Raw genomic sequence first — 54,520 nt, 5'->3', positions numbered from 1 at the left:
ATGGCGATCAGCTGCAGGTGGCGGTTGTGCAGATTGCGCTGGAGATGGTGCTCGGCACCATCGGGCGCAACGGTGGGTTCGTGGTTCTGCATCGGCGGTCCGGTCCCCTCGGAGGCATGACGAAAGGGCCATCCTAAAGGATTTCTCGATGGACCAGCCGGCGAGAAGGTTATTGTGCGTCGTGGAAGATGATGCCCAGCGTATGGCGCTGGCCGTCGCGCACTCGGCTGACGCCGTGGCGCAGGGTGACCCTATAGGTGCCACGCGTTCCGCTGACGGGGCGCTGGTTGACCGCGAAGATCACCGCATCGCCCTGGCGAAGCGGAACCACCTCGACGCGGGACTGCATGCGTGGACGCTGCTCAGTCAGTACGAACTCGCCGCCGCTAAAGTCCGCGCCAGGCTCGGACAGCAAGATGGCAACCTGTAGCGGAAACACGTGCTCACCGTACAAATCCTGATGGAGGCGGTTGTAGTCGCCAGCGCCGTACTGGAGTAGCAGCGGCGTAGGGCGTCGTTGACCGGCCTCGTGGCAGCGTGTGAGGAAGCTCGTGTGCTCTGGCGGATAGCGCACGTCAATGCCCATACGTGCATTCCAGTCGTTGGCTATCTCCGCTAGAGGCGGATAGAGCGCATTGCGCAATGCCTGCACGGAAGCGGGCAGGGGGTAGCGAAAATACTTGTACTCGCCGAGGCCGAAGCCGTGCCGCCCCATGACCACGCGGCTGCGATAAAGGGCATCGTCGCCATAGCTGTTAGCGATGTCGCGACAGGCTTGCGGATCCAGCAGGCCTGGCATGATGCCGTAGCCGCGCGCGTCGAGGTCGTTGAGGATGCCGGCCCAGTCGGCCGTTGCGGCCCGCCATGCAAGGGCCTGGTCTTCAGTGTCGCGTTGGCGTGCATGCATCGTGTCGGAGTCCGCTGCCCGAAAACTCCAGGCTAGTGGTCGACCCCGCTCAGGACACTCCGCTTCTTGCGATCAGCCCGATGGCAGAATCACCAGACCAGGTCGTCCGGCACCTTGAATTGGTCCTGGTTGTAGAAGTCGTCGTCCTCGCCGGATGGCGCGTCATCCGAGGGCTTGCCGTGATCCAGCACGATGATGGACGCATCGCGTTCGCGGATCTTGCTGGCCGCGGGGCGGGGCAGCAACTCGTAGTGCTCGCCCGCGCGCACGATGACCAGGGCGCCTTTGGCGAGCTGCGTGCGCAGCGACTCGTTCACCAGGATGCTGTGGATGGCCTCGCCGTCGCTGAAGCGGTAGCTGATCTCGCCTTCGCGCTTGACCTTGTTGGCATCGATGATCTGGCGCACCTGCGCGGCGAGCTCGCGTGCCTGGGCCTGGGCGTTGCGTTCGGCGGCGATCGCGCGGTCGCGCTCGGCCTTTTCCGCCTGCAGGCGTTGGGTGTCGATTTTTTCTTCGGGCGTGACCGTGGGCGCCTTGCCTTGGCGCTGCTTGGCCTGGTCGCGCGCGATCTGGTCCACCTTGCCCTTCTTGGCGAGGCCGGCCTTGAGTAGTTGTTCCTGGAGGGGGTTGCGCATGCGAAGGTCCATAAAGCGTGACTGGTGATTGTAGCGCCGTTCCGTCATCGTCTCCCTGGCGGCTCAGCGTCGGCGAGACCGGGCATGGCATCATGGCCGCGCCAGGGCGATGACGCCCGCGGGAAAGGACCGGCCGTGATACCGAACTTCTCCGATCATTCCGCCAACGAACGCACGTACCTAGCTTGGGTGCGCACGGCCATTTCGGTGATGGCCTTCGGGTTCCTACTCGAACGCTTCGACATCTTTCTGCTGTTCGCCACACGTGCCAGCGAACGCGTGACCGAGGGGCTCCACACGCGAGCCTCGCAATGGCTGGGCTTGGGCCTGCTGTTGGTAGGCGCCCTGATGATCGTTGGTGCCACGTTGCGTTTCTATCGCAATCGGCGCGCGATCGAATCGGCAACGTCATCGACGTACGGCGACTCCTGGGTGGCACGCGCGATGGCCGTGCTGCTCGTGCTGATGGCGATCTTCCTGACGGTGTACGTGGCCAGGCAGATCGCGGCGTTGAGCTGACGGGCGCGAGCCTTGCCACGGCCCTTGCCGTCGCTGCTGTGAAGGCGTGAATGCCTTGCGCGCATGGTATCGGGTGAGGTGGGATGCCAATAGCACATCTCTTTGCTGGTTTGACGGCCCTTCTCGCTCCGGAGGCACGAAACGCGGGTAGGGTATCGACATAGAAAAGGCGCCGTGTTGCCACGGCGCCTTTCTGACTTCGGCTGATGCTAGATCAGAGCGCTTCGAACACGCCTGCCGCGCCCATGCCGGTGCCGATGCACATGGTCACCATGCCGTACTTCTGCTTGCGGCGGCGCATGCCGTGCAGCAGGGTCGCGGCGCGGACCGCGCCGGTGGCGCCCAGCGGGTGGCCCAGGGCGATGGCGCCGCCCAGCGGATTCACCTTGGACGGATCAAGGCCAAGGTCGCCGATGACGGCCAGGGCCTGCGCGGCGAAGGCTTCGTTGAGCTCGATCCAGTCCAGCTGATCCTGGGTCAGGCCGACCTGCTTGAGGGCCTTGGGGATGGCTTCCTTAGGGCCGATGCCCATCACTTCCGGCTTCACGCCCGCCACCGAGTAGCCGACGAAGCGGCCGATCGGGGTGAGGTTGAACTCCTTGATCGCCTTTTCACTGGCCAGCAGCAGGGCGCCGGCGCCGTCGGACATCTGCGAGGAGTTGCCGGCCGTCACGCTGCCGCCGAACTTGTCGTTGCGGAACACGGTGCGCAGCTTGGACAGCACTTCCAGCGTGGTGCCGGCGCGCGGGCCTTCGTCGGTGTCGATCAGGCGGCTGTCGGTCTTGATGCCGCGCGTGGCCAGGTCGGGGTAATGGTCATCGAGCTGGAACGGGGTGATTTCGTCCTTGAACTCGCCCGCGGCAATGGCGGCGAGCGCGCGGCGATGGCTTTCCACTGCAAACGCGTCCTGCGCCTCGCGGCTCACCTTCCACTGCTCGGACACCTTTTCGGCGGTGATGCCCATGCCGTAGGCAATGGCGACATCTTCCTTGTTGGCGAAGATGGCGGGGTTCATCGCCACCTTGTGACCCATCATCGGCACCATGCTCATGCTTTCGGTGCCCGCGGCGATCATCAGGTCGGCCACGCCAAGCTGGATGCGGTCGGCGGCCATGGCAATGGCCTGCACGCCGGACGAACAGAAGCGGTTGATGGTGACGCCCGGCACGGTATACGGCAGGCCGGCGAGCAGCGCGCCAATGCGCGCCACGTTCATGCCTTGCTCGGCTTCGGGCATGGCGCAACCGACGATCACGTCTTCGATGCGATGCGGATCGATGCCCGGCGCCTGCGCCATCACGGCGCGGATCACGTGGGCGAGCATGTCATCCGGACGGGTGTTGCGGAACACGCCGCGCGGCGCCTTGCCGACCGGCGTGCGGGTGGCGGCGACGATGTAGGCGTCTTGCACTTGCTTGGTCATGGTTTTGCTCCGTGGCGTCGCGCTCATCAGCGGCGACGCACCTTGGTTTTGATCGTCATCCCTGCGCAAGCAGGGATCCAGTGTCGTTGGCGTAAAGCGAAAGTCGCTGGGTCCCTGCTTGCGCGGGGACGACGAGCCTCATCAGTTACGCAGCGGCTTACCGGTGGTCATGGTGTGCGCGATACGAGCCTGGGTCTTCTCGGTCTTGGCCAGTTCCACGAAGTGCTGGCGTTCGAGCTGGAGCAGCCACTCTTCGTCCACCAGCGAACCGCGTTCGATCTTGCCGCCACACAGGGTGTCGGCAATGCGCGTGGCGATGGCGACGTCATGCGGCGAGGCGAAATAGCCCTCGGCCAAGTTGGCGAGCGACGCCTGGAACGTTGCGGTGCCCACGTCGCCGGCGACCGGGATGTTGCGATTCATCATCGGCGGGCGCCAGCCGCTTTCGGCCAGCGAAAGGGCGACCTTCTTGGCCACGTACAGCAACTCGTAGGCGTTGAACACCACGATGTCGCTGTCGCGCAGCAGGCCCAGCTGCTTGGCTTCCATGGCGCTGCCGGACACCTTGGCCATCGCAATCGTCTCGAACACCTTCTTCAGCGATTCGAAGGGGTCTTCCGGGTTGGCCTTGGCGGCGCGGATGGCCAACTCATGCAGGCCACCACCGGCCGGCAGCAGGCCCACGCCGGCCTCGACCAGGCCGATGTAGCTTTCCAGGGCGGCCACGGTGCGAGCCGAGTGCATCTGGAACTCGCAGCCGCCGCCCAGGGCGAGGCCGCGCACGGCGGACACCACCGGCACCAGCGAATGCTTGATGCGCATGCTGGTGGCCTGGAAGTTGGCGACCATCTTCTCGAAGTCGTCGAACTTGCCGGCCTGCAGCAGGCCCAGCGCACCCTTGAGATCGGCGCCGGCCGAGAACGGCTCACCGGTCTGCCAGATCACTACGGCCTTGAGCTGCTGCTCGGCGACATCGATCGCTTGCTGCACGCCATTGAGCACGTGGTCGTTGACCGTGTTCATCTTGGTCTTGAACGAGATGATGCCCACGCCGTCATCGCCCAGCGTCCACAGGCGCACGCCGTCGTTCTCCCACACCGTGGTGCCCTGGTCGAACTTCTCGCCCAGGATCGGATCGGGGAACAGCTGGCGCTGGTACACCGGGTGCTGCGAGCGCGGCTTGTCGGCATTGGCGCTGGCCGAGTACGAGCCATGCTTGCCGTGCACGCCAGTGCGGCCGTCGGTGACCCAGGCCGGCAGCGGGGCGCTGCTCATGGCCTTGCCGGCGGCGATGTCTTCGGCGATCCAACCGGCCACCTGCTGCCAGCCGGCAGCCTGCCAGGTCTCGAACGGGCCGAGCTTCCAGCCGTAGCCCCAGCGGATAGCAAAGTCGACGTCGCGCGCGGTATCGGCGATGTCGGCCAGGTGATAGGCGCTGTAGTGGAACAGGTCGCGGAAGGTCGCCCACAGGAACTGGGCCTGCGGGTCAGCCGAGGCGCGCAGCTTGCCGAACTTCTCGGCCGGGTCCTTGATGGCGAGGATGGCGGCCACTTCCTCCGAAGCCTTCTGCTCGGAGAGGCGGTAATCCTGCTTGGCCACATCCAGCACCACGATGTCCTTGCCGGCCTTGCGGTAGAAGCCCGCGCCGGTCTTCTGGCCCAGCGCACCCTTTTCGATCAGGGCGGAGAGCCATGCCGGCGCCTTGAAGTACGGATGCCACGGATCGTCGGCCAGGGTGTCGGCCATGGTCTTGATCACGTGCGCCATGGTGTCCAGGCCCACCACGTCCGCGGTGCGGTAGGTGGCGCTCTTGGGGCGACCCACGGCCGGACCGGTCAGCGCGTCGACGGTGTCGAAGCCCAGGCCGAACTGCTGGGTGTGGTGCATGGTGGCGAGCATCGAGAACACGCCGATGCGGTTGCCGATGAAGTTCGGCGTGTCCTTGGCGTACACCACGCCCTTGCCGAGCGCCGTGGTGAGGAACGCCTCCAGGCCTTCCAGCACGTTCTTGTCGGTCAACTTGGTCGGGATCAGTTCGACCAGGTGCATGTAACGCGGCGGGTTGAAGAAGTGCACGCCGCTGAAGCGGTGGCGCATCTCTTCCGGCAGGGCCTCGGCCAGGCCATTGATCGACAGGCCCGAGGTATTGGACGCGATCACGGCGGTGGGCGACAGGTGCGAAGCGATCTTCTTGTAGAGATCCAGCTTCCAGTCCATGCGCTCGGCGATGGCCTCGATCACTAGGTCCACGTCCTTGAGGTGATCGAGGTCTTCGTCGTAGTTGGCGGGGATGATGGCCGCGCCGATGGTCTTGTCGGCCAGCGGGGCCGGCGACAGTTTCTGCAGGTTGGCGATGGCCTTCAGGGCGATGCCGCTCTTGGGGCCTTCCTTCGCGGCCAGGTCGAACAGCACGGTTTCGACACCGGCGTTGGTCAGGTGTGCGGCGATCTGCGCGCCCATGACGCCAGCGCCGAGCACCGCTGCCTTGCGGATCCGTAGCGCTGCCTTGGGGGTGGATGGAGCAGTCATTGTTTTCTCCGTAGTGCGAGACGCGTGAAGGTGAATCGATCGGCCGTTGCCGGCCGGGAAGGCGAAACCGTGTATCAGGGTGACTTGAGACCGGCCGCGGCAAAGCGGATCAGGTGCTGGGCGGTCTGCTCGCGATGGCGTTCTTCGGGTACGTCGCTCTTGCGCTGGATCATGCCGAAGCCGGACATGGCGTGGGTCAGGGCGCCCGTCACCAGGTCAACGCGCCAGTACAGCTCCTCCTTGCTCAGGTGGGGCAGCAGGCGGGCGAATTCAGCGGTGAACTGGCGCATGACATGGCCGTAGTTGTCCGACAGGAACTTGCGCAGGGTGTCGTCGTGTTCGGCGAAGGCGCGGGCCAGCACGCGCATGAACAGCGAACCATTGCCATCGTGGGAAAGCTCCAGTGCAGGCTGGATGAAGGCCGCCAGCACGTCCTCGATGGTGGTGTCGGGCAGGCCGGCGACGCCCTGCAGGGCGGCCATGCGGCGCCCGTTGAGCTGGTCCAGGCGACGGCGGAACACCTCTTCGATCAGGCGATCCTTGGAGCCGAAGTGGTAGTTGACGGCGGCCAGGTTCACGCCAGCGGCGGCGGTCAGCTGTCGCAAGGACGCCCCGTCGAAGCCGTGGCGGGCGAACAATTCCTCGGCGGCACCGAGGATACGTTCCTTGGTCGGCTGGGCTGCGCTGTGGGCGGGCATGGTCCGTGGGCCTCGGCGTCGAATCAAACGATCGTTTGAGGATACGTCGCCCCGTTTGTGTCCGTCAAACGAACGTTTGGGGGCGGCCCCCGAAAGGCCTGCGTCCGGTTCCCGATTGGGTTAGAATCTGTCAAACTTTCGTGAGCTAAATCCGCAAAACTTGGCGGGATTTGGCATAACTTCGCCGGCATAGACCGGACCGCCCATTCAGACTTATTTCGTTTTCCCGGAGCAGACCCATGGCGCTGGAGCGCACCCTTTCCATTATCAAGCCCGACGCAGTCGCCAAGAACGTGATCGGCGAGATCTACTCCCGCTTCGAGAAGGCCGGCCTGAAGGTCGTCGCCTCCAAGATGAAGCAGCTGTCGCGCGCCGAAGCCGAAGGCTTCTACGCCGTGCACAAGGAGCGTCCGTTCTTCAACGCGCTGGTCGAGTTCATGATCTCCGGCCCGGTGATGATCCAGGTCCTGCAGGGCGACAATGCCGTCCTGAAGAACCGCGATCTGATGGGTGCCACCAACCCGAAGGAAGCCGCGCCGGGCACGATCCGCGCCGACTTCGCCGACTCCATCGACGCCAATGCGGTGCACGGTTCCGACGCAGCTGAAACGGCTGCCGTCGAAATCGCGTACTTCTTCGCCTCGACGGAAGTCTTCCCGCGCTAACGCGCGCGTTCTCCATGGAACGCGACATTCACACCACGAAACATCGCGTTCCATTGGAGAGCGAGAGCACACGAGGGCGGCATTGAGCCGCGGTTTTCAAGATGACTGACCAGGCCACATCCACCACCACCGAGAAGGTCAACCTGCTCGATTTCGATCGCCAGGGCTTGCGTGATTTCTTCGCGCAGCTGGGCGAGAAGCCTTATCGAGCCGAGCAGGTGATGAAGTGGATCTACCACCGCCTGGAAGACAACTTCGAAAACATGACCGACGTGGGCAAGGCGCTTCGGACCAAGCTCGAAGCGTCCTGCTACGTAGGGGCACCGAAGACCCTGTTCGACAAGGGTGCGGCCGACGGCACGCACAAGTGGCTGCTCGGCATGGATGGCGGCAACGCCATCGAGGCGGTGTACATCCCCGAGCCCACCCGTGGCACGCTGTGCGTGTCCTCGCAGGTCGGTTGCGGCCTGAACTGCCAGTTCTGCTCCACCGCGACGCAGGGCTTCAACCGCAACCTCGCCACGTCCGAAATCATCGGGCAGATGTGGGTGGCGGCCAAATACCTCGGCAACGTCACGCACCAGAACCGCCGCATCACCAACGTGGTGATGATGGGCATGGGCGAGCCGTTGCTCAACTTTGATAACGTCACCAAGGCGATGAGCCTGATGCGCGATGACCTGGGCTTTGGCCTGGCGTCCAAGCGCGTCACGCTGTCCACCGCCGGCCTGGTGCCGATGATCGACAAGCTGTCGGAAACCATCGACGTTTCGCTGGCGGTGTCGCTGCACGCGGCGAACGACGAGCTGCGCACCGAGCTGGTGCCGCTCAACAAGCGTTACCCCATCGAAGAACTGCTCGGCGCCTGCCGCCGCTGGCTGGAGCGCAAGCCGCGCACCTCGATCACCTTTGAGTACACCCTGATGAAGGGTGTCAATGACCAGCCCGAGCACGCGCGCCAGCTGATCAAGCTGATGCGTCGCCTGCCCAACTGCAAGGTCAACCTGATTCCGTTCAATCCATTTCCTGGCACGCGTTTCGAGCGTTCCGACGCCGACACCATCCGCGCCTTCCAGACCCAGTTGCTCAACGCCAACGTGTTGACGATGCTGCGCCGCACGCGTGGCGACGACATCGATGCCGCGTGTGGTCAGCTCAAGGGGCAGGTATTGGATCGCACCCGTCGCCAGGCCGAATTTCGCAAGCGTCTGGACGAAGGGGCGAGTCATGCGGCTTGATCGAGTCTTAGTGGGTGCGGGTGTTGTCTTGGCCATGGCCGGCTGCGTGAGCACCGGCACCAATGGTTCGGGCAGCACGCCCATTCCGCACACCACCAAGGCCGAAAAGCGCGAAGAGGGCGCTCGGGTCCATACCGAGTTGGCCCAACAGTACATGGCCAATGGCGACCTGCAGGACGCCATGGTCAAGCTCAACAAGGCCCTTCAGTTCGACCCCAACTATGTGCCGGCCCACACCGTGCTGGCGGTGGTCTACGAGCGCATCAACGATATGCCTAATGCGGAGCTGCATTACCGTAAGGCTGCCTCGTTGGCGCCGGACAAGGGCGACACCAACAACAACCTCGGTTGGTTCCTCTGCAACCGAGAGGGCAAGACGGCGGAGGCCATGCCGTACTTCCAGAAGGCCGTGGCCGATCCGTTCTACCAGACCCCGGCCCTGGCCTGGTCCAATGCAGGCATCTGCCTGACTCGCGCCAACGACTTTGCCGGTGCCGAAGCCGACTTCCGCAAGGCTCTGGCGATCGATCCGCAGGACCCGGGGGCGTTGTATCAACTCGCCAACGTGCTTTATCTTCAGAACGATGCGTTCCGCGCACGTGCCTTCATCCAGCGCTTCGATGCGTTGGGGCAGCCGAGCGCGGCCTCGCTCAAGCTAGGTCATGACATCGAATCCCGGTTGGGCAACAGGGATGCTGCTCTCAACTACGGTAGGCGACTGCAGAGCCAGTTCCCGGATTCGGAACAGGCGCACGCCCTCGACGCAACCGCAAGCCAATGACACATCAGCAGTCAAATACGGCCGATAGCGGCAACCGAGACCACCCAAATACTGAAACTCCTGGCGTCATCATGGACACGGAATACACCCCGCAGGAAACCGTCAGCGCCACGTTCGGCTCGCGATTGCGCGCAGTGCGCGAAGCGCGAGGCCTCGACGTGGAATCATGCGCACATGCGTTGCGCCTCCCCACGCGCGTGCTGCGTCAGTTGGAAGGCAACGACTACGCCGGCATCGATTACCAGGTGTATCTCGGCGGCTACCTCACCAAATACGCACGCTATTTGGGCGTGGACGAGGTCGAGGTAAAGGCGGAGCTGGAGCGCATCAGGCCGTCGCAGCCCACCCTGGTTGCCACGGGCGGCATCTCGCACTCGCGCTATCTGCTGGAGCATTACGCGCGCGCGGCCACTTATGTGGTGCTCACGGCGGCCATCGTTGTGCCCACCATTTGGTTGGGTGTGCGTGGCACGCTGGATCGCGAAGTGAGTCATCTGGCCCCGCTGGATGCGGCTCCCGTGGCACAGGCGGATGCTCCGGCTCCTGCGGCCAGTGCGACAGCGTCCCGTCTCGTGACCGACGGGGTGGGCGATAACGCGGCTCTCGCGGTTGCCTCCAACGCACCCCGGGCCGCCGATGCTCCGGCGGCAGCACCGGTCGCCGCCCCGCAGGTGACGAGCCAGGATCAGCAGCCGCTGATGGCTTCGATGACTCCTTTTCCGAGCCTTGGCGAGGCCGTGCCGCACGCTGCGCCCGCGCCCGCTGCCGCCGACTCGGTGGGCAATGGTGCGCATAGCCTGGCCTTGACGCTGCCCTCCGCGAGCTGGGTAGAGGTCACTGCCAAGGATGGTTCGCGCCTGGAATATGGTTTGCTGCCCGCCGGCAGCACCAAGACTTACCACAGCGACCAGCCGCTGGAAGTGCGCATCGGCAATGCCACGGGCGCCCAGGTCATGCTGGATGGCCAGCCCATGGCGCTGGACAGCTACCGTCGCTCCAACGTGGCGCATTTTCGTATCGAAGTGCGCGACGGCAAGGCCGCGCCCAGCGGCGCCTGATCGGCGAGCCGGACCTGTGCGGTCCGGCGCAATCGGTTATGCTTGCCCATTGTCTGTCCGCCACTAGACGGACGGTTCGGGCTGGTTACTTTTTCCGCAACCTAGGGGCTCCATTAGGGCACCCTCGTGATGCGGCTCCCCCAAGGTGATTGCATGGCATTTGAAGCGTACGACGAATACGAACAGAGCGAACGCGTACAGCAGTGGCTACGTCAGAACGGCCTGTCCATCGTCGTCGGTATCGCCATTGGCCTGGTCGGCATCTTCGGCTGGCAGCAGTGGAACAAGCACAAAGATGCGCACTTGACGGAGGCGGCCAATCTCTACCAGCAGGTACAGAGCGCCGTAGCGGCCGGCAAGGCCGATAACGCCAACGCGCTCACCGAGCAGCTTCTCAAGGATTATGCCGACACCACCTACGCCGTGTTCGCGGTCAGCGATCGCGCGCAGCGTCAGGTGCAGGACAAGGCGTTGGACAAGGCCATCGAATCGCTTGGCTGGGCGGAAAGCCACGCCAGCGACGCCAACCTCAAGGCACTCACGCAGCTGCGAATCGCGCGCGTGCAGTTGGCCCAGGACAAGGCGGCCGATGCGTTGACGACGCTCGACCGTATGCCCCCCAAGAGCTTCGAGGGCGTGGCGCAGGAACTACGTGGCGATGTGCTGGTCAAGCTTGGGCGTCCTGACGATGCCCGCAAGGCATATGTCGCCGCCAAGGCGGCACTGGGCGAGAACGCGCTGCCTAGCGTGCAGATGAAAATCGATGATCTGGCCGTGGCCGGGAAGCAGGGTGCATGAAACCTGAAGTGAAGAAGCACGGTGCGATGCAGCGCGTGTGGCTGGTGGCGCTGACCTCGCTGGTGGCCCTTGCCGGCTGCCACTCGTTCAAGAAGGAAAACGTCCAGCCGCCCACGCCGCTGGCGAAGGATTTCAAGCCCACCACCCAGGTGACCCGCGTGTGGACCGCCAGCGTCGGTCACGGCGCCGGCGACAGTGGTGTGCGCCTGCGTCCGGCTGTGGCCGATGGCGTGCTTTACGCCGCCAGCACGGATGGCAAGCTGGCTGCATTCGACGCGGCCAGCGGCAAGCAAATCTGGGAAAAGAGCAGCCGCACCCAGGGTTGGTTCGGCTGGGGCGACAAGAAGCGCGCCGATGCGCTCTACGCCGGCGGCCCGTCCGCCTCGGGCGATCTGCTGGTCATCGGTACCCTCGACGGTCACATCTACGGCATCAATGCCAAAGATGGCAGCCCGCGCTGGGAGTCGGTGGTCAACTCCGAGGTGATTTCCCCGGCAGCCATCGCCGGTAATCTGGTGGTGGCCCGTACGCAGGATGGTCGCGTCTACGGCATCGACAGCAGCAACGGCGAGCGTCGCTGGGTCTACGACCAGAGCACCGTGCCTCTGCTCAGCTTGCGCGGCAATGGCCCGCTGCTGGTTGCCAACGGCGTGGTGTTCCTGGGTAGCGACGCCGGCAAGCTGGTGGCGCTGCGCCTGGACAATGGCGAAAAGCTGTGGGAGCAGACCCTGGCGAGCGGCGAAGGTCGTACGGAAATCGAACGCCTGAGCGACGCCGATGGCGGCATTCTGCTCGACGGCAGCACGCTCTATGGTGCCGCTTATCACGGCAACCTGAGTGCGGTGGACGGCCCCAGCGGCCGCCCGCTGTGGTCGCGCCCGTTCTCCACCTTTACTGCCATCGACGTGGCGCCCAACGCTATCTACGGCGTCAACGACGAGTCGCAGGTGTGGGCGTTCGACAAGAACGGCGGCGCCGACATGTGGAAGAACGACGCCCTGAAGTACCGCTGGCTCACTGGCCCGGTCGTGCAGGGTGACTACGTGGTCGTCGCCGATATGGAGGGTTACGTGCACTGGCTGCAAACCGGTGACGGTGCGCTGGCTGCGCGCGAGCGCCTGTCCAAGAAGCCCATCCGCGCCCAGCCGTTGGTGGTGGGCGACACCGTGTACGTCGAAGACGTGAAGGGCCGCATCGGCGCTTACCGTCTCGGCGGACGCTGATCGCACGTTATAAGGTTTGGTCTGACTCATGCTGCCCGTCGTTGCCCTGGTCGGTCGTCCCAATGTCGGTAAATCGACCTTCTTCAATGCTCTGACGCGCAGCCGTGACGCCCTGGTGGCCGATATGCCGGGCGTCACTCGCGATCGCCACTACGGCGTGTGCCGAACCGGTGCACGCCCCTTCGTGGTGGTGGATACCGGCGGTCTCTCCGGTGTAGAGGAGGGCCTGGATGCGCTCACCGCGCAACAGGTGCGCTACGCCATCGAAGAGGCCAACGTGCTGGTGTTCGTGGTGGACGCCCGTGATGGGTTGCTACCACAGGATCGCACCATCCTCGATGAGCTTCGCCGCAGCGGCAAGCCGATCATCGCCGCGGTCAACAAGACGGATGGCCTGGATCTGCAGAACGCCATGGCGGAGTTCGCGGCCTTTGGCATTGCGAACACCTTGCCGATCGCAGCCGCGCACAACCGTGGCTCCGACGACGTGGTAGCGGCCGCGCTCCAGCTGTTGCCGGAGGACGCTCACGAAGAACTGGCGCCCGGTGAGGAAGGCAGCGTTCGCGTCGCCATCGTGGGCCGCCCGAATGCCGGCAAGTCCACGCTGATCAATCGCCTGCTGGGCGAGGATCGCCTGATCGTGTCCAGCGTGGCCGGTACCACCCGCGACCCCATCGCGGTGTCGCTGGAACGTGATGGTCGCAAGTACACCCTGATCGACACCGCTGGCGTGCGCCGCAAGGCCCGTGTGGAAGAGGCGGTGGAGAAGTTCTCCGTCATCAAGACACTGCAGTCCATGGCCGCCGCCCAGGTGGTCGTGGTGATGGTCGATGCACGCGAGAACCTGGCCGATCAGGACCTCACCCTCATCGGCCATGCCGTGGACGAGGGCAGGGCGCTGGTGATTGCCGTGAACAAGTGGGACGGCATGGACAGCTACCAGCGCGAGCAGTGCCAGAACGCGCTGGCACGTCGCCTGCAGTTCGTGGACTGGGCCAAGACGGTGTTCATCTCCGCACTGCATGGCTCGGGCCTACGCGAGCTGATGAAAGCCATCGTGCGTGCGCACCATGCGGCCACCAAGGAGCTGGGCTCCTCCGAGCTTACCCGCACGCTGGAGCGCGCCTACGAGGGCTACCAGCCTCCGCTGGTACGTGGACATGCACCCAAGCTGCGCTTTGCGCATCCGGGTGGCACCAATCCGCCCACCATCGTGATTCACGGCAGCCGCACCAAGCACATTGCGCCGGCCTACCGTCGCTATCTCGAAAACTTCTTCCGCAAGCGCTTCCGCCTGGAAGGTACGCCCATTCGCATCGATTTCCGTGATGGCGAGAACCCCTACGCGGGCAAGAAGAACGTGTTGACGGAGGCGCAGGTGCGCAAGCGTCAACGCATGATTCGCGAGATGAAAAAGCGCAAGCGCTGAGGATGCGGTGCGCGGCTTTTTCAGGCCGCCGTCGATGCCTGGCGCTGTCGCCGCGCTAGTTGCTCAGTTTGCTCCGCACGTCTTAGTTGGCCATTCCGGGAAGGTCTGGTGACCGATCGGTTTCCCGGTGGGTGTGTCCAGGGCTTCGTCATGACTGAGACGGTCTCCTGGGCAGGCCTTGAGCGCAGGTCAGGACGCAGGCGTGCCTGCCCGACCCTTCCAGGTTCTATGCTATGCGTCATGAGCACCTCCTCTGATCGCGAATCCTGGCTCGCTGCATTGCGCCAGCGTATCCCTGAAGTGTCGCCTGTCGAGGCACTGGCCCGGCAAGCGCATGGCGCCCTGCTGATCGACGTGCGCGAGGATGGCGAACGCGCCAGTGGCTCGCCGCCGGGGGCGCTGGGGCTGTCGCGCGGGTTCCTGGAGCTTCGCATCGAGCAGGTCGAGCCCAACCGCGAGCGTGAGGTGATTGCGCTTTGCGGCAGTGGCCAGCGTTCCTTGCTTGCCGCCGAAGCGTTGGAGCGCCTGGGCTACAGGCGGGTGTCCTCCGTAGCAGGCGGGTTCAATCGCTGGAAGTCCGAAGGTCTGCCCGTAGCCACTGGCACCCTCGATGCGGATGCCGCCGAGCGCTACTCCCGTCAGCTGCGTCTGCCGCAGGTGGGCGAAGCGGGGCAGGCGCGCTTGGGGGCGGCGCGAGTCGTTCTGCTTGGTGCCGGCGGGCTCGGTGCGCCGGCTGCGCTGTATCTGGCCGCGGCGGGCGTCGGGCAGCTTACCTTGATCGATGACGACGTGGTGGAGCGCTCCAACCTGCATCGTCAGGTGATCCACGCCGATGCGCGTGTGGGCATGCCAAAGACCGAATCCGCGCGCCTGACCCTGGCGGCGCTTAATCCGCGTGTACGTGTGGAGGTCCGCAACGAGCGCCTGCAGAGCGACAACGTCGAGCGCTTGCTTGCCGGGCACGACCTGGTGATCGACGGCGCCGATAATTTCCCCGCGCGTTACTTGGTGGCCGCCGCTTCTCGGCAACTTCGCTTGCCCATGGTGTACGGCGCGGTCGAGCGTTTTACGGGGCAGGTGTCGGTGTTCGATCCGCGTCGCACGGACTCGCCTTGCTATCGCTGCCTGTTCCCCGAACCGCCCTCGGCGGCCGAGGCGCCCAACTGCAGCGAGGCGGGTGTGCTGGGCGTGCTGCCGGGCATCGTGGGGTTGCTGCAGGCCACCGAAGCGCTCAAGTTGATCCTGGGCATGGGTGAGCCGCTGGTGGGGCGCCTATTGGGTTTCGATGCGCTGGCCATGCGTTTTCGCGAAACACGACTTGCACGCGACCCGGAGTGCCCGGGCTGCGGTGCGCACGCCAGCTTCCAGGGCTACGAGGATATTCAGCAGTTGTGCGCCATGGCGGGCTGAGTTTGGCTGGTTAGTGCCTCACATGTTCCGCGCTGTACGCCCTTTGGCGGACGCATGCACGCGACGCGGGCCGCGTGCCAGGCGGAAGTCAGGGGTTGGCGCTCAGCTCAGGTCGCTCGCGGTCAGTGCATAGATGGCCGCGTCGCGGGGCTCGCCGCGAAGCACCAGTCGTCGGCGCGCCAAGCCCTCAAGCGTGGCGCCGACTTTTTCGGCCACTCGCCGGCTGGCGAGGTTGTCGTCGATCACCACGATTTCCAGGCGCTGCAATTCGGGAATGCGTAATGCGTGGGCGGCGAGCAATCGCACGGCGGCGGTAGCTGCGCCTTCGCCCTGGCGCGACTGGCGCACCCAGTAGCCAAGGTTGGCTATGCGGTATTCGTGCTGCCAGTGGTTGAGGCCAATGCTGCCTACCAGCCGATGGTCGCCATCGACAATGGCGAGTGCGCACTCGTCGCCCACGCCGCGCCACGCAAGTCGCGTGCGCCCGATCCAGTGCAGAGCGTCGTCCACGCTATAGGCGGGTGTGCACCAGTCCAGCCAGCGGCCTACCGTATCGACCGATTCCAGCAGCGCGTGCTGCAAAGCCTGTGCATCGCTGGGCTGGTACGCGCGTAACCGCCAGGTGCCATCGCTAAGCGCTGGGGCGGGCAGGGGCGTGTCCTGCTCCGGCGGCAGCAGTGAGTAGACCGCCGCAGGCTCGGGCTTTCCCCGTTCGATAATGCGGCTGGGCGAGATGCCATCGAAATGGGCGCCGGTGCGTTCGGCGGTGCGTCGGCTGGCGCGGTTATCCACCGCCACCACGATCTCGATGCGCGCCAGGCCCAAGGTGCCGAAGCCGAAGCCCGCGATGGCCCGGATGGCCGCACTGGCAATCCCTTTGCCTTGTTCGGATTGCCGAATCCAGTAACCCAGGTTGGCACTGCGGCGGTCGGTGTCGATGCGGTTGAGGCAAATGTCGCCCAGCAGCCGGCTAGCTGTGTCGTAGATGCCAAAGGCGTACATAGCGCCCTGCGCCCACCCCTCCTGGCATTGGGCGACACGGGCGAGGCAATCGAGCAGGGTAGCGCCTTGCTGCAGGCGGGGAATCCAGCGGCCGGCGGTATCTCCAGACTCCGCGATGGCCTCGTGCATGGCCTGCGCCTGGTCTGGCTCCCATGGCCGCAGGCGCAAGCTGGCGACAGCAAGTTCCAGCGGTTCGGTCGGTCGGTGCAGGGCGGCCATGCAAACTGGTTTGTGTGCGCGGGGCGGAGCCCGGATAATACGTCTCTTTGCAGGTTACCCGACTATGACCGCACGCATCCTCGACGGCAAACGCATTGCGCAGGAATTGATGGAGCGGATCGGCCGGCGCGTTGCCGAACGCAAGGCCAAGGGCTTGGCCGAACCGGGGTTAGCGGTGGTGCTGGTGGGCGACGATGCCGCATCCTCGGTCTACGTGCGCAACAAGCGCAAGGCTTGCCATCAGGTTGGTTTTCGCTCCTTCGATTTCGACTTGCCCAGCAGCACCTCGCAGGACGAGTTGTTCGCACTCATTGATCGGCTCAATGCCGATTCGGCCGTGCACGGCATCCTGGTGCAGTCGCCGCTTCCCGAACACATCGATGAAGACGCCCTGGTCGATCGCATCGATCCGGCCAAGGACGTGGATGGTTTCCAGGCCGTGAACGTGGGTCGCCTTGCGTTGCGTCGCTTTGGTTTGCGTCCGTGCACGCCGCGCGGCGTGATGACCCTGCTCGGCCACACCGATCGCCCGGTGCGCGGCCAGCATGCCGTGGTGGTCGGTGTATCCAACCATGTGGGTCGCCCGCTGGCGTTGGAGCTGTTGATCGCCGGCTGCACCACCACGTGCTGCCACAAGTTCACCCGTGACCTGGAGAGCTTCGTGCGCCAGGCGGACATTGTGATCGTGGCGGTGGGCAAGCCAGGCCTGGTCAAGGGCGAGTGGATCAAGCCGGGTGCCGTGGTGATCGACGTGGGCATCAATCGCCTGGAGGACGGTCGCCTGGTCGGCGACGTGGACTTCGATGCCGCTGCCGAGCGCGCAAGCTGGATCACGCCGGTGCCAGGTGGCGTGGGTCCGATGACGGTGGCGACGCTGCTGGAGAACACGCTGGAAGCGGCCGAGGCGCGCGCCCAGTTGCAGCACGGCTGAGGCCCTTTGCCGCAGGCCATCGTTGCGCCTGCGGCAACAAACTGTTCATGTGGCGTGTGGCAGGGAATCGGCGTTCCGCGTATAATTCTCTCTTTGCAGCGGGACTTTTCGCATGCGCATCCTCGCCGAGGCTCTCACCTACGACGACGTCTATCTCGTTCCGGCCCATTCGGCCGTTCTGCCGCGTGATGTAGACACTTCCACGCGACTTACCCGAAACCTGCGCCTGAACATCCCCATCGTGTCCGCCGCCATGGATACGGTCACCGAAGCCCGCCTCGCCATCACCATGGCCCAGCAGGGCGGCATCGGCATCATTCACAAGAACATGTCCGCCGAGCAACAGGCCGCCGAAGTGCGCCTGGTCAAGAAGTTCGAGGCCGGCGTGATCCGCAGCCCCATCACCGTGGGCCCGCAGACGTCCATCGGCGAAGTGCTTCGCCTGACCCGCGCCCACAACATCTCCGGCGTGCCGGTGGTGGAAGGCGAGAAGCTGGTCGGCATCGTCACCAGCCGCGACCTGCGTTTTGAGCGCAAGCACGAAGACCCCGTGCGCAACATCATGACCCGCCAGGACAAGCTGGTGACGGTGCGTGAGGGCGCCAGCCAGGACGACGTGCTCGAGCTGCTGCACAAGAACCGCATCGAAAAGGTGCTGGTGGTGAATGACGACTACCAGCTGCGTGGTCTCATCACCGTCAAGGACATTCAGAAAGCCCGCGACAACCCGAACGCCGCCAAGGATCGCCTGGAGCGCCTGCTGGTGGGTGCCGCAGTCGGCGTGGGCGGCGACACCGAGCAGCGTGTGGAAGCGCTGGTCGATGCCGGTGTGGACGTGATTGTCGTGGATACCGCGCACGGCCATTCGCAGGGCGTGATCGATCGCGCCGCATGGGTGAAGAAGCGCTATCCGCAGGTGCAAGTGATTGCCGGCAACATCGTCACCGGCGAAGCGGCGCGTGCGCTGCTGGGCGCTGGCGTGGATGCGGTGAAGGTGGGCGTGGGCCCGGGCTCCATCTGCACGACGCGCGTCGTGGCTGGCGTGGGCGTACCGCAGATCACCGCGATCGATCTGGTCGCCACCGCGCTGAAGGACGAAATCCCGTTGATCGCCGATGGCGGCATCCGCTACTCGGGTGACATTCCCAAGGCACTGGCCGCCGGTGCATCCACCGTCATGCTCGGCTCGATGTTTGCCGGCACGGAAGAATCGCCGGGCGACGTGGAACTGTTCCAGGGCCGCTCCTACAAAAGCTACCGTGGCATGGGTTCGCTGGGCGCGATGGCGCTGGGTTCCAAGGATCGTTACTTCCAGGACGAAGCTGACGCCGACAAGCTCGTGCCCGAGGGCATCGAAGGTCGCGTGCCGTACCGTGGTTCGCTGCGCAACATCATCCACCAGCTGATCGGCGGCCTGCGTGCCTCGATGGGCTACCTGGGTGCGGCCACCGTCGAGGATGTGCGCAACAACGCGCAGTTCGTGAAGGTGACCAGCGCTGGCGTCACCGAGGCGCATCCGCACGACATCCAGATCACCAAGGAAGCGCCGAACTATCGGCTCAACTCCTGAGGCAGGAACAGGGGAGCTGCCGGTCATGCCCCTTATGTCAGGCAGCTCCTTGTCCATGCTGAATCGTCATTCCAGCGAAAGCGGGCACCCAGCGCCTTCGGTGCTGCGAGAAAAAGCGCTGGGTCCCGGCTTTCGCCGGGATGACGGTCATGAAGATATTCGCAGGTCGGGGCGTTGCGGCGTTCCGACCTTTCTCATTTTCGAACTCTGACTTTCGCCGCCATGACCGATATCCATAGCGACAAAATCCTCATCCTCGACTTCGGCGCGCAGTACACCCAGCTGATCGCTCGCCGCGTGCGCGAGATCGGCGTGTACTGCGAAATCTGGGCGTGGGACCACGACCCGGCCGAAATCGCCGCCTTCGGCGCCAAGGGCATCATCCTTTCCGGTGGACCGGAATCGACCACGCTGCCGGGCGCGCCCAAGGCGCCGCAGGAAGTGTTCGACTCGGGCCTGCCCATCCTGGGCATCTGCTACGGCATGCAGACCCTGGCCGCCCAGCTTGGTGGCGCCACGGAAGCGGCCGACGCCCGCGAGTTCGGCCATGCCGAAGTGGACATCGTGTCGACCAGCCGCCTGTTCGCGGGCCTCAGCGACCACGACAGCACGCACCGTTTGGACGTCTGGATGAGTCACGGCGATCACGTCGCCCAGGCGCCGCCGGGCTTCACCATCACCGGCACCACCGATCGCATTCCGGTCGCCGTGATGGAGAACGAGGACAAGCGCTGGTACGGCGTGCAGTTTCACCCCGAGGTGACCCACACCAAGCAGGGCACCGCGCTGCTGCAGCGTTTCGTCACGGATATTTGCGGCTGCCAGACCTTGTGGACCGCCGCGCACATCATCGAAGACCAGATCGCCCGCGTGCGCGAGCAGGTTGGCGACGATCACGTGCTGCTGGGCCTTTCCGGCGGCGTGGATTCCTCCGTGGTGGCGGCACTGCTGCATCGTGCCATCGGCAAGCAGCTCACCTGCGTGTTCGTCGACACCGGCCTGCTGCGCTGGCAGGAAGGCGACCAGGTGATGGCCACCATGGCCGAGCACATGGGCGTCAAGGTTATTCGCGTCAACGCCGCAGAGCGCTATTTCGCGGCACTGGAAGGCGTGGCCGACCCGGAAGCCAAGCGCAAGATCATCGGCCGACTGTTCGTGGAGATCTTCGACGAAGAGTCTGCCAAGGTCACCGCCGCTGGCCATGGCCAGGTGAAGTGGCTGGCGCAGGGCACCATCTACCCCGACGTGATCGAGTCCGCCGGCAGCAAGACCGGCAAGGCGCACGTGATCAAGAGCCATCACAACGTGGGTGGCCTGCCGGAGCACATGAAGCTCAAGCTGGTCGAGCCGCTGCGAGAGTTGTTCAAGGACGAGGTGCGCCGCATCGGCGTGGAACTCGGCCTGCCGCGCGCAATGGTCTACCGCCATCCGTTCCCGGGCCCGGGCCTGGGCGTGCGCATCCTTGGCGAAGTGAAGCCGGAGTACGCCGAGTTGCTCGCCCGTGCCGACGCCATCTTCATCGAAGAGCTGCGCGCTTGGGATCTCTACGACAAGACCAGCCAGGCCTTCGCCGTGTTCCTGCCGGTGAAGTCGGTGGGCGTGGTGGGCGACGCGCGCGCCTATGAATGGGTGATCGCCCTGCGCGCCGTAGAAACCATCGACTTCATGACCGCGCATTGGGCACACCTGCCGTACGACTTCCTTGGCAAGGTTTCCAATCGCATTATCAATGAGTTACGCGGTGTTTCTCGCGTTGTTTATGACATCAGCGGCAAGCCCCCGGCGACTATTGAGTGGGAGTGAAATCAGGTCCTTCGGGGACTATCGCGGGCTTTCGAAAAACTGTCGTAACGTGTTGATTTAAAAGAAGATACGTCACAATGGCTATCGGTAGCTATCGCCGGCCAGCAGAACAGGTTGGCGGTGGAACTGGCGGTAAGAATCGAGGACCGGATTAAGACCGTCCCGTTCACTATCCAGACCAAACCCGTCTTTGACGGTAAAGGTCTGCTCGGGAAAGCTTGTTTTATGCGGCTTTCCCGGCATCAGCAGGTCTCCTGGCCCCTGACGGTAAAAGCCGTCACGAAACAGGAGAAAAACCTCGATGCTTACCGACACAGCACTGCGCAATCTCAAGCCTAAGTCCAAGATTTATAAGGCTTCAGACCGCGATGGGATGTACGTAACGGTATCGCCTACCGGTACCGTCACCTTCCGCTACGACTACCGTCTCAACGGACGCCGCGAAACCCTCACCATTGGCCGCTATGGCCCTGCCGGTATTTCGCTGGCCCTGGCCCGTGAAAAGCTGATCGACGCCAAAAAGGCCGTCGCTCAGGGCAAGTCTCCCGCGCTTGAGAAACAGCGCGAGAAGCGCCGCCTGAACGCCGCCAAGACATTCGGCGAGATGACCGGGAAGTGGCTGGCGGGCGCCCGGATGGCCGACAGTACTAAGGCGATGCGCAAGAGCATCGTCGATCGGGACATCTTGCCTGCCTTCGAGAACCGGCAACTCAACGAGATCGCCTCCGACGACCTGCGAGCCCTGTGCAACAAGGTGAAGGAGCGTGGCGCTCCCGCCACTGCGGTGCACATCCGCGACATCGTGAAGCAGGTCTATGCCTTCGCCATCTTGCACGGCGAGAAGGTGGAGAACCCTGCTTCCGATGTGGGGGCCGCGTCGATCGCGACCTTCGTGCCGAAGGATCGCGCCTTGTCGCCGCTTGAGATCCGCCTGATGGCGCGACAGATGGAATCGGTGGCGACCTATCCGACCATCCGGCTGGCGTTACGCATGATTCTGCTGACGCTGGTGCGCAAGAGCGAACTGATCCAAGCCACCTGGGATGAGGTTGATTTCGAGAACGCGACTTGGACCATCCCGAAGCAGCGGATGAAGGGGCGCAACCCCCATGTCGTCTACCTGTCGCGCCAGGCGCTCGACATCTTCGTGGCATTGCACACGTGCGCGGCCGGTTCCAAGTTCGTGCTGCCGTCGCGCTATGACGCCGACCGTTGCATGTCGAACGCGACCCTCAACCGGGTCACGCAGATCGTGGCAGAACGGGCCATGGCTGCCGGCTTGCCGCTTGAGCCGTTCACTGTCCATGACCTGCGCCGTACCGGCTCGACGCTTCTCAACGAGATCGGCTTCAACCGCGACTGGATCGAGAAGTGTCTGGCCCATGAGGACGGACGTTCTTCGCGCTCGATCTACAACAAAGCCGAGTACGCCGAGCAGCGGCGCCACATGCTGCAAGAGTGGGCCAACATGGTTGATGCCTGGATCGACGGGCAGACCTATGTGCCGAAGCTGATGCCAGAAAACGTCGTCGTGCCGACGTTGAGCGCGACGGCCTGAAAGGGCGGGCGGGTTGTCACTTGACAACCCTTTCAATCATCCCCATACTGGAGATCACGGATGGCCCGTTCCTCTCATCCGAAGAAAGAGGTCGAGGAAGCTCTCAGGCACGCCGAAGGGCAGGGCTGGCGCGTCGAAGTCGGCGGCAGCCACGCTTGGGGGCGGATTTACTGTCCGTACAACGACGAGGAATGCCGCTGCGGCGAGTTCTGCATCACGTCGATATGGAGTACGCCGAAGAACCCCGGCAACCACGCCCGCGCCTTGCGGCGGGTCGTGGACAACTGCACCACGCATCGTAAGCAGCGCGAGGCTGATGCCGATGCCAAGGAGTAGCGCGATGGAATACACCTTTACCTTGAAGTACCAGCTTGCCGAGGATGACCGCGACCTGGACGCACTCGTCGAGCGCCTGGGTGAAGCCGGCTGCGACGATGCCTTGGTCGGCATCGGCCAGCCAGGGCGGTTAGGGCTGGAGTTCACCCGCGAGGCGGCCGACGCAGATGCCGCCGTGCGCAGTGCGTTGGCGGATGTGCGTAGTGCCATACCGTCGGCGAAGTTGATCGAGGTCGCACCCGATCTGGTCGGACTAACCGACGTGGCCGACATCGTGGGTGTTTCCCGGCAGAACATGCGAAAGCTTATGCTGGCGCATCCGGGCAGCTTTCCCGCGCCGGTGCACGAGGGCAGTGCATCGATTTGGCACCTGGCTGACGTGCTGACTTGGTTGCAGGCCAAGGGCAGCTACTCGCTGGCCAAGGACGTACTGGACGTGGCGCGGGTGGCTCTGCAGGTCAACGTGGCGAAGGAAGGCCAGCGGTTGCCACGCTCGGCGTCCGAGAAGCTGCGGGCCTTGGTTGGATGAGGCGCATCGCCGGCGTCATCCCTCGCTCGAACCCGCCCGAACAGGGCGGGTTTTTCGTAGGTGGACATCCGGTTTCGAGCTGTTGCCGCGAGGCGCCTGCTTGCGTTCTTCGATCCAGGCTTCCACTTCGGCCAGGTCCCACACGACGCAACGAGGCGTCAGGTTGAAGCGACGTGGGAATTCGCCGCGGCGCTCCATCTCGTAGATCGTCGTTTCGGCCAAGGGCACGATCTGCCGCAGTTCCTGGCGGCGAATGGTGCGGCGAAATGGCAAAACGCCAGACTTCGGAAACTGTGGGAGTTCCCCATAGGCGGCCGAACCGGGCAGCGGGGCGGCCACGAGGGTCGTGGATTCCTGGGCTCCGCCAATTTTGGGTAACGGGGTATTCTCCATATCGCACTCCACGAGTATTGATGCCGCAAACCACGAAGCAATGGTGGCTTTTGTTGGCTATCGGTGAAACTCGTTGGGGCGTAGTGAGGCGTATTGAAGAATAGATAACTAGGGAAAGGGCAGGGACATGGCGACGGTGACGGTTTCTCCAATCCATTTCGAGGATTACAGCGGCATCCAGTTCGAGCGCCTTGTCTTTGCGTACCATGTACGTGCTGGTTGGCGCGATCTGATTTGGCACGGTCAATCGGGCGGTGACCAAGGGCGGGACATCACGGGTGTTGAACCGTTCGATGACCAGCCGGCCCGCAAGACCATCATCCAATGCGCGAATCGGGACGCGCTGACATTGGCAAAAGCCAAAGGCGACATGACCAAAGCGGTCAAGGCCGCAGGCGGGACACCTGACGCCTTCAAGTTCGTTTCTCGGGGCGCTGTTTCGGACACAAGCCGAGGCCGGATCGAGCAAGCTGCAGCGTCCCTCGGTGTCGCCTGTGTGACGATCTGGTCAGGTGTGGAGTTCGAGGAAAATCTGCGGCTTCGCGCTGAGTACCTGCTACATCGTTTTGTCCAAGGCATCGAATTTCCCGACGCCGAGACTGACATCCGCAAGTTCGTTGACGACTTCCCCGATCTGTCGGATACCGATGCACTGCAACTGATGGCGGCCGTATTCGACCGGCCTGCGTTTCGCACGCCGTTTCAGCAGGAAAGCTCGCTGCCGGCCTTCCAGCAGGCGATCGAGGACACCATCGGTGCACTTAACACCGGCGTATGGCGAACGCGTGAGGGAGATGAGATCAGGCGCATCCCTTCGATCCACCATCTTCGAGATCAACGCATCCAAGCGGTTCTAGCAAAAGTGGTTCGTCAGGTTGACGAACTGCGTCGCATCTTCGTCAATCGACTCAAGGAAGGGGAGATCAGGCACTGCGGATGTGGACGGCCAGATTGCCCCACATACATGCTCACAGACCGCATTGCCGAAGAATTGGATGAAGCCAGAGAGGAAATTCTGACGACATTTCGATCGGTGTACATGTCCTTCAATGTGAGCCTTCGATAAGCGAGTACGGCTATGGCATTGTCCGAAGAGCAAATTCAATATCTCAGCCTTCATCCGCCAGGGGAAGCTGTGTCACGTGCGTTGTCCGAACTGCTGGTCAATGACCCCGACTTGCTCGGTATCGACGCTAACGAACGATCCATCACCTTTCGCTTCGCGATGTATCTCCAGCAGTATTTTCCTGATTGGACCGTAGACTGCGAATACAACCGGGATGGCGTCGAACCGAAGAAGCTTGGACATCTCGAGCTATACCCGGACAGTGAAGATGATGAGGCCAAAACCGTATTCCCAGATGTGATCGTTCATCGACGACAAACGAAAAAGAACCATCTGGTCTTGGAATTCAAGAAGTCAACGAGCCGCGTTGACCGGCAGATCGACCTTCGGAAACTTCGCGGATACAGGCAGCAGCTTGGCTACGACCATGCTCTGTTTGTGGAGGTTGGGACTGAGGGGCAAGCGATTATCACTACGCTTGAATGGGCCTAGACGCGAACGAGACAGAATTTATGACACGTATTCCACCGTTCAGCTCGCAGCACCTCGAAGCCGCCTGCCGCGTCCTTGCCGATACCGAGCGCGGTTTGAGCGGAACACAGATCGAGCGGTTGCTGCAAGAGGTGGAGGTCGCAGACCCGTCCCCCGGCATGACCAAGTGGAAGCGACTGTTCAATGCGCTGGCCGGTGCGCAAAACAAGCATCAGCTCGGTAACCACCTCATCATGTTCATCAACCGCGCGATGAATCCGGTGAACTACGCCCGCGACGCTGCGACATTTGCATGGCGGCGCGACGAACTCAACGTCGTCCTGGCTTTCTCGGGCTTCTACGTGCGCGACGATGGCAAAGTCGCGCACGCCGACAAGGCAACAACGCTCGATGCCGCGCGCGCCCGCGCTGGACGACTCAAGGCCGCGTTAGAAAGTCGGGCCGTGCACGCGGAAGTGCTGAACTATTGCCGTGCTGAATTGCTGGACGAAAACTATTTCCATGCGGTCTTCGAGGCAACGAAAGGCGTGGCAGAGCGGATTCGCCTGTTGTCAGGTCTGAACGGCGATGGCGCTGAACTGGTGAACAAGGCATTCGCAGGCCAACAGCCAATTCTGGCCTTGGGGCCGCTCACCACGGAGTCAGAGAAGAGCGAGCAGAAAGGCTTTGCCAACTTGCTGATCGGCCTGTTCGGAGCTGTGCGCAATCCGCTTGCCCATGCACCCAAGACGAACTGGCCCATGTCCGAACAAGACGCACTGGACATCCTGACCCTCGTATCGCTGATTCATCGCAAGCTGGATGGCGCAATGAAAGCAGTTGGTATCTCGCCATAAGTTAAAGGGCAACAACGGATTCAAGTTTCGTCGTCGCGTCCACGAATCCAGTCATGGTCGGGGATGATCAGCGAGCCAACAAGGCCACTTGTCCTCTGTGCAAGACCCTGTTCGTGCTGCGAAATCGAAAGCGCAAGCATTTGGATGGCCGACCTGGCAACACGCAAAGCGCGCAATACTTCCTGCGTGAACGGTTCCCTTCGGTGATGTTCAATTTCAGGCGCCTGCCTGCTTTGCGTTGGGTCGCCAATGTCATGCAGTACAACGAATCGATGCGTGCCTGCGTTGCGGAGGTCCTTTTGAGATCGCAAGATGCCCACGCTGCTGTCATAGTCCTCGGCAAGCTCCACGAGGCCATAGAGAGCGCTGGCGCCCCCACGAATCGCCTTCTCCACCTTCTCGACAAGTGGGTACGCGCCAGTGGTCTTGTCAGGCTTTCCCCGCCACAATTTTCCGAAGTAAACCTTGTCTGGCGATTGCCCAAGCTCAAAGTAGTGGTTCGCTGTTACAGCGATCTTGTCGAGCAGGTCGAGAGCCGTGCGGTGTGCCAAGATAAGTGCAGACGCATCCGGGCCATAGGTGGCGTAGTCAAGAGTGTCCCCAAATCGCCCTGTCGTTGGCCACACGTTTTCGTCCATAGCCCGCCATAGCAAGTCGCGCGCGAGGATGAAGTCGCTCTTCAGCACGTTGAACATGGCGAAGATGGGCGGTGGTGTCCCGCCTACACCTGGTTCTCGCTCCAGAATCCCAGGAAGCATGAGCCAATCCAGCTTGCCCATGGTGGGGTCGATGAGTTCTACGGCTGGCGCAAGCGTCAGGCGCTCGCGCTCGACCCAGGTGATGAATGGGTCTTGATGTTGTGATCGCGGTGGTGGATCTCCCAGTTCGCTTGCGAACGCAGCGATCTGTTCCGCCGCCTGTGCGCCGGCATATTGGATGACTCGATCCCGATGCCGATGCGCAATCTTGGCCAACATGATCGCCTCGATACGCGTAAGTTCTGAGCAGCCGCCACGCGCATAAAGCCAGAGGAGATTACGGGCCGCGGAACTTGCAGCAACCCCATTTTCTGGATCGATTTCTAGCGCCGCAAGCCAACCATCTTGAGCTTCGCCAAGCCGATAGCTGCTGCTGAACTGATTGGCAAGATTTGTCCAAGCCTGAGTTCGCAGCGCAAAATCGGCATTCGTGTCCTGCGCGACCTTCCAGAAGCATCTTCGCGCTTCTGCGCGACGCTCTTTAGACGATTCCAGATGGTCCAACCAACTGTCATTACGAGGCGGAAAGCCTACTGCGGCGACTAGGCCGTTTGCTAGGTTGTAGGTGAGATCAGAAGTCGGAAATTGGGCGTGGAGTTCACGAAACAGCGTGACTCCTTCTTCAATCGCACCCTGTTCTTGAGTCAATGCGCCGCCATCTACCAGAATGGCGGCGCGCAGCCCCATCATGTTGAATCGCTCACTAGTAGCGAGATCGAGATTGATCTCCCTGGCTTGTTTCACTGCCTCGGCTGGGTTGCTGTTCAGTAAGGTGTTCAGTCGAGCGGACCGCTCGTAGAACCTATCCAACATTGAGGACATAGTGGGACTCCATCAATGGCAGTGAACACCGCGCACGCTTGCCTGACAGCGCGGCGAACTGTCGCTCTTGAGGCTTGTTGTTGGTCCTTGTGTATTCAAGTCAGGAGGCTCAAGGTTATGTGCGCACGAGATGGTTCTTGAGTAAGAACCAGCACATGTTGAGTGCAAAGGAGCGGCCAAGCCGAGTCATCTGATCTTCGGGGATTCCCACGGGGCGGTGAGCGCCTGGGCTGAGAAAACCGAAAACACCGGCCAAGCCTTTCTCCTCCTCGGTAGTGATCTCGCCGCTGCTGCGCAGAAACGCAAGCACTTCGCCCCACTTCGCTGGGTTGTAGGTGGCTGGAGCTTGCCCCCGCGAGGCGACGTGCGCAGCTATGTCGCTGGCCAAAGTCTCCAGCGCCACGCGGGCGTTCACAAGCGATGCGTTGTAGTCGGGTGGTGCTGCTCGGAACGCGCCTGCCGAGTCGTTGATCTTGGCGATGATCTCTTGCGCACGAGGAGCACCAGAATTCTGCAGCGCAGAGATCAGATCATCCTCCAAGGGGGCCGCATCTGAAATCGACGGATCGGTCTGAATCAGTTTCTTGTCCTGGATGATGTAGCCATCCAGCAGGAGGCATTGCGCTAGATCATGCTGGCGCTCGTCGAATCGATACTTCGGATTGACTCGGGCACGCAGATCGCCTGAAGTCGCAACAACCTCCGCCAGCACCAGCATCAGCGTCCGGTCATCGAGGTCGCGCAGCGTGTTCAGCAACCCGTACAACAGCTGCCCTTGCGAAAGCGATAGATGCTGGACACCGTACTTGCCCAAAAGCACGATTGAAGTCATCGGCTCCTGCAGCTCTAGGAATTGGGCGAACGAATAGCGAGTTCTTTGTCCGATCATGCTGCCTCTCGAAAATTGCAGATGGGCGCAACCGACTTGGTCTTGCCCAGGTCCTGACAGCTTGGGCTCAGTCGGACGCTCTAGATTTCAATCAAGCTCGCACTCATCCAAATCGGATGCCAAACAGCCCACCATCCTCCGTTGCGTCTGTCAGCCGCGTCGGAAGTACATAGTCGTTTAGATCGAAGCCCTCGATGGTCTCCTTGAAGGCATCATCTTCATTCATCGTCACGATGTACTGAAAGCCAAGCTCCTGCGCGATTTCCGAACCGAGTCGCAACGCACTGATGACCTGGCGGCCGTCGACGCCGTCGAATAGATGGCTGTCATGGATCAAGAACCCAGGCCCGATCTTTCGGCTGGCGCACAGTCGCATGAGCATCATGTCGAAGCAGAAGATCTGCATGTTCTTGATGCCCTTGCTGCGCTGCCCCTGCATCGGAAACTTGAAGATCGGACCATTCGAGGTCTCATCGACCGTCATGCTGCCGGCCGACTCATACAGTCGTTGAGACGTCTCCTCGAAGGCGACGATGGCCTCCGCGAGTCGGTCCTTCTGCTCCGTAAAGTCGCGGCGCAAGCGGATCGTGAGCCGGTTGCGCTCGATTTCCAATTCGTTCTTTGTGCCTTCGAGCTGCTCAGCGGCCTCAAAGCGTTGTCGCAGCGATTCCACTTCTGACTCTAGCCGCCCCAGTTCGCCTTGCAGCTTGAGGAACTGTTCGAGTGCGCCGTGGCTCCTGAGAATGCCCAGTATTTCGCCGCGCCGCTGGTCGAACTGCGCCTTCTTGCTATCGCGCAGATCGATACGCAGCTTGGCCGCTTCAAGTTCGCTGGACAGATAGTCCTTGCGATTACGCACCACTGAGTCGTGAAAGCTCTTCACGTCCTCGTAGCGGCGTTTGACCAAGCCAGGTAGCACGATGCCTGCTTCCTGGTAGACCGCCTGAAGATCTTCATGGTCTGGAGGAACCTCAGAGGCCAGCGCGCCTTCCAAGTCGCGAATAGCGGAGAAGTCGATGGTATTGGCATTGGCCAGTTCGTTGAGCTGGCGGGTCAAGCTGGCGCTTTCGACTTCCAGTTCCCGGTACTCCGGCAAGACCTGGAAAGTTTCGACTTCCGCATGAAGCTTCTTGAGGCGAGCTTCCTGAATGGTTAGCTCCGTGCGCAAATCGCCGGCCTTGCCGATGATTGAACCGAACGCACCGTTTCCAGCCGCCTTCCTCAATTCTTCGAGGGTCTTTTCCCGATCGCGCACGGCTTGCCAATCGCGGGCTATCTGCCAGTCCAGACCGAGCAAGAACATCAACGCCATCTGCATGTCGCCAGTTCCTTGCATCGTGGCCTGCTTTTCTGGCGTCATGAAGGCGCCGCTTGCCTGCCGGCGTACAAAGTAGGCGAACAGCGACCGGAACGAAGGCGGCTTACTGCCTGCGGCTTCAAGGCTGCTCAGGCCAAACATCTGTTCCCCGAGGAACGTACACCACTCGGTGGCCGAAAACTTGACCTTCGCGGCAGGTGGAACCGTTACGAAGATTTTGGCTTTCGAGCCACCGCTACGCTCAACGACCGTGCGATCCGACTTCAGATCAAAGTCCATGCCAAAGGTCTGTTCAACCAGTTCCGGGGTGCGAAAAATTGATTCCGGACCGGCATCGGCACCGAGCAGAAAATGCACTAGCTCAATGAAGCTAGTCTTTCCTGCGCGATTGCGCGTTTGCTTGGTAGTCGCCCCTTCAGTTTTTTGGGCCAGCAGCACGTTCAGGCCGGGCTTCAGTTCTCCAAGATTCTTGAAGCTGGGCAGCGTGCTGAAGATGTGGTGAATCATGCCGTCCTCCTTGCCACCAGGCCACTTTCGAGTTCGATGGTTCCCAGGGCGTACAGGAGGTCAAGGGCGAGCAAAAACCAGTCATAGGTGATTCGTCGAGGCATGGCGGCTGGGCCAGCGTCATGCCTGTTCAACTCCTCCCAAAGCGCGGAGACGGTCTTAGGGCGTGCGAGGAACGTCAGCACATGCGCGCCGACGGTCAGTAGCGCGCGATCCTGAGGTAGATGCTTGGAGGGCAGAATCATGCCGTCCCCAGCGCTTGAGCATCTTCAAAGATCTCGCACTTGTCGAAGAGATATGCCATCACTGCCAAAACCGCCGCCTTGTGGGCGGGTGTCGTATTCACCGTTCCGCCAGCCCAAGTTTCTAGGCGGCCGAATATTTCATCAGGATGGAGCGATGGAACGCTGTCCCGCAGTCGCACATATTCGCTCTTGAACGCCTGCGCGATCTGTTCGCCATAAGTAGGGTTCTTCCAGTTATTGAAGAACTGCGCAACCAGCGGTGACTTCTGCATGCCGATTTTCAGGAAGTCGGCAACAGCCTGAGACAGGAGGTTTGCCTCGATCTTTCCGCGAGACACGTCCTTTATTTCACTCGTCGTGGGGACTGAGGTGATGCTGATATGGGTGAGCACCGCGGCTAGGTCGCTGAAACCTAGATTGACGTTCGCTTCCATCGTAAGCGATGGACCAAACCACGACTCAAGGTCCTCAAGGCTCAGCTGACGGAACTTCGTCAGCATTTCCTCGTATCCGCAGTGCCCAATTTTGATTTTGGGGTTGTCTTGGCCGAGTTTGGCTAGGACTTCGATGATATGAGGACCTAAACGCCCATCAGGAGCGTTATGAACAAAGGTCCATTCATTGAAATATTCTTCCCAATGTTCTTTGGCTCCGTCGAAGTCCTCGTTGATCTTCTTAATGGCTTCGGCAGCGGTCAGCTCGTTGGGGGCATAGCTCTGGTACAGGATTCGCTCAGAAGGAAGATATCCGTCGTTCTTTCGGTCTCCAACATTGCCCCAGGGCCGGCACGCCATGAAGTCGTTGGGGTGCACCTTCGACATCAGTTTCTCGAACAGACGTTGAAACCCATCCCCCTTGGATTCCAAGAAGGCGATGCGAAAGTCCTTTTCGTAGTTGAGCTGCTGTATGCGATCCATGCGTCAGGCCCTAGCCCTAATGTTCTTGGAGTTGTTTAGGCAGAAGCTCATGGCTTCTTGATTTCGGGCTGGGCTTGCGCACGATTGATATCGAAGGGGAGCGCCTTGTCGGCTGCGATGCGCGTGAGCAGCACCCGGATGGCGTCAGAGACGGATAGTCCCATGCCCGCCAACACATTCGTTGCTTCTTCTTTGATATGCCCGTCAATCCGAGCGCGCACGACATCACTGCTGCTGGCCATTACATGCCTCAAACCTTGTTGTAGCTACATTGTGACTCATTTGGGCTCCGGTGTCATTGGCCGTTTCGCAACATGCCTCGCCGTCGAGGATGCAGCCCGTCACTGGATAGGGGCGTCGTCAGACTGCCGACGCTAGCTAGGGTGGAGGGGGCAACAAGGGTTGTTTTGCGTGCGGGGCGGTCTTGCTGTTCCCTTCACCGTACCTCGGCGTTCTCGCCGTCAAGGGCGGCGTGCCGATGGCGCTGGCGTCGTTGCGGCCGGCTTCGCCCCCCTGACGGCGGCGCTGCGCCGTGCTGACGACGGTTCTGGGCAATTCCACCCGTGCAACCGGAGATCGCCAGGAGCGCATTCATCACCGACGAACAGCGCTTCCTGCAGCTGGCCAACGGCCGCGAATCCCTCCAAAACCCGGACTTCGATCCGGTGTCCGTGGTCAAGTTGTTCACGCCGGATGCCGGCGCGACCTGGCTATTGACCGAGATCGACCCGGACGATCACGACCATGCATTTGGCCTGTGCGAACTGGGCCTAGGAACGCAAGAACTCGGTTGGGTTAGCCTGCAGGAGCTGGCGACCGCTCGTGGGCGGCTCGGCTTGCCGATTGAGCGCGATTTGCACTTCCGCGCGGAGAAACGCTTGAGTGCCTATGCGCGCGATGCGCTGCATGTCGGGCAGATCATCGTTTGATCAGAGCAAGCGCGCCGCCCTACGGGCGTCGCGCGTTATTCTGCGTCCGTACCAGCGACAAACAGTGGACTTCAATCTGATGCTTTCAACTATCGACGCTGAACCTCGGTGTTATGCGCCGCTGCCGAATATGTCGTTAAATGTCGAGCGGTTAATAAACTCATCCGTTGCCGGAACCGAGTAATTTGGCACGGTCGAAACATAACCGAAGAATGTTCCGAAAGTTGGATCTCTCCCTAATGCGCCAGGCGAAGTGACATCTGATTTGTAGACGACGGCCGCGCTAGGATCTATAAAGCCGGTGACGACAAAACAACTTGCCACAAGCTCGGAGCAGAAATAACTACCTTTCTCGACTGGTGCCGGAGCGTAGGTCCCGTTGAAATACGCATGGAGCTGGTCGGTAAGCGATAGCTGGTGAACCTCATTCCTTTTCTTAAAAGTTGCTACGTCGCGTAAGTTGTATTTCGCTCCAGACGCCACGATGGAATCTATAAAAGCGTTCATGGCTTGCACGCGCTCTGGAGGTCGCCACGCATCAGGTTGACGGAACACCGCGACATGATCGTAGCGTTTGATGAGATTTTCAATCTCAACCTTGGATACGCCACCTAAAACTGTTGCCTCTGCCGCAATGCTGGAGCTAATGCAAATCGCGGCGTGCGTGTATTCGCTGTTTGTTACTCGGGTGATGCCTTTGCCAATCGGGTCGATTTTTGCATCTTTGTAGCAAAGCAGAACATCGCCTGCACGAAGCACACTGGCGAGCATCATCTTCATTTTTCCCCCATCATCGAGTGCGAGTCGCACATATCAAGAGTAGAGAATAAACGAATAACTTGTGCGTCTCCGCTTCGCGGATCGCGCTGTTCCAGGTTCGCTATCCGCTCATCCCTGACGGGACTGGCCATCGCCAGCCTTCCACATCGCTGACGCCTACGGCCTGGCTTCCAGCTTCGGGCCTGCGCGCTTCGCTTGCGTGCGGTCTTCACATCGAGGCGGCCGTTGCCATGTCCAGCCGTCTCCCCTGACTTCATCACCTTGTCCGCGACTGTAGCCCGCGTCCGTGTGCCGTCAAGGCGCGCAGGGCCGTGTCCTCGGCTGCGCCTGCGGGCCGCACCAACCCTGCGCTTGTTTCCTTGACGGCCCCCGTCCGCGCGCTCCTGACCGTCGCGGGCGATGAACTCAGGAAAGACGGTGGCAACAGGGCCAACCGGGTTCCTCGTGCCGACCGCACCGAACAGCCGAAAGGCTGGGCTCCGAATCTAGGAATCCGGTGTGCGGTGTGAACAGCAAACCCTTTTTTCTTTGTCAGGAGAAATGCCATGCAACTCGCATCCCGCTTCGCTTCCCGTTCGCCGGTGCTGCGTTCGGAACGTCCCTTGTTGGATGACCAAATCCGAGCCGTAGCCCCTTCCATCTTCGCGGACGCCCCGCACGAAAGCCGCTCGCAACGATATAGCTACATTCCCACCGCCACGGTGCTGCAAGAACTTCGCGGTGAAGGCTTCGAGCCCTTCATGGTGTGCCAGACCCGCGTGCGCGCCGACGACCGCCGCGACTACACCAAGCACATGATCCGGCTACGCCACGCCAGCCAGATCAACGGCCGCGAGGCCAACGAAATCATCCTGCTGAACTCCCACGACGGCACGAGCAGCTATCAGATGCTCGCCGGCATGTTCCGCTTTGTGTGCCAGAACGGCCTCGTCTGTGGCGACACCGTGGCGGACGTGCGCGTACCCCACAAAGGCGATGTGGCCGCGCAGGTCATCGAAGGCGCTTACGAAGTCCTGCACGGCTTCGACCGAGCGCAGGAATCCCGCGATGCCATGCAGGCAATCACGCTGGATGCAGGGGAATCGGAAGTCTTCGCCCGCGCTGCGCTGGCGTTGAAGTACGACGAGGACAAGCCCGCGCCCATCACGGAATCGCAAATCCTGATGCCGCGCCGTCATGACGACAGCCGCCGCGACTTGTGGAGCGTGTTCAACCGCACGCAAGAAAACCTCATCAAAGGCGGCCTGTCCGCCCGCGCCGCGAATGGTCGCCGCCAGACCACGCGCCCGGTGCAAGGCATCGACAACGGCATCCGCCTCAATCGCGCCTTGTGGCTGCTGGCCGATGGCCTGCGCCAGTTGAAAGCCTGAACCCCAACGCGGCAGGGGCAGGCAGCAGCCCTTGCCGCTTCCTTCGCTGCTGCATCCCTAACCGCAAGGAGTTATCACCATGAACGCCGTTCTCAAAACCGAAGCCTTCGCCGTTGAAGCCGCCACGCCGCTGGAAGTGGCCGACCCGACCAAGAACCTGATTCTGGTTCCGCTGTCGCAACTGTTGCCGCGCCGCTCCAAGCGCAACGTCCGCACGACTCCGCGCCAGTCCATCCCTGAACTGGCCGCGAGCATCGCCCGCGTCGGCCTGCTGCAAAACCTCATCGTGATTGCCGCCGCAGATGGCGAGCATTACGAAGTCGTGGCGGGCGACCGCCGCCTGACCGCGTTGAAGCTGCTGGCGAAGAAGAAGCGCATCGCCGCCGACTACGAAGTGCCGTGCCTGCTGGTGGCCGATGCGTCCGCCCGTACCGTGAGCCTCGCGGAAAACGTGCAGCGCGAGAACATGCACCCCGCCGATCAGTTCGCGGCTTTTGCCGCACTGGTCAAGGAAGGCCGACCCATCGAGGACATTGCCGCTGACTTCGGCGTGACCCCGCTGGTGGTGCAGCGCCGCTTGAAGCTGGCAAACGTCTCGCCGCGCCTGCTGGTCGATTACCGCGCCGGCACCGCAACGCTGGAACAGTTGATGGCCTTGACCGTCACCGACGACCACGCCGCGCAGGAAGCCGCGTATTACGGTGCGCCGGAATGGCAGCGTGGCGCGTCCGCGCTGCGCGAACGCCTGACCGAGCGCGAAATCAATGCCGCGCATCCGCTGGTGCGTTTCGCCGGACTGGACACCTACACGGCGGCAGGCGGCGGCACCCGCCGCGACCTGTTCGCTGAAGGCGATACCGGAACCTACCTGACCGACGCCGCACTGCTGGAAACGCTGGTGCGCGGCAAGCTGGACGCGCTGGCCGAGGGCGTGCGTGCCGAAGGCTGGGCGTGGGTGGATGCTACGCCGCACATCAGTTCCGCCGACCGGCAGGCGTTCCAGAACGCGCCGCGCCAGCGCCGCGAGCCGACCGCCCGCGAAGCCCGCCGCTTCGCCTCGCTGCAAACCCACCTCGAAAGAATCGACGCCGAACTGGAAGACGCTTACGACGCCGAGGACGAGGACAAGGCGGCAACGCTGGAAGAACGCCGCGAACACGTCGCCGGGGAACTGCAAGCCATCGAAGAAGCCTTGCAAAGCTACGCGCCGGACGTGCGCGCCGTGGCCGGTGCCATCGTCACTCTCGACCGCGACGGCGAAGCCGTGATTCATCGCGGCCTGCTGCGCGAGGCCGAGGCCAAGGCACTGCGCACGCTGGAAAAGCTGCGGCAGGGATTCGTCGGGGAAAGCGCGAACGACGACGAAGGCGACGAACCCGAAGCGCCCAAGACCGCCAGCGTGTCCGATCGGCTGGCGCAGCGGTTGAGCGCCCACCGCACGGCGGCGTTGCAAGTCGAAGTCGCCCGGCATCCGCTGGTGGCACTGGCTGCGCTGGTGCATGGCATGGTGCAAACCGTGCTGCAAGACCGCTACCACGGACATGACTTGCCGCTTGGCGTCAGCCTGAAAGTGCAAGACCGGCTGGAAAGCCTTGCCCCGGACGTGTCGGAATCGCCCGCCGCCGTAGCATTGCGCACCTTGCAGGAAGTCGCGGGCGCAACCTTGCCGGAGGAAAGCGCCGAACTGTTCGCCGTGTTGCTGACGAAGTCGCAAGATGAACTGGTGCGCCTGCTTGCCGTGTGCGTGGCTTCCACGGTGGACGTGGTGACGCCTCGCGCTGCGCAGCACCAGCCCGGCGCGGAAGTGGCGCAGGCCGTGGAGCTGGACATGGCCGCATGGTGGAAGCCGACCGCCGAGGGCTATTTCCAGCACGTCCCCAAGGCCGTGATTCTGGAAGCCGTAAACCAGTACGCCCCGGCGCACGTCACCCGCCTGTCAAAGTTGAAAAAAGGCGACATTGCCAGCGAAGCGGAACGGCTGGCGGATGGTACGGGTTGGATGCCTGCCGTATTCCAGACCGGCCACCACACCGAGCCGGAAGGCGTGCCGGTGGTGGTGGACGAGGCCGACGCCGACGCGCCGGAAGATGCCACCAGCGAGGAGGAAGCGCACGCACTGGCCGCGTGAAGTAGTCGCATAGCCCCGGCGCACAGCGCCGGGGCTATCACCCGAACCGGGCGCGGCAGTGGCCGCGCCCGGTTTTCAACGCCCACAGCAAAATCGCCCCGTCGCCGCCTTCGACCAGGCGGCGACGGGGCGGGCGTGCAAGTGCCTTGCACGCGGCACGGCAATCCGCGCCCGCTGGCGCTGGCAAGATTTCGATGGCGCCCCGCCGCAAGGGGCGGGCTTGTGGGGCTACGCCCCGGCTTGCTGCGACAGGTTGTGCCAAAACGTGCCGTCCTCGACGCTGACGGTTCGCCGCCTGTACGTCACAAAGGACGGTGGTTCACCGACACGCCGCCCGGCCTCGCTATGGAGCTTCCACGCCACGCCTTAACTACGAAGGCCGCCTGCGGGCGGCAAGGGGCGTTCTCGCCTTGTCGCTGGCGGATGGCCTTTGCCGCGTCAGGGTGCAAGCCGGTGCAGCCGTCACGCGGGGATAGCGAGTCAGCCATGTCTCCTTTCGGGAGCGGGCGGCCCGTGCGTCCTTGGCTTGTCGTGAATCCTGGCGAGGGCACGGCTGCGCCCTGGGCTTCATGGCCGCAACCTTGCAGCGAAAACAATTTCCCCTGCGCTGCGCGCATTCCTCGCGGGACAAATTCTTTTCGCTTCCAGGTTCTCCACGCTGTTGCGACCGCTGCGCGGTGCGACCCGCCCATCCCTCGCCGGCCGGTTCACAACAAGGACGCACTGGCGCGACCTTGTTCAACCCGAAAGGAGAAACATCATGGCTAACATCGGCACCTTCACCGCAGAGAAAGACGGCTTCACCGGCACGCTTCGCACCCTGACGCTCAACGTCAAGGTCAAGCTGGTTCCCAACGACAAGGGCGACAACGAGAAAGCCCCGGACTTCCGTCTGCAGGCGGCCGGCCACGACATCGGCGCGGCGTGGAAGAAAACCAGCGAGGCCGGACGGGACTACCTGTCCGTGACCCTCGACGATCCTTCGTTCCCGGCAACGGTCTACGCCCGCCTGATCGAAGGCGAGAACGGCACGCACGACCTGATCTGGTCGCGCAGCAAGCCGCAGCAGGCGGACTGACGCCGCCCACCGCGCCCCGTCCCTTGCGGCGGGGCGCCGTGCTGCTGGCGCAGCACGTCACGCACGCGCCTATGGCGCGTCGCGTTCCTTCAAGACAGCCTCAAGCTCCTGGCGCACCTGCGCCAGAAGCTGATCGGCCTTGCGCGTGCTGTCGCCGGCGTAGGCCAACGTCAGCAGCGTGAGCGGATGCACTTCCATGACCTCGCACAGCTCGGTCAGCTTGTGCAGGGTTGGGCTTTTCAGGTTGCGCTCCAGTGAACTCATATACGTGCGGCTGGACACGTCGGAAAACGCTTCCTGGCTCAAGCCACGCGCCTTCCTGACCGTCCGTATTGCCGTCGCCAATGAGTCCTTCGCCGCCACCTATGGTTTCCCCTGAAAAACCAAGATGACAGCCGATTGCGCTCTATAGGGCTACAATCTATAGTGTTCATTTGGCGATACTGATTTACGTATTCGTCCCTTTACGGAAATCCGCAGATGCGGATTTCGACCGAACCAGAGAGTCACATCCGTGTCTTTCCAGACCTGCACAATGCCGCTTCTGCGTTTCCGTGCATGTACGGATTCGATGGCTTACGCCTGCGTGCTTTCGCACGAAAGCACGCATCCGCTTCGATGCTTCCACGTCTTGGCGGCAAAGCGTGTCCGTGCATCTGCGGTTTCGTGAGATTCCCGGCCATGACCCAGCCGCTTGTCACTACCGAACAACGTGCGCAACTGCTCGCCGTCGGCGCGGCGCGCACAGCCGGTCAAGGCATCGACCCGTTGCCGGTGGTGCGGCTGTTCACGCCCGATGCGCACGCGACTTGGCTGTTGGCCGCGCTCGACCCCGCAGACGGCGATACCGCCTGGGGACTGATCGACCTTGGCATCGGGATGCCGTCGCTTGGGACAGTCAAGCTGTCCGACCTGGCCGGCATCGTCGGGCCGCAGCAGCGGCCGGTCCTGCGCGACCTGTATTTCCGTGCAGCACGACCGCTATCGGAATACGTGCAAGTCGCGCAACGTGACGGCTCCATCCCCGACTGAGCGGGGCGGATTGTGTCTTTCTCGGTCTAGTTCGAGACAGTTGCGGTCTGAATCGTCACTCTTGCACCAAGCGGGTGCGACCCTGACCGAAAGAGACACGACGCAGTGCACCGCTTCCGGCAGGGTGCCTGACGCTGCGCACCATTTCCGAGCTGCGCAGCCGTCGCACTCGGACAACCCATGCAAGGCTTCGGAGTCAATCGGACTTGATTACCACCAGCTTAGCCCGCCTGAATGACAAATTGCCGATGAGGCTGTAGTCCTGCATTTCGATGTCCGTGGCGACGTTCCCATCAACAGGGAGGTTGCCTCATGACTGATCGAACCAACGATTTTTGGTATCCGACCGCCGCCTATCTCTACGTGCTGCACCTGGACGGTCCCGCACTCGCCTGGGAATACTTGCGCCGCCATCCCGAGTACCGGCGCGACTGGCGGCGCCGTCGCCGCCGGCCGGACGCAGCGCACGAATGGGGCCTGCGCCTGCTCGAAGACCCGCGCCAAGATGCACGCGACGCGCATCCTGTCTGGTTCCCCGATCATGACGGCGTGCTCCAGCTCTACCCGGATGCCGACCCGCCACCGGAAGCCCACACCTTCGAGTTCTGGCACGTCCCCGGCAACAAGCAATTGATCCACGATGGCAAGCGCCTGGTGCTGACGGCACGCTGGCCCGGCTGCTGCGTGCGGCTTGCACTCGCGCCGGGCCTGGCCGACGGCATGGCCTACCTCTATGCCATCCGCGCGTGCGCCGCGCCTTGCGCGAGCTACCGCACGATCGCGGCCGAGCTGGACAAACTGGCGACGGTGGACACAGCGGCCGTGCCTATGGCAGCGGCCCGCTCGCGGCCCACGCCCGCCGCGCTGCTGGAACTGCACACCTTGCAGGCGCTCGACGCGACCCTCGCGGGCGCGTCCTTGCGGGAGACAGCTGAAGGGCTGTTCGGCGCTGAAGTCGTGGCAACCGGCTGGTACACCGATGGCGGCCTGCGCTCGCGCGTGCGCCGCCTGGTACGGCGCGGCCAATCGCTGATGCGCGGCGGCTACCGCCGCCTGGTACAGCTCGAATGACCTGGGGAGGGTCGTTTTGCCTGCGCTGCAAAACGACCCTCTGCGCAACCCGTCGCTATCTTGAGACTGCCTCCATCCGGCTGCGCTGGTGCTGCCGGCGTTTCTGACCGATGGAGGTTCACCCGATGCGACCCGCACCCACGCGGCCTGCTGCCGCTGCTGCCGCTGCGCCTGCGCAGCCCCAACGCTACCTTACCAACGACGAAGCCGCCGAGTACCTGCGGCTGTCGCCGCGCACGCTGGAAAAGCAGCGAGTGATCGGCGGCGGCCCGAAGTTCCGCAAGTTCGGCCGCCGTGTCATGTACGCGGTGGCCGACCTCGACGCCTGGGCCGACCAGCGCAGCTTCGAGGCTACGTCCGACCCCGAATACGCCGAGCACCACTCGGCCGACAGCCGTGCGCGCTGACGGATGGCTCGCCGGTGGCCATCGCCATGCCCAGCCCATCGCGGGAGCGGGAACAGCTCGACCTGTTCCGCGCCTTGCCGGGCGACATGGCGCCGCGCGACAGCCAGGACTTGATGGCCTTTCCGTTCTTCTCGCTAGCGAAGTCGCGGCGCACGGCGCCGATCGACTTCCGCGCCGGTGGCGTCACCGTGCGCGTGGAGGGCACGCAGGAGCATGGCATCGCCACGATTTGGGATGCGGACGTGCTGATTTGGGCGGCATCGCAGATCGTGGAAGCGCGAGACGCAGGCATTCGCCCGTCGCGCCTGATGCACGCGACGCCCTACGAGATCCTGCGCTTCATCGGGCGCGGCACGTCGCTGCGCGACTACCAGCGCCTCAAGGCCGCGCTCGATCGGCTGCAATCGACCAGCGTGGCCACATCCATCCGCGAGACGACCGGACGGCGCCTGCATCGCTTCTCGTGGATCAACGAATGGAAGGAGCTGGCCGACGCCCGCGGCACGCCGCTGGGCATCGAGCTAATCCTCCCGGACTGGTTCTATGCCGGCGTGCTCGACGCCGCGCTGGTGCTGACCATCGACCCGGCTTACTTCAAGCTCACCGGCGGCATCGAGCGGTGGCTGTACCGCCTGGTGCGCAAGCACGGCGGCAAACAGCCGGGCGGCTGGCAGTTCGACTTCCGGCACCTGCACCGCAAATCGGGCAGCACGGCGAAGCCCTACGACTTCGCTTGCGACCTGCGCGCGCTGGTCGCGCGGCAGTCGCTGCCCGGCTATGTGCTCGGCATCGAACGGACGCTGGATACCGGCGAGGAACTGTTGACCTTTCGACCGGTGCCGTCCACGGCACGGGGATAACTCGGGGAAAACGTGTGGACGGCCTCGTGCTATCAGGCGTGCCGGGTATCGTGCTATCAGGCGTGTCCCTATCGTGCTATCAGGCGTGCGAAATCGCCGGAAAGCCAATAGTGGCGCGGGTTTCGGTGTGCTCTAACTTCCCTAACTCAAATACTCTAACTTTTAATAAGAGCGCGCCGTTTCGGTGGAAAACCGCGAAACGGTACTGCGGGCAACTGCGAAAGCCTGGCCTTCACACACGGAGGGCCGCGCCATGATCGTCGCGTTGCTCAACCAGAAAGGCGGGGTTGGCAAGACCACGCTTGCCACACACATCGCCGGCGAGCTGGCGATGCGCGGCCAGCACGTCGTCCTGCTCGATGCCGACCCGCAAGGTTCTGCGCTGGACTGGACGCAGCGCAGAAGCCAGCAAGGCTTGCCGCGCTTGTTCAGCGCCGTGGGCCTCGCCCGCGAGACGCTGCACCAGGAAGCGCCAGAGCTGGCCCGCCGCGCCGATCACGTGGTCATCGACGGCCCGCCACGCATTGCCGCCTTGGCACGCTCCGCGCTGCTGGCGGCCGAGCGTGTGCTGATCCCCGTACAACCGAGTCCCTACGACTTGTGGGCGTCGGCCGAGATGGTGGCACTGATCCGCGAGGCACAGGTGTTCCGGCCTGCGCTGCGCGCGGCGTTCGTCGTCAACCGTCGCGTCAGCACCACCGTCATCGGACGCGAGGCGCGCAGCGCGCTCGCCGAGCAGCCGCTGCCGGCGCTGCGCTCGGAAGTGCATCAGCGCATCGTCTTTGCCGACAGCGTGACCGCTGGCCGGCTTGCACGCGAAATGGCGCCTGATAGCGCCGCCGCGCGCGAGATCGCCGCGCTCACCGACGAACTGCTGCGGTGGCCTGCATGAGCGAGCGCAATGGCAAACGCATCGCCATCGGCGTGCGCCCGCCGGCGAATCCACACGCCGAGGCGTGGATTCGCCAGGGCGACGCTGACGGCGTCCAGAAAGGCGACCTCTACACCGCGCGCCTGACCCTCGACATCACGCCTGCGATGCGCGCCCGCATCAAGGTATCGGCGTTCACGCAGGGCGTGACTGTCGCCGAACTGCTGCGCGCGCTGCTCGAACGCGAGTTCCCGGAGAGGACCTCATGAACGCATCCGCTCTGGCGGCCACGGCTGCCCCGCCGCCATCGCCCGCAGTGCTCGCCGGCCAGGCCGGCGCCGCGCCGCTGACCCGCGTTTCGCTCGCCTACGTCGAGCAACGCATCGACTTGTATCTGCGCTTCGGCGAGCCCGCGCGCATCGTCCGGCTGGACCGCTGGCGTCGCGTCGCGGTGTTCCTGCCTGGCGCGATGTTCTGCCGCATCCGCTGGCACGCCAACGACTACGGAACCGTGCGCTGGCAGCTCATGGTGATGCAGGCTTGCACACCACTGGACGCGGCACAGCGCATTCCCGGCGTGCTGCCCGGCGCGCGCCTGCTGCTGCACGCCGAAGGTGAACCCGCCGTGCGCGCCGTGTTGGCACAGCTCGACGCCATCGAGGCGCTGGGCATTGCGCCGAACGCCGCTTCGCCGGCGTATTGGCGCACGCTCGGCAACCGGCTCGCGGCACGCTTGCCGCTGCCAGAGTACACCGCCGAGCGACACGCCGCCTGGCTCGCCGGGAGGGCGCTGCCATGACGACGCTTCCCACGTCCGCAAACACCACTGGAACAGCGCCGCGTCCTCGCTCGCGTCTGCGCGCTCGCCTCGTGCTGGCGAGCCTGTCCATCGGCGGCTTCGCTGCGCTGGCATGGGCATCCTTCGTGTCGCCGCTGCCGCGCCTGACCTACAACCCGTCCGACAGCGTGGCGATCGGCTGGTATCGCATCGAACCGTTCGACCCGCATACCGCCTTGCTGTCACGTCCGTTGTCCGTGGACAGCATCGTGCTGGTGCCCTTGCCGGCCGAAGCCGCTGCGCTGGCTGCGCGGCGCGGCTACCTGCCGACGCGCATTCCGTTGCTCAAGCGCGTTGGTGCCGTCGCGCCGCAGGAGGTGTGTATTGTCGGTCGCAGCGTGCGCATCGACGGCGTGCCAGTGGCCGCCGCATTGCCTGCCGACCGCATGGGCCGGCCGCTGCCATCCTGGCAGCAGTGCCGCCGCCTCGAACCGGGCGAGCTGTTCCTGCTGAGCGTGACCAATCCCGCGTCGTTCGACAGCCGTTACTTCGGGCCGGTGCGCGCATCGGCCGTGCTCGGCCTCGCGCATCCGGTCTGGTTGGAGACACGCTGATGATGGCCGCCGATTCGCTGCGCTTCATCGTGCCATCCGGCGTGTCGTCCTGCCGCCCTTTGCCGTGTCGTCGCGCATGTCGTGCGAGCGCATCCGCGTCGCACGTTGCGCAGCATCCGGCATTGCTTTCACACGTGCAGGCGTCTTGCCTCGAACGCGCCCGGCCGGTGGCCGTGGGCGCGTTCGCCGGCGCGCTGGCTGCAAGCAGCGCAGCGCCGCCGGGCCGCCGACGCCCGGAGCGACAGCGCAGGGCAAAGGCGGAAGGCAAGATAAAAGGTCGCGGCACGTGGCCGCTTGGAAACCTTGTCTGCACATGGGGGTGGCGCGGCACGCGCCAGGGGGCGGCAGCGTGCCGCGAAGGTGCGCAACGCCGCATCGCCGTTGGCGAAACCGCGTGCTTCGTCCGCTGGACTGCGACGGCCTTGGATGTAACCGCACCATGAGCAGCCGGGACGACGACCGATTCCGCGTTCGACTTGGTGCGCCGAAGCAGCGTGGCGACGCCTTCATCAACAAGGTACTGCGCCAGACCAACAAGGCCGGCGCCAAGCTCGGCAAGGCGGCTGGCAAGGTCGGCCAGCGACCCGGTTCCCGGTTAGGGCGCGGCCACGTCGCCGCTCGCTTTGCTGGTCGTGGACTTGGGGCAAACGCCCGGCGCGTGACGATCAAGGCGAGGCTGGTCAATCTGGCACAGGCGGGGCCGCGCTCCACTGCTGCGCACCTGCGCTACATCGAGCGCGAAGGCGTCGATCGCCAAGGCGGCCCAGGCCATGCCTACGGGCCGACGACCGATGCCGCCGACCTCGAAGTGTTCAAGGAACGTGGTGCCGACGACCGCCACCAGTTCCGGTTCATCGTTTCGCCGGAGGACGCCGAACAGCTCGACGACCTGCGAACCTACACGCGGCACCTGATGGCGCGCATGGAGGCCGACCTGGGCACGCGGCTGGAATGGGTGGCCGTCGATCACTGGAACACCGACAACCCACACACGCACGTCGTTCTGCGCGGCAAGGACGACACCGGCAAAGACCTCATCATTTCGCATGACTACATCGCCGAAGGGATGCGTCGGCGTGCGTCGGAGCTGGCGACCGAATGGCTGGGGCCGCGCACCGAGCTGGAGATGCAGCAGGCAATGCTGCGCGAAGTCGAACAGGAGCGATGGACAGGTCTGGATCGCACCTTGCAGCGCGAGGCCGGCGACGACGGCTTGGTGCATATCGAACGCTTCGCAGAACCCCGGCTGCAACGCCAGCGACAAATGCTGATCGGCCGTTTGCAACGCTTGCAACGCATGGGCCTGTCGAGCGAGCAACAGCCCGGCGTGTGGGCCGTCCACGCCGAGGCCGAGCCGGCCTTGCGGGCAATGGGCGAGCGCGGCGACATCATCCGCACGATGCAGCGGGCTATGAGTGGCAAGCAGCGCGAGCTGGTCGTGTTCCAACCCGGCGAGGCTGGCCGCGCCATCGTCGGTCGCGTCGCTGGCAAGGGGCTGGCGGACGAGTTGTACGACAAGGGCTATCTGATCGTCGATGGCACGGACGGCAAGGCGCATTACGTCGCTTTGCCGCCGCGCTCGGAGTTGGAGCAGTACCCGACCGGGGCCGTGATAGAGGTGAAAAGGGCGGCCAACGTGCGCGTTGCCGACCGCAACATCGCCGCACTGTCCGTTGGTGGCGTGTACCGAACCGACCACCATCTTGCGCTTGCCCAAGGACAGGCTACGCCCGACCGCGATCCGCGTGAGGTGGTGGCCGCGCACGTGCGCCGGCTCGAAGCCCTGCGCCGCGCCGGCATCGTGGAGCGCGAGGCCGAAGGCGTCTGGCGAGTGCCCGACGACCTCACCGAGCAGGGCCGCCAGTACGACGCGCAGCGCCTTGGCGGCGGCGTGGCGGTGGAACTGAAATCGCACCTACCCATCGAGCGCCAAGCGCGCGTCGTCGGCGCCACCTGGCTCGATCAGCAGTTGATCGGAGGCGGCAAGGGCTTGGGCGACCTGGGCTTTGGGGCCGAGGTGAAGGACGCGCTACGCCAGCGCGCCGACTTTCTGACTGAACAGGGCTTGGCCGAGCAGCGCGGGCAGCGCGTCGTCCTCGCGCGCAACCTGCTGGCGACGCTGCGCGGGCGCGAGCTGGTGCAGGCCGCGAAGGACATTGCCGCCGAAAGCGGCCTGGCGCATCGCCCCCTCACGGACGGGCAGCGCGTGGTTGGCATCTACCGGCGTTCGGTTGTGCTCGCCAGTGGGCGCTACGCGATGCTCGATGACGGCATGGGCTTCTCACTGGTGCCGTGGAAGCCGGTGATCGAACATCGCCTGGGCCAGCAGCTTGCCGCGAACGTGCGCGGCGGCGCCGTGTCTTGGGAGCTGGGGAGGCAACGAGGCCCCGCCGTGGGCTAATCCCGTGTCCCGGCGACCATCGCCTTGACTCCACGAAAGTCGGAGAGCCAGCGATCCGTCAGGAGGCTGCGCCGCCTCGCTGGATGCGCCACAAGGCCAACGTGCCGGCGCCCATCAAGGCAGCAGCGAGACCGAACCCGAACACTGGCGAAACAGCCGTCCAGAGCAAACCGACCGTCGCGCTGGAAAGGAATTTCACACCGCCATTGACCGTGCCCAGCGCGCCGTAGCTGGTCGCCAGCGTTTCGGGACCCACCATGTCGGCCGTCACGGTGGATTCCAGGGCCTCTTGCACCGCGACATACAGCCCGGCGGCAACGAAGACCCCGGCGAGCAGCGGCACGCTGGCGGTATGGAACCAGAAGGCCAGGACCATCAACACGGCCGTCAGTGCGCCGAGCGCGTATCCCACCACAAGCAGCGGCAGCGAGCCGATACGGTCGGCCCATGCGCCGATGGGATAGGAGGCCAGCACCTGAACCACGTTGCGGCCAACGTACAGCAGCCCGGCAACCTGCGCGGCCTGTACGACGCCGAGCGACGACGTGAGCAATTGCGTCGCCCCGAGAATCAGCAGGCTGTGCGAGAAGTCGCCCAGGCCGAATATTCCCACCGCGCCTAGGTAGCGCTTGAAGCGTCCCGGCAGGCCGCGCAGCGTGCTCCACAGCCGCAGGCCCGGATTGGGCGAATGCTCTGGGTCTTTGACCAGGGCCAGGAATGCCAGCACGGCCAGCACGCCCGGAATCACCGACAGCCAGAGGACGAAGCGGAACGGCCCGGCCGCATCGTCCCAATGCAGGGACTGCGCCCAGCCCAGCACGGCCACGCCCAGCAAGGGGCCGATGACCGCGCCGATGGTGTCCACCGCGCGGTGGAAGCCGAAGGCACGGCCTCGCGTCTGCGGGCTGACGGCTTGGATCACGATGGCGTCGCGCAAGGGGCCGCGCAGTCCCTTGCCGAACCACGACACCAGCCGTCCAAGCAGCAGCAGCGGCCAGCCCGCCGCCAGCGCGATGAAGATCTGCCCCACCGGCGTCAGCGTATAGCCGACCAGCACGAGGCTCTTGCGGTGGCCGAGCTTGTCCGCGATATAGCCGGAGACCATCTTGGTGAAGCTGGCGACGGCATCGGCAATGCCTTCGATGATGCCCAGCGCCGCCGCCGGGATGCCCAGCACGGCCAGGAAGCCCGGCAGGATGACCGTTGTTGTTTCGTAGCAGAAGTCGCCCAGGGCGCTGGTCAGTCCCGCGCCAGCGACGGTGCGATTGAACCAGCCCTTCGTCGTGGCGGGGGCTTCGGGAGCCGCTTCTTGTAGTTCATTCTGCATGGAGGGCAATTCGTGATGTTGGTCGTTAAGCGGCCGCAGGCGCAGGCGCGCGGCCAGTGTCGGAGGCAGCATGGGCGGGCTCCGAGGTCATTGCTGTAACTCGAAGCGTGCGAGGACGGGGTAGTGGTCCGAGGCGCCATCCGTGGCCGGCGTGCGGATCACCTCGTAATGCCGCGCCGCCTGGGCGAGCGAAGCGGAGGCCAACAGGTAGTCGCAGCGCATCGTCGCAAACTCGGTGCCCGTGAAGCCGGCCGTGGGCACGGTTGCCACCTTGGCCGGGTCCAGCCGGTAGCCTAGATCGACCCACCCAGCCGCCTCCAGATGCGCCAGCACGCTACGGTCGGCGCTTTGCAGATCGTCGGCCAGGTAGCGGGCGCGATGCTGCGCCGGCAGCGCGTCGAAACCTTCCGGCTCGGGATCGTGCGGCGAGGCCGAATTGAAGTCACCAGTGACCAGCGTGAGCCGGTCCGGGGCGGCCTGCACCGCCAGGTAAGCCGCTTCGCGGCGTCGTACCTCGGGGCCGTTGGGGCACAGGTGCGCGCTGATGAAGGTGATCGGTTCGCTGCTGCCCGGCACGGCCACCTTGAGCGTTGCCAGCGCGTGGTGGAAGTGCGCGCCATCGGCGTCGAAGGCGAGCGGGCGCAGCGGCTCGCGGATGAAGATGGCGACGTTCTGGCCGGTACGCGGCGCGATGGCGAGAAAGCCGCGCATGCCGATGCGATCTTCCGTGGCATACAGCCACGCGCCGCCATTGGCATCGAAGCCCTTGGCTTCCTGCATCAGAAACACATCGGGCCGCACCTGGTTGATAAGGTCGATTTGCGCCTGGGCACGTGCGTCGTTGGCGCCATCGCGGCCGGCGAACAGGGTGTTGTAGGTCAGGACGGTCAGTTTCATTGCGGCTCCTTTCAGCGGTTTTCGTCGTGTGACTCGAAGACCCGCTGGGCATAGGCGTCGAGCAGCGCCTCGCAGCGCTGCAGGCGCTGCTGCGCCTCGACGGCCCGCGTAGCGCCGTAGAAGTCGAGCTTGCGAATCTTCTCTAACCACGTCTGAAGCTTCTTGAGGTCGGCGTCGTTTTCTTCGAGTTCTGCGTAGGTGAAGTGGCTGGCCGCCGTCTCCTTGGCAATCTCCGCGTCGAAGTCGTCGCATTTGGCGATGAATTCGGTGTATTGCTCATCGCGATCGGCCTTGAAGCGCGCCACGACTTTTTCCTCCTGGGACTTGTCCAGCGCGACGGTCTCCAGCAGCACCGACTCCCCGGCAATTTCGTCGATTTCGTTCTCGATGATCTTGAGGCGGCGAGTGTGGTCGTCGGTCTTGGGCAGCAGGCAGACGCCGTTCTGCAAATAGATGGCTCCCATGCCCTTGAGCCTTCGCCAGATAGCGATGCGCTTCTTGGCGGGTTCGGCGGGCACCTTGTACGTGAGCAACAGCCAGTTCTGAATTTTCATGCGAACAATGATAGTGAAACCGCCGTAACAAATCAACTGTTTCAATAAGGCATACCTGTTGTTCTGGATACACACGTCGGATGAAATCAATGTGGACGCGCCAACGGGGATGCGGTAAATTACGTGGTAGGAGATGGCGTTCCTCCTTTTAACCGCAGCGATTTCTTAGCTGCTGATGACGCCTACAGACACCTGACCACGGTCGGGGGCTGTAGGCGCTCGCGTTCACATCCCTTGCCGTTGGTCAGCCCGATTCATTTCGAGCAGACATGACCAATGCGCCGATTCCGTCCCGAACAACTTGAGCTGCTGCCCTACATCGGCAAGTGGCTTGTCATCGCCAGCCTGGTTGCCTTCCTGGCAGGCACCGCTTCCGCCTTCTTTCTCGTGTCCCTGGATCGCGCCACCGCGTGGCGCGAGGCGCACCGCTGGGTCATCTGGCTGCTGCCGGTAGCCGGCTTCGCTGTCGGGTGGATCTACCACCTGATGGGCAAGACCGTCGATGGCGGCAACAACCTCATCATTGACGAGATCCACGACCCCAAGAAGGTCGTGCCGCTGCGCATGGTTCCGCTGGTGCTGGGCGGCACCGTCGTTTCCCATCTGTTCGGTGCCTCGGTAGGCCGCGAGGGAACCGCCGTGCAGATGGGCGGCGCGCTGGCCGACCAGCTCACCCACCTGTTTCGCATGAAGCACGAGGACCGGCGCATCCTGTTGATGGCCGGCATCAGCGCCGGCTTCGCGTCCGTGTTCGGCACGCCGCTGGCCGGCGCCGTGTTCGGTCTTGAAATCCTCGCCATTGGGCGCATGCGCTACGACGCGCTGTTCCCGTGCGTCGTGGCCGGCATCGTCGCCGATCAGGTCTGCTTGGCCTGGGGCGTCCACCACACGCACTACGTGATGGGCGAAATCTTGCCCATCAGTTTCTGGAGCGTGATGGCGGTGGTCGCGGCCGGGATCGTGTTCGGCCTCGTGGGCATGTTGTTCGCCACGGCCGCCCACAAATTGAGCGCGTGGGTCAAACGCCTGATTCACTACGCGCCGCTTCGGCCCGCTGCTGGCGGCATCGTCATCGCCACGGCGGTGTGGGCGCTCGATGCCTACAGCTACATAGGCCTGGGCATCCCTGACATCGTGCGCTCCTTCCAGGAGCCGATGGCGCCCTGGGACTTCCTCGGCAAGATGGCGTTCACGGTCGTCTCGCTGGGCACGGGATTCAAGGGTGGCGAAGTCACGCCGCTGTTCTACATCGGCGCGACGCTGGGCAACGCCCTGGCCCCGCTGCTGCAATTGCCGTTTCCCATGCTGGCCGGCATCGGCTTCGTCGCCGTGTTCGCGGGCGCTGCCAATACGCCCATTGCCACCACGCTCATGGCGATGGAACTGTTCGGCGCGGAAATCGGCCCGCTGGCCGCCGTCGGCTGCATCACGGCCTATCTGTTCTCCGGCCACACGGGCATCTACCACGCGCAGCGCGTGGGCCACAGCAAGCACAGCAAGCACCGCAACGCCGTTCCCGAAGAACTGCGCATTGCCGACCTCGCGCATTTCCGCAAACAGAAGGACGAGTCGGCGAAAGAAGACCCGCCGCCGCCGGAGAACAAGGCCGAAACATCCGTCACGACCAAGGAAAACGCCCAATGACCTCAAAAGCCAGTCAGCAGCATATCGCCGCCTTGCGGCTGTATTTCCCGATCGCCACCAAAGCCAAGGTCACGCGCTTCTGGCATCACTTGAGCGCGCCGGCGCTGGCGCATCATCTGCTGACGGTCGCCAAGCAGGCCAACATCGTGCAGGCCATGCTGCATCAGGTCAGCTCCGGCTACCTGCCGGGCGAACGCATGTCGCACCACCATCCCGAATTGACCGGCATGCGGCATCCGCAATGCCTGGAGCTGCTGGATACCGAGGAGCGCCTGCGCGAGTTCATGCACGAGCACGCCGAGGAACTGCGCAAGGTGCATGCCGTGCTGTTCCTGTGCGAATTGCCGCTGGGTCGCCACCGCGCCGCGCATGCGACACATGCCAGCAAGGCCAGCTAACGATGGCCGGCGCATACGCAATCCTCGCGGTGAGCATCGGGTCGGTGATCGGTGCGCTGATGCGCTACGGCCTGAGCTTGAGCATGAACGCGCTTGCGCCGCACATCCCAATGGGCACCCTGGCGTCCAACCTGATCGCGGCCTACATCGTGGGTGCCGCCATCGCCTATTTCGGCTCGGCGCCGAACCTGTCGCCGGCCTGGCGGCTGTTCGTTATCACCGGCCTGGCCGGCGGCTTATCCACCTTCTCGACGTTCTCGGCCGAACTGCTGACGCTGCTGCGCGACGGCCGCCTGGGGTGGTCGGCCGGCATTCTGGCACTGCACGTGGGCGGCTCGCTCGCGATGACGGTGCTTGGCATGGCCACGGTTTCCGTCATTCGCCAACCATGACCCAAGGAGCTGCTATGAAAGGCTATCAACTCACGTTCTTCACGGGACAAGACCGCAGGCACCGGCACACGCCCATTGGCGAGTGGCTGCTGAAATTCGCTAAGGAACAGGGCGCCGCCGGCGGCACGTTGGTCGGCGCCGCGGAAGGCTTCGACCACGCCGGGCGCTTCCATTCCGCGCATTTCTTCGAGCTGGCGGACCAGCCGCTCGCCATCACCGTCTCGGTGGACGAGGCGGCATGCCAGCGCCTGATGGACGCGCTCGCCCAGGAAGACATCAACCTGACCTACGTAAAAGTGCCTGTCGAGTACGGGCGCGTGGGCAAGGCCGTGACGTAAACGTATATCAGCCGAAAGTTTTTTGCCCCAACCATAAGGAGACTCACCATGTTGACCGTTCGCAATCTTCCACCGGAACCCACGTTGTCCGACTGGTTCAGGGACAACAACAACCTGCTGGCCGGCCTGATCCTGTGGGCGGCTGCTCTGCTGTGGCTTGCCGGTATTCAGCCGCGCTTGAAAGAGTCAGCTTGGTACCACGTCAGCTTCGTCGAAGGCGGTTTGATGTACGACCGCATGCCGGATGAGGCGGCGTGCCGTGCCAGCGTGGCGGACAACACCACCGCCTGCCTCTCGGGTGCGGAACTGGACGGGAACGGTTCCGGCCATTGAGAACACCTCATGTTGAGCAGGGGCTGCGGCATTGCTCCCGATGCCCCGGCACCCTGCGTAATGTCCTTCCGCCTTCTTGCATCGGAGTCAGCTATGGAGTCTGCGATCCAGACGATACACGCCCGCGAAATTCTGGATTCACGTGGCAATCCCACCATCGAGGTGGATGTGCGGCTTGCTGGCGGCGCGACCGGCCGGGCAGCCGTGCCTTCGGGTGCATCGACTGGCATCCATGAGGCGGTCGAGTTGCGCGACGACGACCCGTACCGCTATGCAGGCAAAGGCGTGTGCAGGGCCGTCGCCCACGTCAACAAGGCGATTGGAGCCGTCTTGCATGGCCTGGACGCAAAGGATCAAGCCGCCATCGACCACGCCCTGATCGCGTTCGACGGCACTCCGAATAAGGCCCGGCTCGGGGCCAACGCCATCCTGGGCGTCAGCCTGGCCGTCGCGCGGGCTGCAGCACAGACGGCCGGGCTGCCGCTGTTCCAGTACCTGGGCGGCGCGCAAGCCTGCCGTATGCCGGTGCCGATGTTCAACGTCCTCAACGGCGGCGTGCATGCCAACTGGCAGGGTACGGACTTCCAAGAATTCATGATCGCTCCGGTTGGCGCGGCAACCTTCGCCGAAGGCGTGCGCTGGGGTGCAGAGATTTACCATCGCCTACACGCCACGTTGAAAGAGCGTGGCTACTCCACGGCAGTCGGCGATGAAGGCGGCTTTGCTCCCGCCTTGAAGCACAACAGCGACGCGGTAGAGCTGATCCTGGCGGCCATCGAGAGTGCCGGATACACGCCCGGCGAGGATGTGGTGATTGCGCTCGATCCTGCATCCAGCGGCTTCTACGAGAACGGTCTGTACCACCTGCGCAGCGAAGACCACCATGTCACAGCGGAGCAGATGGTGGAGCTGTATGCCGACTGGATCGCCAGGTATCCCATCGCCGTGCTGGAAGACGGACTGGCGGAAGACGACTGGACTGGCTGGAAGCTGCTGAATCAGGCGCTGGGAAGCAGGATTGAACTGGTTGGTGATGATCTGTTCGTCACCAACGTAGAACGCATCGAGCGCGGCATCCGGGAGGACGTAGCCAATGCGGTGCTCATCAAGCCCAACCAGATCGGCACGCTCACCGAAACCCGTGCCGCAGTGGATACGGCCTATCTGGCTGGCTGGGGTGCAATGGTGTCGCACCGCAGCGGCGAGACCGTGGACAGCTTCATTGCCGACCTCACCGTGGCGCTGGGCACAGGCCATCTCAAAACGGGCGCGCCATGTCGCGGCGAGCGCGTCGAAAAGTACAACCAGCTCATGCGCATCGAAGAAGTGCTGGGCAAGGCCGCCGTCTATGCCGGACATGCCGCGTTCGTGCGGTGACTGATCTTTTTAGCTACATGGAGAAGACCTTATGACGACCATCATCCTGACACGCCACGGCCACGTGGATTGGATAGCCCCCGAACGTTTCCGTGGACGGGCCGAAATTCCATTGTCCGAGCTGGGGGAGCGACAGGCCAAGGCTCTCGGCCGGCGCGTAGCCCAAACATGGAAGCCTGATGCGATCTACACCAGTCCGCTGGGCCGTTGCGTGCGCACTGGTGCGGAGATAGGCGAGGCAACAGGCGCCAAGCCTGAAATTCTCGATGACCTGGCCGACACGCACTATGGCGAATGGCAGGGTCTCACGCATGACGAAGTGCGCGCCCGCTGGCCGGAGGAACATCGGATATGGTTCGAGGCACCGGACCTCGCCGCCATCCCCGGCGGCGAAACGCTCGCTCAGGTCCTGGCGCGCGGCATCAGCGTGCTGCAACGGGTGTTGAAGAAGCACAAGGGCCAGACTGTGGTTCTGGTCGGTCACGACAGCATCAACCGGGTGATCCTGACGCACACCCTCGGCTTGTCCTTGTCCCGCTATTGGCGGATCAAGCAGGAGCCGTGCTGCATCAATGAAATTTCCATTGATGGAGAGACTTTCACCATCCAACGCATCAACGAAAGCCACCACTTGATCGATGTAGCCGATGAAGTGATCTAGGCGCCAATGACAGGGAGGCGATAGATGGAGATTCGACACCTACGTTGCTTCCTCGCGGTAGCCGAAGAACTCCATTTCGCTCGCGCCGCCGAACGACTGCATATCGAACAGTCGCCTCTTTCGAGGGCGATCAAAGAGCTGGAAGAAGACCTGGGCGTCAAGTTGTTTGTTCGCACGACGCGCAGCACACGGCTGACTCGCGCAGGAAAGCTGTTTCAAGAACATGTGCCGCGAGTGTTCACCGCTTTACAGCAGGCCCGCGACAGTGTGAAAGCCGCCGCCAACGGCTTTCATGGCCAGTTGCGGGTCGCGCTGTCGGACGGCATCACGCCGTCGCGGTTTTCTACATTCCTGGCGTTGTGCAGGCAGGAAGAGCCCGAAATCGAGATTCGCTTGTCCGAGGTTCCGCTTACGCAGCAAATCAAGGGCCTTCACGACGATCTGTACGACGTAGGGTTCGCGCAATCGTACGAGGTTGGCGATGGAGTCATCGCGGAACCCGTTTGGGACGATCCTCTGATGGTGGCGGTGCCTGCTCGACATCCACTCTTGAAGTACAAACGTATTCCGTTGGAAGAGGTGCTGCACTATCCGCTGGTACTCGGCGATCCTCTGGCCTGCGAGGGTCATGCACGCCAGGTAGATCGCGCGCTGCGCCGAGTGGAGCAGGAGCCACTGATTGCCGAGCGAGTCACAACTATCGACCTAATGATGGCGTTGGTATCGGCGGGCTTTGCCTTGGGATTGGCTGGCGCCTCGCAGATCGCGGCCAGCCG

Annotated in this window: 59 protein-coding genes and 1 riboswitch (2 of these 60 running past the window's edge); of the genes, 39 read left to right on the top strand and 20 right to left on the bottom strand. The window is 63.5% G+C overall.

Annotated features, from left to right (window positions below):
• From cycA to AC3G2C_RS11115, 3 genes are all read right to left on the bottom strand, one after another.
• Positions 1-92: the 5' portion of a D-serine/D-alanine/glycine transporter gene (gene cycA, locus AC3G2C_RS11125; RefSeq protein WP_488384669.1), read on the bottom strand. 1,321 nt of this gene lie to the left of the window's left edge; only the first 92 of its 1,413 coding nucleotides appear in the window; the start codon lies at positions 90-92; the stop codon falls past the left edge of the window.
• A gap of 77 nt (positions 93-169) precedes the next feature.
• Positions 170-907, bottom strand: a complete 738-nt coding sequence (locus AC3G2C_RS11120) for a 2OG-Fe(II) oxygenase (RefSeq protein ID WP_488384668.1) — start codon at positions 905-907, stop codon at positions 170-172.
• An 89-nt stretch (positions 908-996) separates the two neighbouring features.
• Positions 997-1,542 (bottom strand): DUF2058 domain-containing protein, encoded by a 546-nt coding sequence (locus AC3G2C_RS11115; protein ID WP_488384667.1) that lies wholly within the window; start codon positions 1,540-1,542, stop codon positions 997-999.
• Between the two features lie 84 nt (positions 1,543-1,626).
• Between AC3G2C_RS11115 and AC3G2C_RS11110 the strand changes: the two genes are divergently transcribed.
• Entirely contained in the window at positions 1,627-2,061 is a 435-nt protein-coding gene (locus tag AC3G2C_RS11110; RefSeq protein WP_488384666.1) for a YidH family protein, read from the top strand.
• Positions 2,062-2,275: 214 nt separating this feature from the next.
• Here the strand turns inward: AC3G2C_RS11110 and AC3G2C_RS11105 are convergent, their stop codons facing one another.
• From AC3G2C_RS11105 to AC3G2C_RS11095, 3 genes are all read right to left on the bottom strand, one after another.
• On the bottom strand, positions 2,276-3,484 hold the full coding sequence (locus AC3G2C_RS11105; RefSeq protein WP_488384665.1) for an acetyl-CoA C-acyltransferase: 1,209 nt from the start codon (positions 3,482-3,484) through the stop codon (positions 2,276-2,278).
• 141 nt (positions 3,485-3,625) lie between these two features.
• Positions 3,626-6,013, bottom strand: a complete 2,388-nt coding sequence (locus tag AC3G2C_RS11100; RefSeq protein ID WP_488384664.1) for a 3-hydroxyacyl-CoA dehydrogenase/enoyl-CoA hydratase family protein — start codon at positions 6,011-6,013, stop codon at positions 3,626-3,628.
• A 74-nt stretch (positions 6,014-6,087) separates the two neighbouring features.
• Positions 6,088-6,711, bottom strand: coding sequence for a TetR/AcrR family transcriptional regulator (locus AC3G2C_RS11095; RefSeq protein ID WP_488384663.1), 624 nt, complete (start codon positions 6,709-6,711; stop codon positions 6,088-6,090).
• Between the two features lie 239 nt (positions 6,712-6,950).
• On the opposite strand from AC3G2C_RS11095, the gene ndk reads away from it, so the two are divergent.
• The 8 genes from ndk to moeB all read left to right on the top strand — a co-directional run bounded on the left by ndk (position 6,951) and on the right by moeB (position 15,313).
• Positions 6,951-7,376 carry a nucleoside-diphosphate kinase gene (ndk, locus tag AC3G2C_RS11090; protein ID WP_488384662.1) on the top strand — a complete coding sequence of 142 codons (426 nt, stop codon included), beginning with the start codon at positions 6,951-6,953 and terminating at the stop codon, positions 7,374-7,376.
• A 101-nt stretch (positions 7,377-7,477) separates the two neighbouring features.
• A complete protein-coding gene (rlmN, locus tag AC3G2C_RS11085) occupies positions 7,478-8,614 on the top strand; it encodes a dual-specificity RNA methyltransferase RlmN (protein ID WP_488384661.1) in 1,137 nt (378 codons plus the stop codon).
• On the top strand, positions 8,604-9,395 hold the full coding sequence (pilW, locus tag AC3G2C_RS11080) for a type IV pilus biogenesis/stability protein PilW (RefSeq protein ID WP_488384660.1): 792 nt from the start codon (positions 8,604-8,606) through the stop codon (positions 9,393-9,395). Before rlmN ends, pilW begins: the two co-directional genes overlap by 11 nt.
• Before the next feature lie 71 nt (positions 9,396-9,466).
• Positions 9,467-10,453: a helix-turn-helix domain-containing protein gene (locus tag AC3G2C_RS11075; protein WP_488384659.1), complete on the top strand. Its 987-nt coding sequence runs from the start codon at positions 9,467-9,469 to the stop codon at positions 10,451-10,453.
• A gap of 153 nt (positions 10,454-10,606) precedes the next feature.
• Entirely contained in the window at positions 10,607-11,251 is a 645-nt protein-coding gene (locus AC3G2C_RS11070; protein ID WP_488384658.1) for a YfgM family protein, read from the top strand.
• A complete protein-coding gene (gene bamB, locus AC3G2C_RS11065) occupies positions 11,248-12,474 on the top strand; it encodes an outer membrane protein assembly factor BamB (RefSeq protein ID WP_488384657.1) in 1,227 nt (408 codons plus the stop codon). Before AC3G2C_RS11070 ends, bamB begins: the two co-directional genes overlap by 4 nt.
• Positions 12,475-12,502: 28 nt before the next feature.
• Positions 12,503-13,903: a ribosome biogenesis GTPase Der gene (gene der, locus AC3G2C_RS11060; RefSeq protein ID WP_488384656.1), complete on the top strand. Its 1,401-nt coding sequence runs from the start codon at positions 12,503-12,505 to the stop codon at positions 13,901-13,903.
• Between the two features lie 240 nt (positions 13,904-14,143).
• A complete protein-coding gene (moeB, locus tag AC3G2C_RS11055; RefSeq protein WP_488384655.1) occupies positions 14,144-15,313 on the top strand; it encodes a molybdopterin-synthase adenylyltransferase MoeB in 1,170 nt (389 codons plus the stop codon).
• A 102-nt stretch (positions 15,314-15,415) separates the two neighbouring features.
• On the opposite strand, the gene AC3G2C_RS11050 is transcribed toward moeB, so the two are convergent.
• Positions 15,416-16,534, bottom strand: a complete 1,119-nt coding sequence (locus AC3G2C_RS11050) for a GNAT family N-acetyltransferase (RefSeq protein WP_488384654.1) — start codon at positions 16,532-16,534, stop codon at positions 15,416-15,418.
• A gap of 64 nt (positions 16,535-16,598) precedes the next feature.
• Between AC3G2C_RS11050 and folD the strand changes: the two genes are divergently transcribed.
• The 3 genes from folD to guaA all read left to right on the top strand — a co-directional run bounded on the left by folD (position 16,599) and on the right by guaA (position 20,838).
• Entirely contained in the window at positions 16,599-17,465 is an 867-nt protein-coding gene (folD, locus tag AC3G2C_RS11045) for a bifunctional methylenetetrahydrofolate dehydrogenase/methenyltetrahydrofolate cyclohydrolase FolD (RefSeq protein ID WP_488384653.1), read from the top strand.
• Positions 17,466-17,577: 112 nt separating this feature from the next.
• Complete coding sequence (guaB, locus tag AC3G2C_RS11040) at positions 17,578-19,035, top strand: IMP dehydrogenase (protein WP_488384652.1); 1,458 nt, start codon at positions 17,578-17,580, stop codon at positions 19,033-19,035.
• Positions 19,036-19,257: 222 nt separating this feature from the next.
• Entirely contained in the window at positions 19,258-20,838 is a 1,581-nt protein-coding gene (gene guaA / locus AC3G2C_RS11035) for a glutamine-hydrolyzing GMP synthase (RefSeq protein WP_488384651.1), read from the top strand.
• Positions 20,839-20,919: 81 nt separating this feature from the next.
• Here guaA and AC3G2C_RS11030 read toward each other — a convergent pair whose 3' ends face one another.
• Complete coding sequence (locus AC3G2C_RS11030; RefSeq protein WP_488384650.1) at positions 20,920-21,081, bottom strand: hypothetical protein; 162 nt, start codon at positions 21,079-21,081, stop codon at positions 20,920-20,922.
• A 58-nt stretch (positions 21,082-21,139) separates the two neighbouring features.
• On the opposite strand from AC3G2C_RS11030, the gene AC3G2C_RS11025 reads away from it, so the two are divergent.
• Genes AC3G2C_RS11025 through AC3G2C_RS11015 form a run of 3 tightly spaced genes read left to right on the top strand, consistent with a single transcriptional unit; the run spans position 21,140 to position 23,261 of the window.
• Positions 21,140-22,396, top strand: a complete 1,257-nt coding sequence (locus AC3G2C_RS11025) for a tyrosine-type recombinase/integrase (protein WP_488384649.1) — start codon at positions 21,140-21,142, stop codon at positions 22,394-22,396.
• Between the two features lie 60 nt (positions 22,397-22,456).
• Positions 22,457-22,732 carry a hypothetical protein gene (locus tag AC3G2C_RS11020; protein WP_261526653.1) on the top strand — a complete coding sequence of 92 codons (276 nt, stop codon included), beginning with the start codon at positions 22,457-22,459 and terminating at the stop codon, positions 22,730-22,732.
• A 4-nt stretch (positions 22,733-22,736) separates the two neighbouring features.
• On the top strand, positions 22,737-23,261 hold the full coding sequence (locus AC3G2C_RS11015) for a helix-turn-helix transcriptional regulator (protein WP_488384648.1): 525 nt from the start codon (positions 22,737-22,739) through the stop codon (positions 23,259-23,261).
• 15 nt (positions 23,262-23,276) lie between these two features.
• Here the strand turns inward: AC3G2C_RS11015 and AC3G2C_RS11010 are convergent, their stop codons facing one another.
• Positions 23,277-23,654, bottom strand: a complete 378-nt coding sequence (locus AC3G2C_RS11010; RefSeq protein ID WP_488384647.1) for a helix-turn-helix transcriptional regulator — start codon at positions 23,652-23,654, stop codon at positions 23,277-23,279.
• A 127-nt stretch (positions 23,655-23,781) separates the two neighbouring features.
• Here AC3G2C_RS11010 and AC3G2C_RS11005 point away from each other — a divergent pair, with 127 nt between their 5' ends.
• The 3 genes from AC3G2C_RS11005 to AC3G2C_RS10995 are packed head-to-tail and all read left to right on the top strand — an operon-like array spanning position 23,782 to position 26,048.
• Positions 23,782-24,720, top strand: a complete 939-nt coding sequence (locus AC3G2C_RS11005; protein WP_488384646.1) for a hypothetical protein — start codon at positions 23,782-23,784, stop codon at positions 24,718-24,720.
• Between the two features lie 12 nt (positions 24,721-24,732).
• Positions 24,733-25,212 (top strand): hypothetical protein, encoded by a 480-nt coding sequence (locus AC3G2C_RS11000; protein ID WP_488384645.1) that lies wholly within the window; start codon positions 24,733-24,735, stop codon positions 25,210-25,212.
• A gap of 20 nt (positions 25,213-25,232) precedes the next feature.
• Positions 25,233-26,048 (top strand): TIGR02391 family protein, encoded by an 816-nt coding sequence (locus tag AC3G2C_RS10995; protein ID WP_261526658.1) that lies wholly within the window; start codon positions 25,233-25,235, stop codon positions 26,046-26,048.
• Positions 26,049-26,068: 20 nt separating this feature from the next.
• Here AC3G2C_RS10995 and AC3G2C_RS10990 read toward each other — a convergent pair whose 3' ends face one another.
• From AC3G2C_RS10990 to AC3G2C_RS10965, 6 genes are all read right to left on the bottom strand, one after another.
• Positions 26,069-27,628, bottom strand: a complete 1,560-nt coding sequence (locus AC3G2C_RS10990) for an LA2681 family HEPN domain-containing protein (protein WP_488384644.1) — start codon at positions 27,626-27,628, stop codon at positions 26,069-26,071.
• A 115-nt stretch (positions 27,629-27,743) separates the two neighbouring features.
• Positions 27,744-28,517 (bottom strand): hypothetical protein, encoded by a 774-nt coding sequence (locus tag AC3G2C_RS10985; protein WP_488384643.1) that lies wholly within the window; start codon positions 28,515-28,517, stop codon positions 27,744-27,746.
• 103 nt (positions 28,518-28,620) lie between these two features.
• The gene (locus tag AC3G2C_RS10980; RefSeq protein ID WP_261526663.1) at positions 28,621-30,342 is read right to left on the bottom strand and encodes an ABC-three component system protein; all 1,722 of its coding nucleotides are present in this window, start codon (positions 30,340-30,342) and stop codon (positions 28,621-28,623) included.
• Positions 30,339-30,587: an ABC-three component system middle component 6 gene (locus AC3G2C_RS10975; protein ID WP_261526664.1), complete on the bottom strand. Its 249-nt coding sequence runs from the start codon at positions 30,585-30,587 to the stop codon at positions 30,339-30,341. The genes AC3G2C_RS10980 and AC3G2C_RS10975 overlap by 4 nt, the downstream gene beginning before the upstream one ends.
• Positions 30,584-31,504 carry an ABC-three component system protein gene (locus AC3G2C_RS10970; protein ID WP_488384642.1) on the bottom strand — a complete coding sequence of 307 codons (921 nt, stop codon included), beginning with the start codon at positions 31,502-31,504 and terminating at the stop codon, positions 30,584-30,586. Before AC3G2C_RS10970 ends, AC3G2C_RS10975 begins: the two co-directional genes overlap by 4 nt.
• A 47-nt stretch (positions 31,505-31,551) precedes the next feature.
• Entirely contained in the window at positions 31,552-31,746 is a 195-nt protein-coding gene (locus tag AC3G2C_RS10965) for a type II toxin-antitoxin system RelB/DinJ family antitoxin (RefSeq protein ID WP_261526666.1), read from the bottom strand.
• A gap of 321 nt (positions 31,747-32,067) precedes the next feature.
• On the opposite strand from AC3G2C_RS10965, the gene AC3G2C_RS10960 reads away from it, so the two are divergent.
• Entirely contained in the window at positions 32,068-32,433 is a 366-nt protein-coding gene (locus AC3G2C_RS10960) for a DUF2958 domain-containing protein (protein WP_488384641.1), read from the top strand.
• Positions 32,434-32,544: 111 nt separating this feature from the next.
• Here AC3G2C_RS10960 and AC3G2C_RS10955 read toward each other — a convergent pair whose 3' ends face one another.
• Positions 32,545-33,213: a C40 family peptidase gene (locus AC3G2C_RS10955; protein ID WP_488384640.1), complete on the bottom strand. Its 669-nt coding sequence runs from the start codon at positions 33,211-33,213 to the stop codon at positions 32,545-32,547.
• 545 nt (positions 33,214-33,758) lie between these two features.
• On the opposite strand from AC3G2C_RS10955, the gene AC3G2C_RS10950 reads away from it, so the two are divergent.
• The 3 genes from AC3G2C_RS10950 to AC3G2C_RS10940 all read left to right on the top strand — a co-directional run bounded on the left by AC3G2C_RS10950 (position 33,759) and on the right by AC3G2C_RS10940 (position 37,789).
• Positions 33,759-34,583, top strand: a complete 825-nt coding sequence (locus AC3G2C_RS10950; RefSeq protein WP_488384639.1) for a DUF932 domain-containing protein — start codon at positions 33,759-33,761, stop codon at positions 34,581-34,583.
• A gap of 79 nt (positions 34,584-34,662) precedes the next feature.
• Positions 34,663-36,711 (top strand): ParB/RepB/Spo0J family partition protein, encoded by a 2,049-nt coding sequence (locus tag AC3G2C_RS10945; protein WP_488384638.1) that lies wholly within the window; start codon positions 34,663-34,665, stop codon positions 36,709-36,711.
• A 760-nt stretch (positions 36,712-37,471) separates the two neighbouring features.
• Positions 37,472-37,789 carry a DUF736 domain-containing protein gene (locus tag AC3G2C_RS10940; RefSeq protein WP_017514200.1) on the top strand — a complete coding sequence of 106 codons (318 nt, stop codon included), beginning with the start codon at positions 37,472-37,474 and terminating at the stop codon, positions 37,787-37,789.
• A gap of 69 nt (positions 37,790-37,858) precedes the next feature.
• Here the strand turns inward: AC3G2C_RS10940 and AC3G2C_RS10935 are convergent, their stop codons facing one another.
• On the bottom strand, positions 37,859-38,152 hold the full coding sequence (locus AC3G2C_RS10935; RefSeq protein ID WP_017514199.1) for a helix-turn-helix domain-containing protein: 294 nt from the start codon (positions 38,150-38,152) through the stop codon (positions 37,859-37,861).
• 318 nt (positions 38,153-38,470) lie between these two features.
• Here AC3G2C_RS10935 and AC3G2C_RS10930 point away from each other — a divergent pair, with 318 nt between their 5' ends.
• The 9 genes from AC3G2C_RS10930 (at position 38,471) to AC3G2C_RS10890 (ending at position 45,823) form a co-directional block, all read left to right on the top strand.
• Positions 38,471-38,821, top strand: a complete 351-nt coding sequence (locus AC3G2C_RS10930) for a DUF2958 domain-containing protein (RefSeq protein WP_060121932.1) — start codon at positions 38,471-38,473, stop codon at positions 38,819-38,821.
• Between the two features lie 312 nt (positions 38,822-39,133).
• The gene (locus AC3G2C_RS10925) at positions 39,134-39,892 is read left to right on the top strand and encodes a DUF2285 domain-containing protein (protein WP_488384637.1); all 759 of its coding nucleotides are present in this window, start codon (positions 39,134-39,136) and stop codon (positions 39,890-39,892) included.
• Between the two features lie 125 nt (positions 39,893-40,017).
• A complete protein-coding gene (locus tag AC3G2C_RS10920) occupies positions 40,018-40,299 on the top strand; it encodes a helix-turn-helix domain-containing protein (protein WP_035882051.1) in 282 nt (93 codons plus the stop codon).
• Positions 40,300-40,313: 14 nt separating this feature from the next.
• Complete coding sequence (locus tag AC3G2C_RS10915) at positions 40,314-41,159, top strand: replication initiator protein A (RefSeq protein ID WP_035882053.1); 846 nt, start codon at positions 40,314-40,316, stop codon at positions 41,157-41,159.
• 253 nt (positions 41,160-41,412) lie between these two features.
• Complete coding sequence (gene parA / locus AC3G2C_RS10910) at positions 41,413-42,051, top strand: ParA family partition ATPase (RefSeq protein WP_488384636.1); 639 nt, start codon at positions 41,413-41,415, stop codon at positions 42,049-42,051.
• Positions 42,048-42,299 carry a chromosome partitioning protein ParB gene (locus AC3G2C_RS10905; protein WP_488384635.1) on the top strand — a complete coding sequence of 84 codons (252 nt, stop codon included), beginning with the start codon at positions 42,048-42,050 and terminating at the stop codon, positions 42,297-42,299. Before parA ends, AC3G2C_RS10905 begins: the two co-directional genes overlap by 4 nt.
• Positions 42,296-42,829, top strand: a complete 534-nt coding sequence (locus AC3G2C_RS10900; protein ID WP_035882056.1) for a DUF2840 domain-containing protein — start codon at positions 42,296-42,298, stop codon at positions 42,827-42,829. Before AC3G2C_RS10905 ends, AC3G2C_RS10900 begins: the two co-directional genes overlap by 4 nt.
• Positions 42,826-43,422, top strand: coding sequence for a S26 family signal peptidase (locus AC3G2C_RS10895; RefSeq protein ID WP_488384634.1), 597 nt, complete (start codon positions 42,826-42,828; stop codon positions 43,420-43,422). Before AC3G2C_RS10900 ends, AC3G2C_RS10895 begins: the two co-directional genes overlap by 4 nt.
• A gap of 439 nt (positions 43,423-43,861) precedes the next feature.
• Entirely contained in the window at positions 43,862-45,823 is a 1,962-nt protein-coding gene (locus AC3G2C_RS10890; RefSeq protein WP_488384633.1) for a DUF3363 domain-containing protein, read from the top strand.
• A 58-nt stretch (positions 45,824-45,881) separates the two neighbouring features.
• Here AC3G2C_RS10890 and AC3G2C_RS10885 read toward each other — a convergent pair whose 3' ends face one another.
• Genes AC3G2C_RS10885 through AC3G2C_RS10875 form a run of 3 tightly spaced genes read right to left on the bottom strand, consistent with a single transcriptional unit; the run spans position 45,882 to position 48,646 of the window.
• Complete coding sequence (locus tag AC3G2C_RS10885) at positions 45,882-47,222, bottom strand: MFS transporter (protein ID WP_488384632.1); 1,341 nt, start codon at positions 47,220-47,222, stop codon at positions 45,882-45,884.
• Between the two features lie 15 nt (positions 47,223-47,237).
• Positions 47,238-48,047, bottom strand: a complete 810-nt coding sequence (locus AC3G2C_RS10880; RefSeq protein WP_024569788.1) for an endonuclease/exonuclease/phosphatase family protein — start codon at positions 48,045-48,047, stop codon at positions 47,238-47,240.
• Positions 48,048-48,058: 11 nt separating this feature from the next.
• On the bottom strand, positions 48,059-48,646 hold the full coding sequence (locus AC3G2C_RS10875; protein WP_488384631.1) for a Chromate resistance protein ChrB: 588 nt from the start codon (positions 48,644-48,646) through the stop codon (positions 48,059-48,061).
• A gap of 75 nt (positions 48,647-48,721) precedes the next feature.
• A riboswitch (Fluoride riboswitch) is annotated at positions 48,722-48,793 on the top strand.
• A gap of 84 nt (positions 48,794-48,877) precedes the next feature.
• Between AC3G2C_RS10875 and AC3G2C_RS10870 the strand changes: the two genes are divergently transcribed.
• The 8 genes from AC3G2C_RS10870 to AC3G2C_RS10835 form a co-directional block, all read left to right on the top strand.
• Complete coding sequence (locus AC3G2C_RS10870) at positions 48,878-50,245, top strand: voltage-gated chloride channel family protein (RefSeq protein ID WP_035882061.1); 1,368 nt, start codon at positions 48,878-48,880, stop codon at positions 50,243-50,245.
• The gene (locus AC3G2C_RS10865; protein WP_035882062.1) at positions 50,242-50,643 is read left to right on the top strand and encodes a hypothetical protein; all 402 of its coding nucleotides are present in this window, start codon (positions 50,242-50,244) and stop codon (positions 50,641-50,643) included. Before AC3G2C_RS10870 ends, AC3G2C_RS10865 begins: the two co-directional genes overlap by 4 nt.
• A gap of 2 nt (positions 50,644-50,645) precedes the next feature.
• On the top strand, positions 50,646-51,035 hold the full coding sequence (gene crcB, locus AC3G2C_RS10860) for a fluoride efflux transporter CrcB (protein ID WP_488384630.1): 390 nt from the start codon (positions 50,646-50,648) through the stop codon (positions 51,033-51,035).
• 14 nt (positions 51,036-51,049) lie between these two features.
• On the top strand, positions 51,050-51,373 hold the full coding sequence (locus tag AC3G2C_RS10855; protein WP_017514237.1) for a DUF190 domain-containing protein: 324 nt from the start codon (positions 51,050-51,052) through the stop codon (positions 51,371-51,373).
• 48 nt (positions 51,374-51,421) lie between these two features.
• Complete coding sequence (locus AC3G2C_RS10850; RefSeq protein ID WP_035882063.1) at positions 51,422-51,706, top strand: hypothetical protein; 285 nt, start codon at positions 51,422-51,424, stop codon at positions 51,704-51,706.
• Between the two features lie 93 nt (positions 51,707-51,799).
• Complete coding sequence (eno, locus tag AC3G2C_RS10845; RefSeq protein WP_488384629.1) at positions 51,800-53,083, top strand: phosphopyruvate hydratase; 1,284 nt, start codon at positions 51,800-51,802, stop codon at positions 53,081-53,083.
• A 31-nt stretch (positions 53,084-53,114) separates the two neighbouring features.
• A complete protein-coding gene (locus AC3G2C_RS10840) occupies positions 53,115-53,744 on the top strand; it encodes a histidine phosphatase family protein (protein ID WP_035882066.1) in 630 nt (209 codons plus the stop codon).
• Positions 53,745-53,768: 24 nt separating this feature from the next.
• Positions 53,769-54,520, top strand: partial view of a LysR family transcriptional regulator gene (locus AC3G2C_RS10835; protein WP_488384628.1) — the 5' portion only. Its footprint extends 193 nt past the window's final position; 752 of the gene's 945 nt are visible here — the first part of the coding sequence; it begins with the start codon at positions 53,769-53,771; its stop codon lies beyond the right edge, outside the window.

It is taken from the genome of Frateuria sp. sgz306004, from assembly GCF_057750885.1.
The sequence above is the reverse complement of the archived record's forward strand: the minus strand, read 5'-3'. Positions and strand labels throughout refer to the sequence as shown.

Bases quoted from the DNA above. Each gene is read 5' to 3' on its own strand.
- AC3G2C_RS10880 (WP_024569788.1), bottom strand. From the start codon at position 48,047: ATGAAACTGACCGTCCTGACCTACAACACCCTGTTCGCCGGCCGCGAT.
- AC3G2C_RS11050 (WP_488384654.1), bottom strand. From the start codon at position 16,534: ATGGCCGCCCTGCACCGACCGACCGAACCGCTGGAACTTGCTGTCGCC.
- AC3G2C_RS11105 (WP_488384665.1), bottom strand. From the start codon at position 3,484: ATGACCAAGCAAGTGCAAGACGCCTACATCGTCGCCGCCACCCGCACG.
- AC3G2C_RS10850 (WP_035882063.1), top strand. From the start codon at position 51,422: ATGTTGACCGTTCGCAATCTTCCACCGGAACCCACGTTGTCCGACTGG.
- eno (WP_488384629.1), top strand. From the start codon at position 51,800: ATGGAGTCTGCGATCCAGACGATACACGCCCGCGAAATTCTGGATTCA.
- der (WP_488384656.1), top strand. From the start codon at position 12,503: ATGCTGCCCGTCGTTGCCCTGGTCGGTCGTCCCAATGTCGGTAAATCG.
- AC3G2C_RS11000 (WP_488384645.1), top strand. From the start codon at position 24,733: ATGGCATTGTCCGAAGAGCAAATTCAATATCTCAGCCTTCATCCGCCA.
- AC3G2C_RS11025 (WP_488384649.1), top strand. From the start codon at position 21,140: ATGCTTACCGACACAGCACTGCGCAATCTCAAGCCTAAGTCCAAGATT.
- AC3G2C_RS10925 (WP_488384637.1), top strand. From the start codon at position 39,134: ATGACTGATCGAACCAACGATTTTTGGTATCCGACCGCCGCCTATCTC.
- AC3G2C_RS10970 (WP_488384642.1), bottom strand. From the start codon at position 31,504: ATGGATCGCATACAGCAGCTCAACTACGAAAAGGACTTTCGCATCGCC.
- ndk (WP_488384662.1), top strand. From the start codon at position 6,951: ATGGCGCTGGAGCGCACCCTTTCCATTATCAAGCCCGACGCAGTCGCC.
- AC3G2C_RS11115 (WP_488384667.1), bottom strand. From the start codon at position 1,542: ATGCGCAACCCCCTCCAGGAACAACTACTCAAGGCCGGCCTCGCCAAG.
- rlmN (WP_488384661.1), top strand. From the start codon at position 7,478: ATGACTGACCAGGCCACATCCACCACCACCGAGAAGGTCAACCTGCTC.
- parA (WP_488384636.1), top strand. From the start codon at position 41,413: ATGATCGTCGCGTTGCTCAACCAGAAAGGCGGGGTTGGCAAGACCACG.
- AC3G2C_RS10855 (WP_017514237.1), top strand. From the start codon at position 51,050: ATGAAAGGCTATCAACTCACGTTCTTCACGGGACAAGACCGCAGGCAC.
- AC3G2C_RS10955 (WP_488384640.1), bottom strand. From the start codon at position 33,213: ATGAAGATGATGCTCGCCAGTGTGCTTCGTGCAGGCGATGTTCTGCTT.
- AC3G2C_RS11100 (WP_488384664.1), bottom strand. From the start codon at position 6,013: ATGACTGCTCCATCCACCCCCAAGGCAGCGCTACGGATCCGCAAGGCA.
- AC3G2C_RS11120 (WP_488384668.1), bottom strand. From the start codon at position 907: ATGCATGCACGCCAACGCGACACTGAAGACCAGGCCCTTGCATGGCGG.
- AC3G2C_RS10920 (WP_035882051.1), top strand. From the start codon at position 40,018: ATGCGACCCGCACCCACGCGGCCTGCTGCCGCTGCTGCCGCTGCGCCT.
- AC3G2C_RS10965 (WP_261526666.1), bottom strand. From the start codon at position 31,746: ATGGCCAGCAGCAGTGATGTCGTGCGCGCTCGGATTGACGGGCATATC.
- AC3G2C_RS10990 (WP_488384644.1), bottom strand. From the start codon at position 27,628: ATGTCCTCAATGTTGGATAGGTTCTACGAGCGGTCCGCTCGACTGAAC.
- AC3G2C_RS11070 (WP_488384658.1), top strand. From the start codon at position 10,607: ATGGCATTTGAAGCGTACGACGAATACGAACAGAGCGAACGCGTACAG.
- AC3G2C_RS11030 (WP_488384650.1), bottom strand. From the start codon at position 21,081: ATGCCGGGAAAGCCGCATAAAACAAGCTTTCCCGAGCAGACCTTTACC.
- AC3G2C_RS11015 (WP_488384648.1), top strand. From the start codon at position 22,737: ATGGAATACACCTTTACCTTGAAGTACCAGCTTGCCGAGGATGACCGC.
- AC3G2C_RS10995 (WP_261526658.1), top strand. From the start codon at position 25,233: ATGACACGTATTCCACCGTTCAGCTCGCAGCACCTCGAAGCCGCCTGC.
- bamB (WP_488384657.1), top strand. From the start codon at position 11,248: ATGAAACCTGAAGTGAAGAAGCACGGTGCGATGCAGCGCGTGTGGCTG.
- AC3G2C_RS10885 (WP_488384632.1), bottom strand. From the start codon at position 47,222: ATGCTGCCTCCGACACTGGCCGCGCGCCTGCGCCTGCGGCCGCTTAAC.
- AC3G2C_RS10870 (WP_035882061.1), top strand. From the start codon at position 48,878: ATGCGCCGATTCCGTCCCGAACAACTTGAGCTGCTGCCCTACATCGGC.
- AC3G2C_RS10865 (WP_035882062.1), top strand. From the start codon at position 50,242: ATGACCTCAAAAGCCAGTCAGCAGCATATCGCCGCCTTGCGGCTGTAT.
- AC3G2C_RS11110 (WP_488384666.1), top strand. From the start codon at position 1,627: ATGGCATCATGGCCGCGCCAGGGCGATGACGCCCGCGGGAAAGGACCG.
- AC3G2C_RS11095 (WP_488384663.1), bottom strand. From the start codon at position 6,711: ATGCCCGCCCACAGCGCAGCCCAGCCGACCAAGGAACGTATCCTCGGT.
- crcB (WP_488384630.1), top strand. From the start codon at position 50,646: ATGGCCGGCGCATACGCAATCCTCGCGGTGAGCATCGGGTCGGTGATC.
- AC3G2C_RS10905 (WP_488384635.1), top strand. From the start codon at position 42,048: ATGAGCGAGCGCAATGGCAAACGCATCGCCATCGGCGTGCGCCCGCCG.
- AC3G2C_RS10945 (WP_488384638.1), top strand. From the start codon at position 34,663: ATGAACGCCGTTCTCAAAACCGAAGCCTTCGCCGTTGAAGCCGCCACG.
- AC3G2C_RS11010 (WP_488384647.1), bottom strand. From the start codon at position 23,654: ATGGAGAATACCCCGTTACCCAAAATTGGCGGAGCCCAGGAATCCACG.
- AC3G2C_RS11005 (WP_488384646.1), top strand. From the start codon at position 23,782: ATGGCGACGGTGACGGTTTCTCCAATCCATTTCGAGGATTACAGCGGC.
- guaB (WP_488384652.1), top strand. From the start codon at position 17,578: ATGCGCATCCTCGCCGAGGCTCTCACCTACGACGACGTCTATCTCGTT.
- guaA (WP_488384651.1), top strand. From the start codon at position 19,258: ATGACCGATATCCATAGCGACAAAATCCTCATCCTCGACTTCGGCGCG.
- AC3G2C_RS10950 (WP_488384639.1), top strand. From the start codon at position 33,759: ATGCAACTCGCATCCCGCTTCGCTTCCCGTTCGCCGGTGCTGCGTTCG.
- AC3G2C_RS10900 (WP_035882056.1), top strand. From the start codon at position 42,296: ATGAACGCATCCGCTCTGGCGGCCACGGCTGCCCCGCCGCCATCGCCC.
- folD (WP_488384653.1), top strand. From the start codon at position 16,599: ATGACCGCACGCATCCTCGACGGCAAACGCATTGCGCAGGAATTGATG.
- AC3G2C_RS11020 (WP_261526653.1), top strand. From the start codon at position 22,457: ATGGCCCGTTCCTCTCATCCGAAGAAAGAGGTCGAGGAAGCTCTCAGG.
- pilW (WP_488384660.1), top strand. From the start codon at position 8,604: ATGCGGCTTGATCGAGTCTTAGTGGGTGCGGGTGTTGTCTTGGCCATG.
- AC3G2C_RS10895 (WP_488384634.1), top strand. From the start codon at position 42,826: ATGACGACGCTTCCCACGTCCGCAAACACCACTGGAACAGCGCCGCGT.
- AC3G2C_RS10890 (WP_488384633.1), top strand. From the start codon at position 43,862: ATGAGCAGCCGGGACGACGACCGATTCCGCGTTCGACTTGGTGCGCCG.
- AC3G2C_RS10940 (WP_017514200.1), top strand. From the start codon at position 37,472: ATGGCTAACATCGGCACCTTCACCGCAGAGAAAGACGGCTTCACCGGC.
- AC3G2C_RS10930 (WP_060121932.1), top strand. From the start codon at position 38,471: ATGACCCAGCCGCTTGTCACTACCGAACAACGTGCGCAACTGCTCGCC.
- AC3G2C_RS10975 (WP_261526664.1), bottom strand. From the start codon at position 30,587: ATGATTCTGCCCTCCAAGCATCTACCTCAGGATCGCGCGCTACTGACC.
- AC3G2C_RS10980 (WP_261526663.1), bottom strand. From the start codon at position 30,342: ATGATTCACCACATCTTCAGCACGCTGCCCAGCTTCAAGAATCTTGGA.
- AC3G2C_RS10985 (WP_488384643.1), bottom strand. From the start codon at position 28,517: ATGATCGGACAAAGAACTCGCTATTCGTTCGCCCAATTCCTAGAGCTG.
- AC3G2C_RS10840 (WP_035882066.1), top strand. From the start codon at position 53,115: ATGACGACCATCATCCTGACACGCCACGGCCACGTGGATTGGATAGCC.
- AC3G2C_RS11075 (WP_488384659.1), top strand. From the start codon at position 9,467: ATGGACACGGAATACACCCCGCAGGAAACCGTCAGCGCCACGTTCGGC.
- moeB (WP_488384655.1), top strand. From the start codon at position 14,144: ATGAGCACCTCCTCTGATCGCGAATCCTGGCTCGCTGCATTGCGCCAG.